At 71.4% G+C, this 56,028-nt stretch carries 54 protein-coding genes (1 of these 54 only partly in view); 26 read left to right on the top strand and 28 right to left on the bottom strand.

What is annotated here, in order from left to right:
* Window positions 1-45: 45 nt before the first annotated feature.
* Window positions 46-2,151 carry a glycogen debranching protein GlgX gene (gene glgX / locus AC060L_RS17390; RefSeq protein WP_483799668.1) on the bottom strand — a complete coding sequence of 702 codons (2,106 nt, stop codon included), beginning with the start codon at window positions 2,149-2,151 and terminating at the stop codon, window positions 46-48.
* A gap of 380 nt (window positions 2,152-2,531) precedes the next feature.
* Between glgX and AC060L_RS17395 the strand changes: the two genes are divergently transcribed.
* From AC060L_RS17395 to efeB, 3 genes are all read left to right on the top strand, one after another.
* Window positions 2,532-3,830: an SAV2148 family HEPN domain-containing protein gene (locus AC060L_RS17395; protein ID WP_483799669.1), complete on the top strand. Its 1,299-nt coding sequence runs from the start codon at window positions 2,532-2,534 to the stop codon at window positions 3,828-3,830.
* A gap of 132 nt (window positions 3,831-3,962) precedes the next feature.
* On the top strand, window positions 3,963-6,053 hold the full coding sequence (gene efeU, locus AC060L_RS17400) for an iron uptake transporter permease EfeU (protein WP_483799670.1): 2,091 nt from the start codon (window positions 3,963-3,965) through the stop codon (window positions 6,051-6,053).
* A 50-nt stretch (window positions 6,054-6,103) separates the two neighbouring features.
* Window positions 6,104-7,420 carry an iron uptake transporter deferrochelatase/peroxidase subunit gene (gene efeB / locus AC060L_RS17405; RefSeq protein WP_483799745.1) on the top strand — a complete coding sequence of 439 codons (1,317 nt, stop codon included), beginning with the start codon at window positions 6,104-6,106 and terminating at the stop codon, window positions 7,418-7,420.
* A 19-nt stretch (window positions 7,421-7,439) separates the two neighbouring features.
* Here the strand turns inward: efeB and AC060L_RS17410 are convergent, their stop codons facing one another.
* On the bottom strand, window positions 7,440-8,054 hold the full coding sequence (locus tag AC060L_RS17410) for a hypothetical protein (RefSeq protein WP_483799671.1): 615 nt from the start codon (window positions 8,052-8,054) through the stop codon (window positions 7,440-7,442).
* Window positions 8,055-8,357: 303 nt separating this feature from the next.
* On the opposite strand from AC060L_RS17410, the gene AC060L_RS17415 reads away from it, so the two are divergent.
* Window positions 8,358-9,248, top strand: coding sequence for an exonuclease domain-containing protein (locus AC060L_RS17415; RefSeq protein WP_483799672.1), 891 nt, complete (start codon window positions 8,358-8,360; stop codon window positions 9,246-9,248).
* A gap of 49 nt (window positions 9,249-9,297) precedes the next feature.
* Here the strand turns inward: AC060L_RS17415 and AC060L_RS17420 are convergent, their stop codons facing one another.
* From AC060L_RS17420 to AC060L_RS17430, 3 genes are all read right to left on the bottom strand, one after another.
* On the bottom strand, window positions 9,298-10,350 hold the full coding sequence (locus tag AC060L_RS17420) for a polysaccharide deacetylase family protein (RefSeq protein ID WP_483799673.1): 1,053 nt from the start codon (window positions 10,348-10,350) through the stop codon (window positions 9,298-9,300).
* A gap of 143 nt (window positions 10,351-10,493) precedes the next feature.
* On the bottom strand, window positions 10,494-11,423 hold the full coding sequence (locus tag AC060L_RS17425) for a phosphotransferase enzyme family protein (protein ID WP_483799674.1): 930 nt from the start codon (window positions 11,421-11,423) through the stop codon (window positions 10,494-10,496).
* 65 nt (window positions 11,424-11,488) lie between these two features.
* On the bottom strand, window positions 11,489-13,726 hold the full coding sequence (locus AC060L_RS17430) for an MMPL family transporter (protein ID WP_483799675.1): 2,238 nt from the start codon (window positions 13,724-13,726) through the stop codon (window positions 11,489-11,491).
* Window positions 13,727-14,311: 585 nt separating this feature from the next.
* On the opposite strand from AC060L_RS17430, the gene AC060L_RS17435 reads away from it, so the two are divergent.
* The 4 genes from AC060L_RS17435 to AC060L_RS17450 all read left to right on the top strand — a co-directional run bounded on the left by AC060L_RS17435 (window position 14,312) and on the right by AC060L_RS17450 (window position 20,304).
* Window positions 14,312-16,552: an MMPL family transporter gene (locus AC060L_RS17435; RefSeq protein ID WP_483799676.1), complete on the top strand. Its 2,241-nt coding sequence runs from the start codon at window positions 14,312-14,314 to the stop codon at window positions 16,550-16,552.
* Window positions 16,553-16,974: 422 nt separating this feature from the next.
* Window positions 16,975-17,181, top strand: a complete 207-nt coding sequence (locus tag AC060L_RS17440) for a cold-shock protein (RefSeq protein ID WP_483799677.1) — start codon at window positions 16,975-16,977, stop codon at window positions 17,179-17,181.
* Window positions 17,182-17,353: 172 nt separating this feature from the next.
* Window positions 17,354-19,045, top strand: a complete 1,692-nt coding sequence (locus tag AC060L_RS17445; protein ID WP_483799678.1) for a DEAD/DEAH box helicase — start codon at window positions 17,354-17,356, stop codon at window positions 19,043-19,045.
* A 209-nt stretch (window positions 19,046-19,254) separates the two neighbouring features.
* Complete coding sequence (locus AC060L_RS17450) at window positions 19,255-20,304, top strand: hypothetical protein (protein WP_483799679.1); 1,050 nt, start codon at window positions 19,255-19,257, stop codon at window positions 20,302-20,304.
* On the opposite strand, the gene AC060L_RS17455 is transcribed toward AC060L_RS17450, so the two are convergent.
* From AC060L_RS17455 to AC060L_RS17505, 11 genes are all read right to left on the bottom strand, one after another.
* Window positions 20,285-21,022: a sirohydrochlorin chelatase gene (locus AC060L_RS17455; RefSeq protein WP_483799680.1), complete on the bottom strand. Its 738-nt coding sequence runs from the start codon at window positions 21,020-21,022 to the stop codon at window positions 20,285-20,287. The genes AC060L_RS17450 and AC060L_RS17455 overlap by 20 nt on opposite strands.
* 60 nt (window positions 21,023-21,082) lie before the next feature.
* Entirely contained in the window at window positions 21,083-22,042 is a 960-nt protein-coding gene (locus AC060L_RS17460) for an ABC transporter permease (RefSeq protein WP_483799681.1), read from the bottom strand.
* Window positions 22,029-22,832 (bottom strand): ABC transporter ATP-binding protein, encoded by an 804-nt coding sequence (locus AC060L_RS17465; RefSeq protein ID WP_483799682.1) that lies wholly within the window; start codon window positions 22,830-22,832, stop codon window positions 22,029-22,031. The genes AC060L_RS17460 and AC060L_RS17465 overlap by 14 nt, the downstream gene beginning before the upstream one ends.
* Before the next feature lie 148 nt (window positions 22,833-22,980).
* Complete coding sequence (locus tag AC060L_RS17470) at window positions 22,981-24,138, bottom strand: aliphatic sulfonate ABC transporter substrate-binding protein (RefSeq protein WP_483799683.1); 1,158 nt, start codon at window positions 24,136-24,138, stop codon at window positions 22,981-22,983.
* Window positions 24,139-24,394: 256 nt separating this feature from the next.
* On the bottom strand, window positions 24,395-25,729 hold the full coding sequence (locus AC060L_RS17475) for a sulfate adenylyltransferase subunit 1 (RefSeq protein WP_483799684.1): 1,335 nt from the start codon (window positions 25,727-25,729) through the stop codon (window positions 24,395-24,397).
* A 2-nt stretch (window positions 25,730-25,731) separates the two neighbouring features.
* Window positions 25,732-26,667, bottom strand: a complete 936-nt coding sequence (cysD, locus tag AC060L_RS17480; RefSeq protein ID WP_483799746.1) for a sulfate adenylyltransferase subunit CysD — start codon at window positions 26,665-26,667, stop codon at window positions 25,732-25,734.
* 14 nt (window positions 26,668-26,681) lie between these two features.
* Window positions 26,682-27,281: an adenylyl-sulfate kinase gene (gene cysC / locus AC060L_RS17485; RefSeq protein WP_483799685.1), complete on the bottom strand. Its 600-nt coding sequence runs from the start codon at window positions 27,279-27,281 to the stop codon at window positions 26,682-26,684.
* 63 nt (window positions 27,282-27,344) lie between these two features.
* Window positions 27,345-28,043, bottom strand: a complete 699-nt coding sequence (locus tag AC060L_RS17490; RefSeq protein WP_483799686.1) for a phosphoadenylyl-sulfate reductase — start codon at window positions 28,041-28,043, stop codon at window positions 27,345-27,347.
* Entirely contained in the window at window positions 28,027-28,206 is a 180-nt protein-coding gene (locus tag AC060L_RS17495) for a hypothetical protein (protein ID WP_483799687.1), read from the bottom strand. Before AC060L_RS17495 ends, AC060L_RS17490 begins: the two co-directional genes overlap by 17 nt.
* A 79-nt stretch (window positions 28,207-28,285) precedes the next feature.
* Window positions 28,286-30,010 carry a nitrite/sulfite reductase gene (locus AC060L_RS17500; protein ID WP_483799688.1) on the bottom strand — a complete coding sequence of 575 codons (1,725 nt, stop codon included), beginning with the start codon at window positions 30,008-30,010 and terminating at the stop codon, window positions 28,286-28,288.
* Window positions 30,011-30,200: 190 nt separating this feature from the next.
* Entirely contained in the window at window positions 30,201-30,419 is a 219-nt protein-coding gene (locus AC060L_RS17505) for a putative leader peptide (protein ID WP_483799689.1), read from the bottom strand.
* A 25-nt stretch (window positions 30,420-30,444) separates the two neighbouring features.
* Between AC060L_RS17505 and AC060L_RS17510 the strand changes: the two genes are divergently transcribed.
* The 3 genes from AC060L_RS17510 (at window position 30,445) to AC060L_RS17520 (ending at window position 34,304) form a co-directional block, all read left to right on the top strand.
* Window positions 30,445-31,866 (top strand): YihY/virulence factor BrkB family protein, encoded by a 1,422-nt coding sequence (locus AC060L_RS17510; RefSeq protein WP_483799690.1) that lies wholly within the window; start codon window positions 30,445-30,447, stop codon window positions 31,864-31,866.
* Window positions 31,867-32,201: 335 nt separating this feature from the next.
* Entirely contained in the window at window positions 32,202-33,263 is a 1,062-nt protein-coding gene (gene rsgA / locus AC060L_RS17515; protein WP_483799691.1) for a ribosome small subunit-dependent GTPase A, read from the top strand.
* Window positions 33,264-33,302: 39 nt separating this feature from the next.
* Complete coding sequence (locus AC060L_RS17520; protein ID WP_483799692.1) at window positions 33,303-34,304, top strand: DNA-3-methyladenine glycosylase family protein; 1,002 nt, start codon at window positions 33,303-33,305, stop codon at window positions 34,302-34,304.
* 6 nt (window positions 34,305-34,310) lie between these two features.
* Here the strand turns inward: AC060L_RS17520 and AC060L_RS17525 are convergent, their stop codons facing one another.
* The 4 genes from AC060L_RS17525 to AC060L_RS17540 all read right to left on the bottom strand — a co-directional run bounded on the left by AC060L_RS17525 (window position 34,311) and on the right by AC060L_RS17540 (window position 37,144).
* Complete coding sequence (locus AC060L_RS17525) at window positions 34,311-34,919, bottom strand: MarR family winged helix-turn-helix transcriptional regulator (protein WP_483799693.1); 609 nt, start codon at window positions 34,917-34,919, stop codon at window positions 34,311-34,313.
* A gap of 100 nt (window positions 34,920-35,019) precedes the next feature.
* Window positions 35,020-35,754: a DUF305 domain-containing protein gene (locus tag AC060L_RS17530; protein WP_483799694.1), complete on the bottom strand. Its 735-nt coding sequence runs from the start codon at window positions 35,752-35,754 to the stop codon at window positions 35,020-35,022.
* A gap of 8 nt (window positions 35,755-35,762) precedes the next feature.
* On the bottom strand, window positions 35,763-36,488 hold the full coding sequence (locus AC060L_RS17535; protein ID WP_483799695.1) for a DUF3105 domain-containing protein: 726 nt from the start codon (window positions 36,486-36,488) through the stop codon (window positions 35,763-35,765).
* Window positions 36,489-36,631: 143 nt separating this feature from the next.
* Window positions 36,632-37,144, bottom strand: a complete 513-nt coding sequence (locus AC060L_RS17540) for a hypothetical protein (protein WP_483799696.1) — start codon at window positions 37,142-37,144, stop codon at window positions 36,632-36,634.
* Between the two features lie 247 nt (window positions 37,145-37,391).
* Between AC060L_RS17540 and AC060L_RS17545 the strand changes: the two genes are divergently transcribed.
* On the top strand, window positions 37,392-38,735 hold the full coding sequence (locus AC060L_RS17545) for a protein phosphatase 2C domain-containing protein (protein WP_483799697.1): 1,344 nt from the start codon (window positions 37,392-37,394) through the stop codon (window positions 38,733-38,735).
* A gap of 36 nt (window positions 38,736-38,771) precedes the next feature.
* Here the strand turns inward: AC060L_RS17545 and AC060L_RS17550 are convergent, their stop codons facing one another.
* On the bottom strand, window positions 38,772-39,383 hold the full coding sequence (locus tag AC060L_RS17550; protein WP_483799698.1) for a TetR/AcrR family transcriptional regulator: 612 nt from the start codon (window positions 39,381-39,383) through the stop codon (window positions 38,772-38,774).
* Between the two features lie 222 nt (window positions 39,384-39,605).
* On the opposite strand from AC060L_RS17550, the gene AC060L_RS17555 reads away from it, so the two are divergent.
* Window positions 39,606-40,406, top strand: coding sequence for a peptidoglycan recognition protein family protein (locus AC060L_RS17555; protein WP_483799699.1), 801 nt, complete (start codon window positions 39,606-39,608; stop codon window positions 40,404-40,406).
* A 6-nt stretch (window positions 40,407-40,412) separates the two neighbouring features.
* On the opposite strand, the gene AC060L_RS17560 is transcribed toward AC060L_RS17555, so the two are convergent.
* From AC060L_RS17560 to AC060L_RS17570, 3 genes are all read right to left on the bottom strand, one after another.
* Entirely contained in the window at window positions 40,413-42,230 is a 1,818-nt protein-coding gene (locus tag AC060L_RS17560; RefSeq protein ID WP_483799700.1) for a serine/threonine-protein kinase, read from the bottom strand.
* 178 nt (window positions 42,231-42,408) lie between these two features.
* A complete protein-coding gene (locus AC060L_RS17565; RefSeq protein ID WP_483799701.1) occupies window positions 42,409-42,816 on the bottom strand; it encodes a nuclear transport factor 2 family protein in 408 nt (135 codons plus the stop codon).
* Between the two features lie 165 nt (window positions 42,817-42,981).
* Window positions 42,982-44,631, bottom strand: a complete 1,650-nt coding sequence (locus tag AC060L_RS17570) for a bactofilin family protein (protein WP_483799702.1) — start codon at window positions 44,629-44,631, stop codon at window positions 42,982-42,984.
* A 582-nt stretch (window positions 44,632-45,213) separates the two neighbouring features.
* On the opposite strand from AC060L_RS17570, the gene AC060L_RS17575 reads away from it, so the two are divergent.
* The 4 genes from AC060L_RS17575 (at window position 45,214) to AC060L_RS17590 (ending at window position 47,600) form a co-directional block, all read left to right on the top strand.
* Window positions 45,214-45,729, top strand: a complete 516-nt coding sequence (locus AC060L_RS17575; RefSeq protein WP_483799703.1) for a DUF6879 family protein — start codon at window positions 45,214-45,216, stop codon at window positions 45,727-45,729.
* A gap of 250 nt (window positions 45,730-45,979) precedes the next feature.
* Complete coding sequence (locus AC060L_RS17580) at window positions 45,980-46,516, top strand: DUF6879 family protein (RefSeq protein ID WP_483799704.1); 537 nt, start codon at window positions 45,980-45,982, stop codon at window positions 46,514-46,516.
* A gap of 155 nt (window positions 46,517-46,671) precedes the next feature.
* Window positions 46,672-46,833: a hypothetical protein gene (locus tag AC060L_RS17585; protein WP_483799705.1), complete on the top strand. Its 162-nt coding sequence runs from the start codon at window positions 46,672-46,674 to the stop codon at window positions 46,831-46,833.
* 131 nt (window positions 46,834-46,964) lie between these two features.
* Window positions 46,965-47,600 (top strand): HAD family hydrolase, encoded by a 636-nt coding sequence (locus AC060L_RS17590; RefSeq protein WP_483799706.1) that lies wholly within the window; start codon window positions 46,965-46,967, stop codon window positions 47,598-47,600.
* 61 nt (window positions 47,601-47,661) lie between these two features.
* On the opposite strand, the gene AC060L_RS17595 is transcribed toward AC060L_RS17590, so the two are convergent.
* Window positions 47,662-47,847, bottom strand: a complete 186-nt coding sequence (locus AC060L_RS17595) for a hypothetical protein (RefSeq protein ID WP_483799707.1) — start codon at window positions 47,845-47,847, stop codon at window positions 47,662-47,664.
* A 798-nt stretch (window positions 47,848-48,645) separates the two neighbouring features.
* On the opposite strand from AC060L_RS17595, the gene AC060L_RS17600 reads away from it, so the two are divergent.
* Both AC060L_RS17600 and AC060L_RS17605 read left to right on the top strand, forming a co-directional pair.
* Window positions 48,646-48,876, top strand: a complete 231-nt coding sequence (locus tag AC060L_RS17600) for a hypothetical protein (protein WP_483799708.1) — start codon at window positions 48,646-48,648, stop codon at window positions 48,874-48,876.
* Complete coding sequence (locus AC060L_RS17605; protein ID WP_483799709.1) at window positions 48,851-49,366, top strand: DUF6879 family protein; 516 nt, start codon at window positions 48,851-48,853, stop codon at window positions 49,364-49,366. Before AC060L_RS17600 ends, AC060L_RS17605 begins: the two co-directional genes overlap by 26 nt.
* A gap of 149 nt (window positions 49,367-49,515) precedes the next feature.
* Here AC060L_RS17605 and AC060L_RS17610 read toward each other — a convergent pair whose 3' ends face one another.
* On the bottom strand, window positions 49,516-49,983 hold the full coding sequence (locus AC060L_RS17610; protein WP_483799710.1) for an NUDIX hydrolase: 468 nt from the start codon (window positions 49,981-49,983) through the stop codon (window positions 49,516-49,518).
* A 197-nt stretch (window positions 49,984-50,180) separates the two neighbouring features.
* The gene (locus tag AC060L_RS17615; RefSeq protein WP_483799711.1) at window positions 50,181-50,708 is read right to left on the bottom strand and encodes an NUDIX hydrolase; all 528 of its coding nucleotides are present in this window, start codon (window positions 50,706-50,708) and stop codon (window positions 50,181-50,183) included.
* A 283-nt stretch (window positions 50,709-50,991) separates the two neighbouring features.
* Here AC060L_RS17615 and AC060L_RS17620 point away from each other — a divergent pair, with 283 nt between their 5' ends.
* The 7 genes from AC060L_RS17620 to cutA all read left to right on the top strand — a co-directional run bounded on the left by AC060L_RS17620 (window position 50,992) and on the right by cutA (window position 55,642).
* Window positions 50,992-51,192: a hypothetical protein gene (locus AC060L_RS17620; RefSeq protein WP_483799712.1), complete on the top strand. Its 201-nt coding sequence runs from the start codon at window positions 50,992-50,994 to the stop codon at window positions 51,190-51,192.
* A 5-nt stretch (window positions 51,193-51,197) separates the two neighbouring features.
* Entirely contained in the window at window positions 51,198-51,737 is a 540-nt protein-coding gene (locus AC060L_RS17625) for a DUF6879 family protein (protein WP_483799713.1), read from the top strand.
* Window positions 51,734-52,576, top strand: a complete 843-nt coding sequence (locus AC060L_RS17630; protein ID WP_483799714.1) for a helix-turn-helix domain-containing protein — start codon at window positions 51,734-51,736, stop codon at window positions 52,574-52,576. The genes AC060L_RS17625 and AC060L_RS17630 overlap by 4 nt, the downstream gene beginning before the upstream one ends.
* Before the next feature lie 87 nt (window positions 52,577-52,663).
* Window positions 52,664-52,879 (top strand): hypothetical protein, encoded by a 216-nt coding sequence (locus AC060L_RS17635; RefSeq protein ID WP_483799715.1) that lies wholly within the window; start codon window positions 52,664-52,666, stop codon window positions 52,877-52,879.
* Window positions 52,870-53,808: a terpene synthase family protein gene (locus AC060L_RS17640; protein WP_483799716.1), complete on the top strand. Its 939-nt coding sequence runs from the start codon at window positions 52,870-52,872 to the stop codon at window positions 53,806-53,808. Before AC060L_RS17635 ends, AC060L_RS17640 begins: the two co-directional genes overlap by 10 nt.
* A 479-nt stretch (window positions 53,809-54,287) precedes the next feature.
* Window positions 54,288-54,857 (top strand): hypothetical protein, encoded by a 570-nt coding sequence (locus AC060L_RS17645; protein ID WP_483799717.1) that lies wholly within the window; start codon window positions 54,288-54,290, stop codon window positions 54,855-54,857.
* A gap of 464 nt (window positions 54,858-55,321) precedes the next feature.
* The gene (cutA, locus tag AC060L_RS17650; RefSeq protein WP_483799718.1) at window positions 55,322-55,642 is read left to right on the top strand and encodes a divalent-cation tolerance protein CutA; all 321 of its coding nucleotides are present in this window, start codon (window positions 55,322-55,324) and stop codon (window positions 55,640-55,642) included.
* A 20-nt stretch (window positions 55,643-55,662) separates the two neighbouring features.
* On the opposite strand, the gene AC060L_RS17655 is transcribed toward cutA, so the two are convergent.
* A protein-coding gene (locus AC060L_RS17655; protein WP_483799719.1) for an AraC family transcriptional regulator crosses the window boundary here: on the bottom strand, window positions 55,663-56,028 show its 3' portion. Its footprint extends 411 nt past the window's final position; only the last 366 of its 777 coding nucleotides appear in the window; its start codon lies off the right edge, out of view; it ends in the stop codon at window positions 55,663-55,665.

The following is a 56,028-nucleotide window of genomic DNA, read 5'->3' on the forward strand; positions in this document are numbered from 1 at the left end:
CCTCTTTCCCGTTGGCCCACTCGAGCCCCCCTCCCCCCACGGCGCTCAGGCCGGGCGCTGCAGCACCAGCAGCGAGCGGTCGAGCAGCCAGAGGCCGTCGCCCGCCTTCAGCCGGTCACCGGTCCCCGGGGTCGGGAGTGTCGGCAGGCTGGTGTCGACCACCACCTGCCACTCGTCGCCGTGGTCCTTGGGCACGGTGAAGTAGAGCGACTCGTAGTGCGCGTTGAAGAGCAGCATGAACGAGTCGTCGGTGATCCGGCCGCCGCGCCGGTCGGGTTCGGAGATCGCCGCGCCGTTCAGGAAGACGGTGAGCGACTTCGCGTAGCTCGCGCTCCAGTCCCCGTCGGTCATCTCCTCGCCGCCCGGGGTGAACCACGCGATGTCGGTCAGGTCCTCGAGCGTCGCCGCGACCGGGCGGCCGCGGAAGAACCGCCGGCGCCGGAACACCGGATGGTTGCGGCGTAGCCAGACCATGCCCTGGGTGAACTCCAGCAACTCGTCGGCGCCCTGCCAGTCGACCCAGGAGAGCTCGTTGTCCTGGCAGTACGCGTTGTTGTTGCCGCGCTGGGTGCGGCCGAGCTCGTCGCCGTGCGAGAGCATCGGCACGCCCTGCGAGAGCAGCAGCGTGGCGATCACGTTGCGCTGCTGGCGGGCCCGCAGCGCGAGCACCTGCGGGTCCTTCGTCGGGCCCTCGACGCCGCAGTTCCAGGACCGGTTGAAGGACTCGCCGTCCCGGTTCTGCTCGCCGTTGGCCTGGTTGTGCTTCTCGTTGTACGAGACCAGGTCGCGCAGCGTGAAGCCGTCGTGGCAGGTGACGAAGTTGATCGAGGCGATCGGCCGGCGCCCGTCGTGCTGGTAGAGGTCGGAGGAGCCGGTCAGCCGGGAGCCGAACTCGGCCAGCGTGGCGTTCTCGCCGCGCCACAGGTCGCGCACGGTGTCCCGGTACTTGCCGTTCCACTCGGTCCACAGCGGCGGGAACTTGCCGACCTGGTAGCCGCCCTCGCCGACGTCCCACGGCTCGGCGATCAGCTTGGTCTGGGAGACCACCGGGTCCTGCTGGACCAGGTCGAAGAACGAGGAGAGCCGGTCCACCTCGTGGAACTGGCGGGCCAGGGTGGCCGCCAGGTCGAAGCGGAAGCCGTCCACGTGCATCTCGGTGACCCAGTAGCGCAGCGAGTCCATGATCAGCTGGAGCACGTGCGGGCTGCGCATCAGCAGGCTGTTGCCGGTGCCGGTGGTGTCCATGTAGTAGCGCCGGTCGTTCGTCAGCCGGTAGTACGAGACGTTGTCCAGGCCACGCATGGAGAGCGTGGGGCCCAGGTGGTTGCCTTCCGCGGTGTGGTTGTAGACCACGTCCAGGATCACCTCGATCCCGGCCGCGTGCAGCGCCTTCACCATCGACTTGAACTCCTGCACCTGCTGGCCCCGGTCGCCGACCGAGGAGTAGGAGCCGTGCGGCGCGAAGAAGCCGATCGTGTTGTAGCCCCAGTAGTTGGACAGCCCCAGGTCCCGCAGCCGGTGGTCGCGGACGAACTGGTGCACCGGCATCAGCTCGATCGCGGTGATCCCCAGCTTGCACAGGTACTCGATCATCGCGGGGTGGGCCAGCGCCGCGTAGGTGCCGCGGATCTCCTCGGGGATGCCGGGGTGCAGCTGGGTCAGGCCCTTGACGTGTGCCTCGTAGATCACCGAGCGGTGGTAGTCGGTGCGCGGCGGGCGATCGTTGCCCCAGTCGAAGTAGGGGTTGATCACCACCGAGTGCATGGTGTGCGGGCCCGAGTCGAGATCGTTGCGGCGGTCGGGCGCGCCGAAGTGGTAGCCGTAGACCGCCTCGTCCCAGGCGATGGTGCCGCTCATCGCCTTGGCGTACGGGTCGAGCAGCAGCTTGGCGCTGTTGTGCCGCTGCCCGCGTGCCGGATCGTAGGGGCCGTGCACCCGGAACCCGTAGCGCTGGCCCGGCTGGACGCCGGGCAGGTACGCGTGCCGGACGAAGGCATCGGTCTCTCTCAGCTCGATCGCGGTCTCGGTGCCGTCGGCCGCGAGCAGGCACAGCTCGATACGGTCGGCGCTCTCGGAGAACACCGCGAAGTTGGTGCCCACCCCGTCGTAGGTGGCACCCAGGGGGTACGGTTGCCCCGGCCAGACCTGCATACAAGCCTCAACTTCCCTGGTGTCAAAGAGGAGCTGACGCTCCCTCGGGAGTTGGCGCACCGCTGGGTGCGGTATGCCCGGGCGGAGGGTGCCACAATCTCCGCCCGCCGCCCAGCGTGACGCACGGCACACTGCTCGTTGACACGCTGTCAATGGCATCGTTGCCGCTTCGTCCCACTTTCTGACGCTCTTTCGGCGCACTTTCGCCCATACGGGTGTCCGATGGCACTGCGCGGAATATCCGCTGACGCTCTTTCGGATTGCGGTCGGGCAACGGCGCTGCGGCCTCCGGGGCCCGCCCAGTACTCTTGATCGTCAAGCCACTCCGCCCAGGATCCCCCATGGGGCCTGCCGGGCGGCGGTCGAGAGGTGAGTGACGGATGGTGTTCCCCGCCGACGACTGGCCCGACGGGCCCGGCGGAGCGGTCCCTCTCGACGGCCCGGGCGTCGGCGGCCGTGCCGAGGCGCCGACGGTGCTGCTCGGCCCGTCCGGCGGCGGCCGGCTGCCCGCGCAGCAGAAGGGGACCGGCCCTGGACTGCCGGACGGCGGCGCTCCGGTCTGGAGCACCGAGCAGTGGCAGCGCGCCTACCAGCGGGTACGGCTCACCGGGCGGGCGTACGTCTGGCTCAACCTGGTCGAGCAGCGGCTGCGGGCGCTGCTGGACGACCTGCTCCGCCCGGTCTACGCGCCCGCGCACGGCGCCGACTGGGTGACCGCCGCGGCCGGCCCGGTCGGCGAGGAGTGGGTGCGCCGGGCGGCCGCCGTCCGCGAGGTCAGCCGCCGCAAGGGCTACCTGCTCGACCCGGCCGACGACGACCCGCTGGTCTTCCTGACGCTGCCCCAGCTGCGCGAGCTCATGGTGCAGCACTGGCCCTGCTTCGAGCCGTACCTGGACGACCGCCGCGAGATCGAGCTGGCGCTGGACGAGCTGGAGGTCGCCCGGCACGTGGTCTCGCGCAACCGCAGCCTCTCGCCGACCGTGCTGGCGCAGACCGAACGGGCCGCCGCCCGGGTGCTCGGCCTGCTGGACGGCCGCGTGGCCGGCGCCGCGGGCCTGCCGGCCGACGTGATCGAGGAGCTGGTGGCCGGGCGGTTCGCCGACGTCACGGCGGTGCACGCCGACCGGATCCGGCTGCAGCGCGACCTGCCGGTCGAGGACCTGCTGGAGGGCGCCCGGCGGCTGGACGCGCTGGGCATCGCGCTCGGCATGCTCTGCCAGAACTTCACCGGCAAGCGGCTGGTCAGGCTCGCCGCCGAGGGCTGCCGGATACGGCTGCTCTTCCTCAATCCGGCGAGCAGTGCGGTGCGCCGGCGGGAGCGCGAACTGGGACTGGGGCGCGGCGAGCTGTCAAGGTCGATCGAGACGAACATCATGCACGTGCGCCGGGTCCGGGCCGCGCTGCGTGATCCGGGCGGTTTCGAGATCCGGGTCTTCGACGAGACGCCCCGGTTCACCGCGTACCTGGTCGAGGGCCCACGGCAGCCCGGTGCGCGCGGGCGGCGCGGCGGCGACCTCGGGGTGGTGCAGCCGTACCTGCGGCGCTCGCGCGGGATCGAGTCGCCGGCGCTGGTACTGCGGGCGGGCGTGACGGGGAGTGAGGAGAACGAGTCCGGACTGTTGGAGGTTTACCGCGAGGAGTTCGAGGGAGTGTGGACCGACTCGCGGCCCGTCAGCTGACGCCGCGCGGGCGTCCCGCTGCATGCGCACGACCCCCCTGGTGGACGGGTGTTCGGAGGCTGGCTAAGGTATGCCTAAGCTAAGTGCGGTCGCGCTTGGCGGTTCACGCATGCCTAGGGGAGTTCAGCACCCATGTGGGACGACGCTTTTCCAAGCTTTCTGATCGGCCTGAGGGAGGGCCTCGAGGCCGGTCTCATCGTCTCGATCCTGGTCGCCACCCTGGTCCGTTCCGGCCAGAAGGCCCGTCTCCCGCAGGTGTGGACCGGTGTGCTGGCGGCGATCGCCCTCGCCCTGAGCTTCGGCGCGGTGCTCACCTTCACGGCCGCCAACCTCTCCGGCACCGCCCAGGAGGCCTTCGGCGGCGCGCTGAGCCTGATCGCGGTCGCCTTCGTGACGGCGATGGTGTTCTGGATGCGGCGCTCGGCCCGCAACCTCTCCTCGGAGATCCGCGAGAAGGTCACCGCCGCGCTCGGCATGGGCGCCGGAATGCTGGTGCTCACCAGCTTCCTGGCGGTCGGTCGGGAGGGGCTGGAGACCTCGCTCTTCCTGTGGACCACCGCCCGCTCGGCCGGTGAGTCGACCGGCCCCGCGATCGGCGCCGGGGTCGGCCTGGTGCTGGCCACCGGGCTCTGCTGGGGCCTGTACCGCCGGGTGCTGAAGATCAACCTGACGAAGTTCTTCACGGCCACCGGCATCGTGCTGATCGTGATCGCGGCCGGCGTGCTCAGCTACGGCCTGCGCGACCTGCAGGAGGGCGGCGTGCTGCCCGGCGCGCACGCCTACGCCTTCGACCTGAGCGGTTCGCTGGACGCGGGCTCCTGGTACGCGACGCTGGTGCAGGGCGTCTTCAACCTGACCGTCACCATGACCTGGCTGCAGGTCGTCGCGTACGTCCTCTACCTGGCGATCGTGATGACGCTCTTCGTGCTCGGGCTGAAGGCCACGGCGCCGAAGCCGGTCGCGGCCCCGGCCCCCGCTGTCACCGAGGCTGCGACGGCTGCCGAGTCGGTCGAGTCCGCTGAGTCCGCCGCCGAGGAGCCGGCCGCCCCCGCCGCGTCCCGCAACCGCTGGCTGCTGCCGGCCGCGCTGGTGACCGTCCCGGCCGTGGTCGCCGGCATCGTGATCGCGGTCGGCGACGGCAAGCCGGCCGCCGCCGGAACCGTCACCGTCTCGGACGCCAAGAGCGAGTGCGGCAAGGGCTTCAGCGCCCCGCAGCCCGGCCAGCAGACGTTCCAGATGCACAACGCCGGCGGCAAGACCTCCGAGGTCTACCTGGTCAACCCGAGCACCAACGCGGTCTACGGCGAGATCGAGGGCCTGGCCCCCGGCACCACCCGCCCGCTCACCGCGACCATCGGCAGCGGCGACCTGGCCTGGCGCTGCGTGCCGACCGGCGGCGACGCCGTCACCTCGGCGAGCGTGCACGTCAGCGGCGGAGCGAGCGCCAAGGCTGTGCTCCCGGTCGCCGAGGACGACCTGAAGGCCCCGCTCGACTCGTACAAGGCCTACGTCAACGCGGGCCTGGCCACGCTGCTGACCCAGACCCAGAAGCTCCAGGCCGACGTGCACGCGGGCGACCTGACGGCCGCCAGGGCCGACTGGCTCACCGCGCACCTCCAGTACTCCTCGCTCGGCGCGGCCTACGGCACCTTCGCCGACCTCGACAAGAAGATCAACGGCCGGGCCGACGGCCTGCCGGACGGCGTCAACGACAAGGACTTCGGCGGCTTCCACCGGGTCGAGTACGGCCTGTGGCACAACCAGAGCGCCGCCGACCTCATGCCGGCCACCGACCAGCTCGTCGCCGACGTCGCCGACCTCGGGCAGAAGTTCCCCAGCCAGGACTTCGACGCGACCGACCTGCCGCTGCGCACCCACGAGATCCTGGAGAACACGCTCCAGTTCGAGCTCACCGCCGACACCGACGAGGGCAGCGGCACCAACCTGGCCACCGCCCAGGCCAACCTGGCCGGCACCCAGGAGCTGCTGACCGTCCTGCAGCCGCTGATCCAGCCGCGCGGCCCGCAGCTGCTCGACACGGTCAACGCCGGGATGAAGCAGCTCGGCGACCTGCTGGCCGCCCAGCACCACGCCGACGGCAGCTGGACCCCGGTGCAGCAGCTCGACGCGAAGACCCGGATGCAGCTCAACGGCGTCACCGGCCAGCTGCTCGAAGACCTCTCCCCGATCCCCGACCTTCTTGAGATCCGGAAGTCCGCCTGATGACCAGCCAGCACGAAACCACCGGCTCCTGCCCGTTCCCGCACCAGGCGATGGCCGCTGCGCAGGCTGCTCAGTCCGCGCAGGCCGCCCAGGCTGCTCAGAGCGCTGCCGCGTCCGGCTGCCCGGCCGCGCCCGCCCGGCGCAGCTTCCTGGGAGCGGCGCTCGGGGTCGGCGCGGCCGGTGCGGCGCTGGCCGGCGGCGCGTTCGCGCTCGGCAGCGGCGCGGCGCCCGCGGCCGCGGCGGAGGCGCCCGGCGCGAACGCCGCCGTCCCGTTCCACGGCGAGCACCAGGCCGGCATCCTGACCCCGCAGCCGATGGCCGCGATGTTCGTCTCCTGCGACGTGATCGCGGCGGACCGCCCCGCGCTGGAGCAGCTGTTCCACACGCTGACCGAGCGGATCCGGTTCCTGACCGCCGGCGGCACCCCGCCCGACCTCGGCGTCGGCGCGCCGCCCTCGGACAACGGGATCCTCGGCCCCACCGTGCTCAGCGACAACCTGACCGTCACGGTCGGCGTCGGCGCCTCGCTCTTCGACGAGCGCTACGGCCTGGCGAAGGCCAAGCCGGTCAAGCTCACCCCGATGAAGACGTTCCCGAACGACAACCTGCAGGCCGCCGAGCTGCACGGCGACCTCTCGCTGCAGATCTGCGCGAACAGCCAGGACACGGTGCTGCACGCGATGCGCGACATCGCCAAGCACACCCGCGGCGCGATCCAGATCAAGTGGCGGATCGACGGCTTCCAGAACGCCCCGCGCCCGGTCGGCAACCAGCGCAACCTGCTCGGCTTCAAGGACGGCATCGTCAACCCGGACGTCAAGTCCGGCCGCGAGATGGACAAGCTGGTCTGGATCAAGGACGGCGCCGGCGAGCCCGCCTGGGCGACCGGCGGCTCCTACCAGGTGATCCGGATCATCCGGATGCTGGTCGAGTTCTGGGACCGAGTCTCGCTCGCCGAGCAGGAGAAGATGTTCGGCCGCCGCAAGGACACCGGCGCCCCGCTGGACGGCGCGAACGAGAACGACACGCCGGACTACGCCAAGGACCCGGACGGCAAGGCGATCCCGCTGGACGCGCACATCCGCCTCGCCAACCCGCGCACCGACAAGACCGACGACTCGCGCATCCTGCGCCGCGGTTACAACTACGACCGCGGTGTGGACAAGGTCGGCAACCTCGACATGGGCCTCGCCTTCTGCTGCTACCAGCAGGACGTGACCCGGCAGTTCGAGGCGACCCAGACCCGCCTGATCGACGAGCCGCTGGTGGACTACATCTCGCCGACCGGCGGCGGCTACTTCTTCGCGCTGCCGGGCGTGCGGGACGCGAACGACTGGCTGGGGCGGGGGATGTTCGCGGCGGCGTGAGCCGCTGCCCGGCACGGCGTCAGGAGCGGCCGAGCGCCTGGTTCAGGTCGGGAACGGTGACGACCTGATCCGCCGGCGGCTCCTGGACGGTCACCGGCTCGCCGAAGTGGCCGAAGTCGACCGTCTCGGTGCCGTGTCTGACCTCCAGCAGGTACGGCTCGCCGTCCACCGCGATGACGGCGGAGGACGGCGCGTCGGTCCCGCTGAACAGCACGGTGACGGCCCGGTGACCCGCCAGGGTGGTCGTCGCCCCGTTCGTGGCCGTGCCCTGTAGCTCGCCGAAGATCGTCGTGGCCTGGTTGCAGGTCGTGGTCAGCGCGCGGAGTTCGAGGTCGCCGTCGGTGGACGAGAAGAGGTAGCGGCCCTTGTACTTGTCGGCGATCGGGCCGGGATGCCCGGCCCAGTAGGCGGCCTCCGGATGTATCCAGGCCTGGGTCGGCTCGCTGACGAAGGTCATGTCCAAGGTGCCGTCGGTCGAGTCGGTGCCGGCGCAGTCGCCGCTCTTCCCGTCGACCTCGAAGTGGCCCGAGGCGGAGCTGTCCTTCTCGTCGATCGCCAGTGAGGTCACCGCGCGCATCGCCGTCTGCGACCTGAGCAGCAACTGGTCGGCCGGCAGCGCCGCGAGGTCGGTCACCGCACTCGCACTCGCACTCGCGCGCGCTCGCCGCTGCCGGATGGTTCGCGGCGCCGCCCCCGCAGGCGGCCGCGCCGAGGGCCAGCGGCAGGCAGAGCAGGGTGCGGGTGAGCAGGCGCGGTATCGGCACGTGAGTGGTCCTCGTCTCGGTGGGGTGCGAACGGACCGTACCACCAAGATCACTGCTCGTCATCGGCCTTTCTCCCGGCGGCCCGCCGCGGTCCCCCCGCTCCGGCCGGGTTGTCACAGGCAGCGGCGATGATGAGTCACGTTGACCGACGGCCGGATGGAAGGGGCCTGGTGATGGGCGAGCTGAGCGACGGGCCACTGCGGTCCGGTGCACTGCTGGGCGAGGAGGCATCAGGACCGGCAGCGGGACCGCTGCCCGGCGGCGGGCCGCGCAGTGCGGCCCGGTGCGAGGTCGGAGCGAGTGAGGCGGGGGTGCGCGCCGCGGCGGCGAACGGCGGTGAGCCGGCGGTCGCCGGTGGGGTGAAGTGGTGGCAGGGGGCGCTGGTCGGCTTCGACCTGGAGACCACGGGGACCGACCCGGCGCAGTCACGGATCGTCAGCGCGGCGCTGGTGGAGACGGTCGGCGGCCGCCCGGTGCGGACCAGCCGGTGGCTGCTCGACCCCGGGGTGCCGATACCGGACGAGGCGCGGGCGATCCACGGGATCAGCGACGAGCAGGCGAGAACCCGGGGGCGTCCGGCGCCCGAGGCGGTCGAGGAGATCGCGGTGGCGCTCTGCGCCCGACTGGCGGCGGGCAGCCCGGTGGTGGCGTTCAACGCGCCGTTCGACCTCTCGCTGCTGGACGCCGAGCTGCGCCGGCACGGGCTGGCCGCGCTGGCCGAGCGGCTGACCGGCCGGCTGGTCGCGCCGGTGCTGGACGCGCTGGTGATCGACCGGGCGGTGGACCGCTACCGCAAGGGCTCGCGCAGCCTGCAGCGGGTCTGCGAGGTGTACGGGGTGGAGCTGACCGATGCGCACGAGGCGTCCAGCGACGCGCTGGCGGCGGTCCGGGTCGCGGTCGCACTCGGCGAGCGCTATCCGGCCCAGGTCGGCGAGTTGAGCCTGTCCACGTTGCACGAGCAGCAGGTCGGCTGGCACCGGGAGTGGGCGGTGGGGCTGCAGGCCTGGCTGCGCCAGGGCCGGGACCCGCACGCGGTGGTGGACGCCCGGTGGCCGATGCGCTGACTCCGGCGGTGAGCTGAGCCAGTGTCGGCCGACGTCGGCCGGTGGCGGGTCAGTTCGCGGGGAAGTCGAACGTGTAGCCCTGCTGGACCAGCCACGGGAGCAGCTGCTTCAGCGCGGCCACGGTCTCGCTGCGGTCGCCGCCGCCGTCGTGCATCAGGATGATGCCGCCGGGGTGCAGCTCGTGCTGCGCGGTGGCGACGATCTTGGCGACGCCGGGCTTGGCCCAGTCGCGGGTGTCCACCGTCCAGCCGAGCGGGCGCAGGCCGTCCTGCACGGCTATCTGGCGGTTGTCGGTGCTGAAGTCGCCGCCGGGCGCGCGGAACCAGCCGACCTGGCTGCCGGGGCCGCCGGCCGTGGTGATCATGTCCTTGGCCGCGTCGATCTCGTAGACCTGCTTGTCGTGCGCGAGCGTGTGCATCGGCTGCGGGTGGTGCACGGTGTGGTCGCAGAGCCGGTCGCCGTCGGCCAGGATCCGCTTGACCAGTGCCGGGTTCGCGGTGGCCTGCGGGCCGATCTCGCAGAACGTCGCCTTGGCGTGGTACTGCGCGAGCAGGTCCAGCACCTGGGGGGTGGCCGGGCCCGGGCCGTCGTCGAAGGTGAGCGCGACGGTGCGGCCGCCGGTCTCGGTGCGGTAGACGATCGCCGAGGAGCCGGCCGCCTCGCCTGCGGGCGGCGGCGCGGCCGCGAGCGTCGCAGTGCCGGTCGGCGAGCCGGCGGCGGTCGGTGAGGCAGGGGTGGTCGGCGATCCGGCAGCAGTGGTTGGTGAGGCGGGGCTGCTCGGTGAGGCGGGGCTGCTCGGTGACCCAGTGTGGCTCGGCGAGCCGGCAGTGGTGGGTGCCTCGGGGGTGGTCGGCGAGCCGGCGGTGGTCGGCGTGGGGGGCTTCAGGGTGGCCGTGGGGCTCAGCGAGATCGTCGGGTTGGCACCCGAGTCCGGGCCCGGCACGATGCTGACCACCGGGGACGGCGTCCGCGCCGCCGCGGCCGCCCCCGGGCCGGTGGCGGCCTGCGACCCGCACGCGCACGCCAGGGCCAGCGTGACCACGGCCGCGCACCCGGCGGCGGCGCGGCGGATCAGGGTGCGGGGCGTGCCCTGGTGCGGCATCGGGGCTCCTGGGGGGTGGTCCGGGCCGCGCGGGTGCGGTCTCGGCTGCTCCCTACGACGATGGCCGCTGATCCGTCAGTTCCGAAGCGATCAAATTTTCTTGAGACGATAATCACGTCGATCGCCGACGAACGGCACGGCCCTCAGTAGGCGTTCCAGCGCACCGCGTCCTCCCGCTCCCGCAGCGAGGCGACCCGCCGCCGGAATTCCGCCGCCGCCGCGGGATTTCCCGGCACGTGCTGGGCGACCCAGGCCGCGCTCGCCGTCTCCCGGGCGGCCCGCAGCACCGCGCAGCCGGCCCAGTCCCGGACGTCCCAGCCGTAGGCCCGTACGAAGCCGAGGTACGCCTCCTCGGTCAGGCCGTACCGCGCGCGGGCCAGCGCGAGCACCACCAGATCGTGCTCGCGCAGGTCGTCCGAGACGGTCTCCAGGTCGAGCAGCACCGGGCCGTCCGGGCCGACCCGGACGTTGCGCGGCAGCGCGTCGCCGTGGATCACGCCGGGGGCCAGTACCGGGGTCAGCTCGGCGAGTGCGGCGGTCAGCTCGGTGCTGCGGCCGCGCAGGAAGCCCGCGTCGGCCGGGTCCAGCCGGCCCGCGGCGGCGTCCAGCCAGCGTCCGACCGGGGCCAGCAGTTCCCGGCGCGGCAGCGGCCCGGCCGGACCCGCCGGACTCGGCGGGGGCGCGGGCAGCCGGTGCAGCGCCTGCAGCAGCGGCCCGAGGTCGGCGGGCGTGGCGTCCCGGACGGCCGGGCCGAGCCGCTGCCAGAAGCTGACCGGATGCCCGAGGACGTCGAGCGGCCGCTCGGGCAGCCCGGTGGCCGCCCGGACGGTCGGGATCCCCGCCGCGGCGAGCCAGCGGGCCACCGCCAGCTCGCGCCCGGCCCTGTCGGCCAGCTCCGGACCGCGCCCGATCTTGGCGACCAGCGGCGGACCGGCCAGTTCGAAGACCGCGTTCTCACCGAGTGCGAGCAGCCGCGCGCCGCTCGGCTCGGGCAGGCCGGCGGCGGCGCAGGCGCGGGCGAGCAGTACGCGGGCCCGGGGTTCGTCGAAGATCGGTCGATCGTGGTCGGTCATGCCGGAAAGCTACCGGTCGGCCCCTGGACTGCGGGACCGGCCGGTAGCTGTGGGGCGCGACAGGGTCAGACGGTGATCCGGCGGTGCCGGGCGCCCTCCGCCGAGTCCTGCGGCTCGCCCGAGCCGTGGGCCACCTCGGCCGGCCCGACCGGCGGCGCCGGCTCGCTGTGCGAGAGGTCGGGCAGCCAGTTCAGCCAGCTCGGCAGGTACCAGTTGCGCTCGCCCAGCAGGCTCATCACCGCCGGCAGCAGCACACCGCGGATCACCGTCGCGTCCACCAGCACGGCGACCGCCAGGCCGACGCCCATCTGCTTCATCGACTGCACCGACAGCGTGCCGAAGACCGCGAAGACCGCCACCATGATGATCGCCGCGCTGGAGACCACGCCGGCCGTCGAGCGGATCCCGTGCGCGACCGCCGCCCGGGTCGGCAGGCCGCGGTCGTGCGCCTCCTTGATCCGGGAGACCACGAAGACGTGGTAGTCCATGCTCAGCCCGAAGAGGATCACGAAGAGGAAGAGCGGCACCCAGGACTCCACCGCGCCGACCCCGGCGGTGCCGAGCAGCGAGGCGCCGACGCCGTGCTGGAAGACCAGGGCCAGCACGCCGTACGCCGCGCCGACCGAGAGCAGATTGAGCACGACGGCCGTGACCGCGATGCCGAGCGAGCGGAACGAGGCGAGCATCAGCACGAAGGCGAAGATCACGACGAACGCGAAGACCGGGAGCATGCTGCCGGTCATCTGCTTGTTGAAGTCGTGCGAGCCGGCCGTGTCGCCGGTCACCGGCGCCTGGGTGCCCGGCACCTTGAGCAGCGTGTTCGGCACCACGTCGCCGCGCAGGGCGTCCAGGGCGGCGATGCTGGTCGCGTCGTTGCCGCTGCCGTTGAGCGGGACGTCGATGATGGCGACGTTCTGCGCCTGGTGCACGGTGACGTCGATCGGGCCGTGCATCCGGCCACTGGCCAGCGCCCGGGTCTGGAAGTCAGCGATCGCCTGCCGCATCGCGGGGGAGGAGATGTCGGTGGCCTTGACCACGACGGTGGCCGGCGCCGGGCTGCCGGGGAACGCCGCCTCGATCCGCTCCGAGGTCTGCACCAGCGCGTTGTTCCTGGGCAGCTGCTGCTGGAAGGTGAGGTTCGCGGTGTGCATGGTGAGCAGCGGCGCCGCGAGTGCGATCAGCAGACCGCCGGCCAGCAGGGTCGCGGCGAGCGGGAACCGCAGCACGGGGGTGAGCACCGCGTTCCAGATCCGGCTGCCGTTGCCGGGGTCCTTCGCCTTCAGCCGGTGCAGGAACGGCACCCGGCCCTTCTCCACCCGGTCGCCGAGCATCGAGAGCAGCGCCGGCAGCACGGTCAGCGAGCCGAGCACGGCGGTGATCACCACGACGATGGTCGCGTAGGACATCGCCTGGAAGTCGGCGATCCCGGTGAGGAACATGCCGGCCATCGCGACCACCACGGTGACGCCGGAGACCAGTACGGCCCGGCCCGAGGTGGCGGCGGCCACCCTGAGCGCGCTCGCCGCGTCCCGTCCGGCCGCCCGCTCCTCGCGTTCGCGGCGCAGGTAGAAGAGGCAGTAGTCGACCCCGACGGCGAGGCCGACCAGCAGCATCACCGAACTCGCGTCGTCGCTGGTGTGCAGGAACCGGCTGCTCAGCGCGACCAGTCCGCCCGCCGCGATGAAGGCGGTGAGCGCGAGGCCGACCGGCAGCACGGCGGCGACCACGGCGCCGAACGCGATCAGCAGGATCCCCAGGGCCAGCGGCACGGCGGTCCACTCGGCGTGCGCGAAGTCGTTCTGGAACTGGTCGGCGAACCACTTCTGCGCGCTGGCCTCGCCGAACTCCTCGACCCGGAAGGAGGGGTCGGACTTCTGCACGCCGGCCACCGCGGTCAGCGCGGCCGGCACGTTCTTCAGCGCGTCGTCCTGGCTGCCGGGCAGTGTGAACTGGACCAGGGCGGAGTGCCGGTCGGCGGATATCGCCCCGGTGTCGTAGGGGGAGCGCAGGTCGGCGGCCTTGCCGGTGGCGTTCAGCGCGGCCGTCACCTGCGAGACCTTGGCCCGGAACGCGGGGTCGTCGGCGGTCAGCGCCGTGCTCTGCACCAGGACCGTCTCACCGGTCGGCTGCTTGAGGCCCGCCTGATCGAGGATCCTGGCCGCCTGGGCCACCTGGCCCGGCATCGACTCGGCGTCGGTGACCTTGTGGCTGCCGGCGGCGCCGCCGAGGACGGCGACCAGGACGACGAAGACCAGCCAGCCGAAGACCGCCGTCTTGCGGTGCCTGGCGCTCCAGGCCCCCATGACGGCGGCTAGTCCCTGACTGGAGCGTTGCGGCCTGGAGCGTTGTGGGCGTCGCCTGGTCGGGCGTGGCGTGGATGACACGGGAGTCTCCCCCGGGAGGAGCGGCGCTGCGGGCCGCTTCGCGAAGTGCCCGGGCGATGGTTCCGGGCTCGCAACTGACACTAGGGAAACCACACTTGGCCGGTAATCCGGCCAGCGGGTGAGCCGACCCTGGCCCTGGCCCCAGGGTCGGGGTGGGGTTTTCCCCAGGGTCATCCCTGGTCTCTTCTCCTGCCTGGGTACCGCGAGAAGTCCACCCTAGGGCGGAGGGATCTCCACCCGGAGTACGAGGTGAACCAGCCCATCGACGGGTCAGGATGGTTCGGGGTCGTCGAACGTCCCCGAGGGGGCACCCAGTGCGAGGGGCCTGCCGGTGACCTGTGGGTAAACCCACTTGCCGGTCGGCTAGTAAGTTCTCGTATGATGCTGCTTCCCGTACTTACCTGCCGACCGGCTAAGTCTCTTCGAGGCCGAGGCCGGCTCAGCCGTCGCCCGGCTACCCGTCCCCAAGGGCTGCGGTGAACCATGCCAGGAGGCATCAAGAGCATGTTCCACCGAATCGGACACTTCGTCGTCAGGCGTTCCTGGTGGGTGATACTCGCCTGGGTGGTCGCCGCCGTTGCGATCATCGCCACCGCGCCGAAGCTCACCGCGCAGACCGACGAGAGCTCCTTCCTGCCCAAGAGCTACGAGTCCATCCACGCGATGGACGTGCAGCAGAAGGCGTTCCCGGCGAACTTCACGCCCTCGGCGATGATCCTGTTCGAGCGGACCGACGGTGGCAAGCTCGACGCCGCCGACCAGGCCGCGATGAAGAAGGTCACCGACGGGCTGACGGCCGAGCACATCAAGTACGTGCAGACGATCGTCCCGGTCGGCGACAAGACGACCTCCAAGGACGGCAAGTACGCGCTGTCCATGATCGGCTTCGACAAGGACGCCCCGAAGCAGGGCACCGAGACGGCCGACACGGCCAAGAAGCTGCGTGACGACGGCAAGTCGCTCGCGGCCGGCACCAACCTCAAGGTGCAGGTCGGCGGTCAGGCCGCGCAGAACCTCGACCAGCAGGACTCCTCCAAGCTGGCCAACGTGCTGATCGGTGTCGGCACCGTCGTCATCATCCTGCTGACGCTCTTCCTGATCTTCCGCAGCCCGATCATCGCGCTGCTGCCGGTGCTGATGATCGGCGTCTTCTCCTCGGTCGCCAACGGCCTGATCGCGGACGCCAGCAAGGCGTTCGGGCTCAAGGCGGACAGTTCGGTCTCGGCGATCCTGATCGTCGTGCTCTTCGGCGTCGGTACCGACTACTTCCTCTTCCTGATGTTCCGCTACCGCGAGCGACTGCGCGCCGGTGACGAGCGCAAGGAGGCGATGACCAACGCGGTCGGCCGGGTCGGCGAGGCGATCAGCTCCGCGGCCGGCGCGGTGATCGTGGCGTTCAGCGTGCTGGTGCTCTCCAGCCTCGGCATGTTCAAGGCGATGGGCCCCTCGCTGGCGATCGCGGTGGCCGTCACGGCCGTCGCCTCGGTGACGCTGGTCCCGGCGGTGCTCTCGCTGATCCCCGAGCGGGTGCTGTTCTGGGAGAAGGGCGTCATCTACGCCTTCCGCAAGTTCGTGCTGCGCAGCAAGACCGTGCAGCCGGCCACCCGCTGGCGGCACGAGCCGAAGGGCGCGAAGTTCGCCGCGCTCGGCGGCATGGTGCAGCGCCGTCCGGGCATGGTCGCGGCCGTCTCCGGTCTGATCCTGGTCGTGCTCGCGCTCGGCGCCACCGGCTACAAGGGCACCTTCGACCTGGCCTCCAGCTCGATGCCGAAGACCAAGGAGTCGATGGTCGTCCAGGACACGCTGGCCACGGCCTTCTCGGCCGGCGCGGCCGAGCCGGCCGACGTCTACGTCACCTCCGGGAACGGTGCGCCGCTGGACAAGGCCGGGTTCCCGGCCTACATCCAGGCGCTCGGCCATGTGGACGGCGTCTCCTCGGTCGCCCCGCAGCCGAAGCTGAGCCAGGACGGCACGACCGCCGACTTCTCGGTGACGCTCAAGGACGACCCGGCCTCGAACAAGGCGATCGACACGATCGGCAAGCTGCGGTCGGTCGCGCACAGCCAGGCGCCGCAGGGCAGCGAGGTCTATGTGGGTGGCATGTCGGCCATCTACAAGGACATCGACACCGCGATGTCCCACGACTACTCGCTGGTCTTCCCGATCGCGGCGCTGCTGATCATGGTCATCCTCGGCCTGCTGCTGCGCAGCGCCGTCGCCCCGTGGTACCTGATGGCGGCCGTCGGCCTCGGCTTCGGCGCCACGCTCGGCGCCACCACCCTCGTGTTCCAGAACATGAAGGGGGAGCCCGGCCTGATGTTCATGCTGCCGATGTTCATCTACCTCTTCGTGGTGGCGATCGGCACCGACTACAACATCCTGATGATCGCCCGACTGCGCGAGGAGGCCCAGGAGGGCCGCAGCCCGCGTGAGGCGGCGAGCATGGCGCTGCGCCACGGTGGCCCGACCGTCGCCGCGGCCGGCGGCATCCTGGCGGCGACCTTCGCCACCATGTGCCTCGCCGGGAACACGCTGTTCAGTGAGATCGGCTTCTCGGTGGCCTTCGGCATCGTGGTCTCGGCCTTCGTGATGGCGATGTTCTTCACCCCCGCGCTGACCGCGCTGCTCGGCCGGGCGGCCTGGTGGCCGGGCCGCCAGCAGGCGACGGCGCACGGCACCCCCTCGCTCGAGGTGGTCCGTGGCTACCGCGCCGAGGAGGACAGCGAGCCGGCCGGGCGTCACTGAGCCGTCCGACCTGCTGTAGTACCGAACGTTTGTCGCACCGACTGGGCCGGCTCCGGGATCTCCCCGGGGCTGGCCCGGCTGCGTCCGGCCCCGGGCGGCAGCGTTCAGCCGGCGTCCGCCCGGCACCCGGCGGCAACCGGGTGGGTACGAACGGCCCAGCTCAGGGCCGTTCGGCTGACCGTCCAGCGCGCCTGGGTCGCCCGGTCGCCGAGATGCTAGGAAAATTGTCCGATCATTTCGCTCGCCCCGTGCTACAGTCGATGTCAGTTGCAGTTTTGGTTCCCATGAACGTTTGTGTGCGCCTGCTGGTACCAACCAACAGGCGCATTTGTTTTGTCCGGTGTCATCTCCGGATGGGGATCGCGGCTACTTGAGGTCCACGAGGTGTGGTCTTCATGCCCCAGTATTTTGAGGAGACGGTTATGGCTACCGGCACCGTGAAGTGGTTCAACAGCGAAAAGGGCTTCGGCTTCATCGAGCAGGACGGTGGCGGCGCTGACGTCTTCGCCCACTACTCGAACATCGCGGCTCAGGGCTTCCGTGAGCTGATCGAGGGCCAGAAGGTCGAGTTCGACGTCACGCAGGGCCAGAAGGGCCCGCAGGCCGAGAACATCAGCGTCATCGGCTGACGTTCGGCATACTGCTGAACTGCGCTTGACGCACGCGAAGGCCCGTACCGCACGGTGCGGGCCTTCGCTCATGCCGCCGAACGGCCGGGGCGGCGCACTCTCCACTCCTGACTGACGGCCGACCCACTGGGTCACCCAGCTCGGGTGACCGCTCAGGACGGAGCAACACCGTATGACTGATCAGGCACGCCGCACCACCGGACGCAGCCGCCCCCGCCCGCAGGGCACCGGCAGCAGCTCCGGCGGATTCAGCGACGCGCAGGCGCGTTCCGGCCGCAGCTCGGGCGGACTGCGCACCCAGGGCCAGAGCCAGGGCCGCAGCCGCGGCGCCGGCCGGGCCCGCACCGCCGAGCCCGCCGACTTCACCGTGGTGACCGGCACCCCCGCCCGCCCGCCGGCCGCGACCTTCGCCGAGCTGGAGATGCCCAAGGCGCTGCTCTCCGCGCTCACCCGTGAGGGCGTCACCGAGCCGTTCCCGATCCAGTCGGCCACCCTGCCCGACTCGCTGGCCGGGCGCGACGTGCTCGGCCGCGGCCGCACCGGCTCCGGCAAGACGCTCGCCTTCGGCCTCTCGGTGCTGGCCCGCACGACCGGCCAGCGCGCCGACGCCCGCAAGCCGCTGGCCCTGGTGCTGGTGCCCACCCGCGAGCTGGCCCAGCAGGTCACCGACGCGCTGACGCCGTACGCGACCTCGGTCAACCTGCGGATCGCGACCGTGGTCGGCGGCATGTCGATCACCCGCCAGGCCAACGCGCTGCGCCGCGGCGCCGAGGTGCTGGTGGCGACCCCGGGCCGCCTCGACGACCTGATCAACCGCCAGGACGTCCGGCTGGACTCGGTGCAGATCACCGTGCTCGACGAGGCCGACCAGATGGCCGACATGGGCTTCCTGCCGCAGGTCACCAAGCTGCTGGAGCAGGTCGCCGAGGGTGGGCAGCGGATGCTCTTCTCCGCCACCCTGGACAAGAACATCGACCGCCTGGTCCAGCGCTTCCTGACCGACCCGGTCACTCATTCGGTGGACCCGTCGGCCGGCGCGGTGACGACGATGGAGCACCACGTGCTCCAGGTCGAGGCCGCCGACAAGGCGTCCGCGACCGCGCACATCGCCTCCCGCGAGGGCCGGGTGATCATGTTCGTGCACACCAAGCACGGCGCCGACCGGCTCGCCAAGCAGCTGCTGGCCAGTGGCGTCAAGGCCGCCGCGCTGCACGGCGGCAAGTCCCAGCCGCAGCGCAACCGCACGCTCGACCAGTTCCGTGACGGGCACGTCACCGCGCTGATCGCGACGAACGTCGCCGCCCGCGGCATCCACATCGACGGCCTCGACCTGGTCGTCAACGTGGACCCGCCGATCGACCACAAGGACTACCTGCACCGCGGCGGTCGCACCGCCCGGGCCGGCGAGTCGGGCACCGTGGTGACCCTGGTGCTGCCCGAGCAGCGCCGGGACATGTCCAAGCTGATGACCGCCGCGGCGATCCGCCCGACCACCACCAAGGTGCGGCCGGGCGACGCCGAGCTGTCCCGGATCACCGGCGCCCGCACCCCGTCGGGTGTCGCGGTCACGCTGGCCCCGCCGGTCAGCGAGACCGCCGGTGCCACCGCCGGCACCAGCACCAGCAACCGCCGCCCGAAGGCCCCGCGCTCCAGCCGCCCGGCCGACGTGGACATCAACGGCAACCCGAAGCGCCGCCGCCCCAAGCAGCGGATGGGCACCACCGGCACCGGTCAGGGCACCGGTGGCGGTTCGCGCACCGCGGCCGGCTTCATCGGCAAGGCCAGCTCGGGCTCGAAGCCCGGCAGCGGCTCGAAGTCCGGCGGCAACTACGGCACCGGCCGCCAGCGCCGCGCGGCGCACTGAGCGGCGCTCGAACAGCCTGACGTTCCAACAGTCTGACGCTCCAACAGCCTTGAGGGGCCCGCACGCCGAACCGGCGTGCGGGCCCCTGCTGTTGCCGGTCCCGGTACCCACGGGCAGACCGGGTGCCCGAAGGGGCAGCGCGCTGGCAGCGCGGGCCGCCGGGCTGCCACGCTGGTGGCCTTGGATGATCATCGGCAACGGGGGAAGTCATGACGGAGCACCACACTGTCCGGCCGCAGCCGGCCCGGCCCGGCCGCCGGGCGCTGCTCGGGGCGGTCGCGGCCGCCGGCCTGCTCACCATCACCGCGGCCCGGCCGGCCGCAGCCGCGGGCACCGGGCGCGGCGGCCGCTACCCGGCGCTGCTCAGCGGCCACGGCACGACCCTGCACCCGGAGTCGGCGAGCTGGGATCCGCTCCACCACTGTTTCGTGGTCGGCTCGATGACGCACGGCACGGTCTCCCGGGTCGGGCCGGACGGCGTCGCGCACACCCTGGTCGAGGACCCGGCGGTGCTCGTCTCCACCACCGGCATCCACGTGGACGCGGCCCGCCGCCGCGTGCTGGTCTGCAACGCGGCGTCCGGCAAGGCCGACCGGGCCACACCGGCGACCAAGGGCAGGGTGGCCGGCCTGGGGTGCTACGACCTGAGCACCGGTCGGCGGATCTGGTACACGGACCTGGCCGCCGTGCTCGGCGACGGCGCACTGCACTTCGCCAACGACGTCGCGCTCGACCGGGACGGCGCCGCCTACGTCACCGACTCGTACGCGCCGGTGGTCTACCGGGTCGGCCTCGACGGCCGGGCCGAGGTCTTCGTCCGGGACGCCCGGCTGGGCTCGGGGCCGAGCGACCCGGGGGACACCGCGCTGAACGGCATCGTGCGCCAGGGCCGCCACCTGGTCGTCGGCCACGACTGCGGCGGCACGCTGTGGCGGCTCTCGCTGGAGCGCCCCGGCGAGGTGCGGCAGGTGGCGATGTCCGGCGCGGGGACGCTGGTCGGCCTGGACGGGCTGCACGCCCGTGGCCGCGGGGCGCTGGCCGGAGTGACCAACCAGATCGCCGGCAACCTGGACCAGCTGGTCGAACTGCGCTCCACCGACGACTGGCTGACGGCCACTCAGGTGATCACGCCTTCGCTGGACCCGGTGCCGACCGCGGTGACCCGCGGGCCCGACGGGTCGCTGTACGTCCTCTCCGGGCGGCTGGACCTGCTCTTCACCGGCCACCCGAGCGACCAGTTCACGCTGCGGCGCTGGTGACACTCCACGCGGTGGCACGGGCCTGGTCGTAGCGGCGAAGCAGCAGGCGCGCGAGCTCGGGGCTTGCGCCGAGCACCTCGGCGAGCACGTCGGCCCCGGCCTGCTCGGCGGCGTCGGCGATCCGGTCCGGCAGCACGCCGGGGGCGAGCAGGTAGGGCGCGACCGCGGTGCGGGCCAGGCCGCGGGCGCGCAGCTCGCCGAGCGCGTCCGGGACTCGGGGACCGGCGGCCGAAGCGTAGCCGACCGTCACCGCGCCCCAGCCGCGGGTGCGCTGCCAGTCGGCGGCCAGCGCCCGGGTCGCGGCGTCGGCGGCCGGGTCGCTGGAGCCGGCCGCCGCGAGCACCACGCCGGTGCGGGCCCGGACGGCGGCCGAGCCGACGGCGAGACCGGCCTCGGCGAGCCGCCGTTCGAGTGCGCGCAGCAGCAGCGGATCGGGGCCCAGGACCTCGGCCACCGGCAGTGTGCTGCCGGCCGAGCGCAGTGCGGCGGGGATGTCGTGCTTGGCGTGGAAGGCCCGGTTCAGCAGCAGCGGGACGGCGACCGCGTCCGTCCCCGCGAGCCGCCCGGCGACCTGCGGGATGCGTGGCGCGCAGTGGTCCAGGTAGGCGGTGGCGACCTCCAGGCCCGGCCGCAGCGCGCGCACCTCCCGCACCAGCGCGTCGACCGTCCGGGCGTGGCGTGGGTCGCGGCTGCCGTGGGCGATCAGCAACAGGGTCATCGCGGGCTCCGTCGGGGTAGGTCGAGCGTTCGAACGGGTGGTGCAGCGTGGGGGAGGGGTCTAGCGGGCGGCCTGGAGCAGGCCGCGGCTGCGCAGCACGCGGCGCTCGATCGGGGAGAAGACGAGCAGGTCGATCGCCACGCCGACGACCAGGATCAGGATGATGCCGAGCAGCACGCCCGCCATGTCGTTGGAGTCCCGCTGGTTCTCCAGGAAGCGGCCCAGGCCGACACCGAGGTCGGGGGAGCTGGCGATCAGCTCGGCGGCCATCAGCGAGCGCCAGGAGAACGCCCAGCCCTGCTTGAGGCCGGCCAGGTAGCCGGGCAGCGCGGCCGGCAGCAGGATGTGCCGGGCGCCGCTCAGCCCGCGAGCACCGAGCGTGCGCCCGGCCCGCAGGAACAGCGGCGGCACCTGGTCGATGCCGGCGATCAGGCCGTTCGCGATGGACGGGACGGCGCCGAGCAGGATCACCGCGTACATCGCCTGGTCGTTGATGCCCAGCCAGATCACCGTGGCCGGCACCCAGGCGACCGAGGGCAGCGACTGCAGGCCGGAGAGCACCGGCCCGACGGCCGCCCGGACGAACTTGGAGCGGGCCACCACCAGGCCGATCGGGGTGCCGATCACGACGGCGGCCAGGAACCCGGAGATGCCGCGCCAGACGCTGGTCCAGATGATCGAGAAGAGCGTGCCCTGGTACCAGAGGTCGAGCAGTGAGTGCCAGACGTCCAGCGGGCTGGGCAGCTTGTAGGAGGCGGTCACGTGCAGGCTGTACGTGACCTGCCAGAGCGCGAGCACCAGCAGCACGCCGAGCAGCGGCGGCAGCACCTTCTCGCGCAGCACCTGGGTGAACGGCGTGCGCTGGATCTGGACGGCGTCCAGCGCGTCCAGCCCGGCTTCGACGCCGGCCAGGTCGTTCGGCTCGTGCTCGTGCTCGGTCGCCGCGTCGGTCGCCGCGGCGACCTCGGTCGAAGCGGCGTCCTCGGCCTCGGTGGCGGGGGTGGTCTCAGTGCTGGCCATGGCGGCGGATCTCCCCACGCAGGTCTTCGGTGATCTCGACGGACAGGTCCGCGACGCAGGCGGACTCGATGCGGCGCGGCTGCGGCAGGTCGATCCGCCACTGCTTGGCGACCCGGCCGGGCCGCGAGGAGAGCAGCACCACCCGCTGGGCGAGCCGGACCGCCTCGCGCACGTTGTGGGTGACGAACAGGACGGTCAGCTGCCGCTCCTGCCAGATCCGGGTGATCTCCTCGTGCAGCACGTCGCGGGTGATCGCGTCGAGCGCGGCGAACGGCTCGTCCATCAGCAGCACGCTGCTGCCCTGGGCGAGTGCGCGGGCCATCGCGACGCGCTGGCGCATGCCGCCGGAGAGCTCGTGCACCCGCTTGCCGTACGAGCCGCCGAGCCGGACCAGCTCCAGCAGCCGTTCGGCCTCGGGCCGGCGCTCGGCGCGTGGCACGCCGTTCAGCCGCAGCGCGAGCTCGATGTTCTTCCCGGCGGTCAGCCAGGGGAACAGCGCGTGCTCCTGGAACATCAGCGCGGGGCGCCCGCCGGGCACCTCGATCGTGCCGGCGGTCGGCTGGTCCAGGCCGGCGACCAGGTTGAGCAGGGTGGACTTGCCGCAGCCGGAGGCGCCGAGCAGGCAGAGGAACTCGCCGGGCGCGACGTCGAGGGAGATGTCGTCCAGCACCGCGGTCGCGGCGCCCGGACGGCCGAAGGACTTGTGCACGTTGGTGATCCGGACGGCGGGCGGGCCGGCCGGCGTCGTGACGGCGGAGACGTCGTTCGGGATGCTCAGTGCCGTGCTCATTGCGGGCACCTCCTGGCGTGAAGTGGGGTGGAGCGAAGTCTGGTCGGGGTCGGGGCCGGGGTGAGGGCCGGTGTCCGCCCCCGCCCCGGCCCCGTGACTGGGCATCGACCGGGACGGGGCGGGGGCGGACACCGGAGCTGGTGGTCCGTCAGGAGGTGGCGCCGAGGCCGCTGTCGGCGACCGTCGGCTTTCCGGCCGCGGTGAGCACCTCGTTCAGCGGCACCAGGTCGTAGATGCCGCTGATGTCGGGCTTCTTCAGCAGGCCCGCGGTGACGGCGTGGTCGGCCTCGGCCTGGAGCGTGCCGGCCAGCGGGTCGTCCAGGAAGTCGATGCTCTTCCAGGCCGGGTCGAGGATGTTCGCCGGCAGGGCGTTGCCGCCGGCCGCCTTGATCGCGTCGTTCGCGTCCTGCTCGGCCTTGGCCGGGTTGGCCTTGATGAACGCGTTGGTGTTCACCGAGCCGCGCAGCACGGCCTTCACCACGTCCGGGTGGGCCTTGAGGAACTTCTGCGAGACGATCACGTTGGTGATCACGAACTGCCGGTTCGGCCAGAGGTCCTTCTCGTCGAGCAGGACCTTCGCGCCCTTGGCCACCAGCGTGGAGGCGGTGGGCTCGGGCACCCAGGCACCGTCGATGGAGCCGGAGGAGTACGCGTCCGGGGTGACCTTGTTGTCGGTGCGGACCACCGAGACGTCACCCGCGCCGGACTGCGGGTCCTCCTTGTAGCCCTTGGTCGCCAGGTAGTTGAGCAGGGCGACGTCCTGGGTGTTGCCGAGCTGCGGGGTGGCGATCTTCTTGCCCTTGAGGTCGTCCAGGGTCTTGATCTTGTTCGGGTTGACGACCAGCTCGACGCCGCCGGAGGCGGAGCCGCTGATGATCCGCAGCGCCTGGCTCTTGGACTGCACGTAGCCGTTGATCGCCGGTGAGGGGCCGATCCAGCCGATGTCGATCGAGCCGGCGTTCAGCGCCTCGATCTCGGCCGGGCCGGCGTTGAAGATCTGCGGCTTGATCTGGGTGGCGCCCAGCTCCTTCTGGAACAGGCCCTCCTGGATCCCGACCAGCGGGGTGCCGTGCGTCAGGTTGGCGAAGTAGCCGATCTTCACCGAGTCGGCGGAGAGCTTCGGCGCACCGGCCGAGGTGACGGCCGCCGGGGCGGCGTTCGCCGTGGTCGCCTTCGAGCCGTAGCCGCCGCAGGCGGTGAGCAGCGCGACGGCGGTCAGGCCGGCGGCGCCGGCGACGGCGACGCGTCTGGTGCGCCCGGCGTTCGGGCGGGAGTGGCTATGCGGGTGTGCCGGGGTGGTGGCCATGGGAGGCGTCCTTCGCTGGAACGGAGTCGAGGAGAGGGGGTGCGCGGTGCTGTGGTGCCGGCAGGCCGGGTGCCGTCCCGGTTGTGCGTGCTGCTGTGGTGGTCGCAGCGGTTCGGGCGGCGGTTGATCCCGGTGACGGAGCTTCAGCAGCTCCGTCCGCACGCACATCGGCCGATGCCGCCCTGGCCGCTGCCACGGACGCCGCTGCCGATGCGGCCGCCTTCCTTGTCCATGCCGGAGAACGCCTCGCCGGACATCAGACCCAGTCCTCCCCGTCCTGCTGCTCCGCGGGCGCCCCGAGGGCGCCGTCGAACGCCTCGCCCGCCATGCCGGCGGTGAGCGTGGTGCCGTCGGCCGGGTCGATCAGCAGGAACGACCCGGTGCGGCGGTTGGCGGTGTAGTCGTCCAGGGCCAGCGGCTCGGCAGTGCGCAGCACCACGTGGCCGATGTCGTTGACGTTCAGCTCCTGGGCCTCGGCGCGCTGTTCGAGCGTGTCGATGTCGATCTTGTAGGAGATCGCCTTGACCAGTGCCCGCACGGTCCGCGTGGTGTGCTTGAGCAGCACCTTGTCGCCGGCGCGCAGCGGGCGCTCGTGCAGGTGGCACACGGTCGCCTCGACGTCCTTGGTGGGCACCGGCGCCGGGCCCGCCGCGATCAGGTCGCCGCGCGAGACGTCGATGTCCTCGGCCAGGCGCACGGTGACGGACTGCGGCGCCCAGGCGACCTCGGTCTCGACGCCCAGGGCGTCGATGCCGGCGATGGTGGTGGTGCGGCCCGAGGGCAGCACCGTGACGGCGTCGCCGGTGCGCAGCACTCCGGAGGCCAACTGGCCCGCGTAGCCGCGGTAGTCGGGGTGTTCGGCGCTCTGCGGGCGGATCACGTACTGGACCGGGAACCGGGCCGGCTGCTCGCTCGGGTCGCTGTCGACCGCGACCGTCTCCAGGTGCTCCAGCAGGGTCGGACCGCCGTACCAGTCCATCCGCGCGGACGGCTCGACGACGTTGTCCCCGGCCAGCGCCGAGATCGGGACCGAGACGATGTCGGTGACCCCGAGCGAGGCGGCGTAGGCGGTGAACTCGGCGGCGATCTTCGCGAAGACCGGCTCGGCGTACTCGACCAGGTCCATCTTGTTGACCGCGAGGACCACGTGCGGCACCCGCAGCAGCGCGGCGACCGCGGCGTGCCGGCGGGTCTGCTCGACCACGCCGTTGCGGGCGTCGACGAGGACGACGGCGAGCTCGGCGGTCGAGGCGCCGGTGACCATGTTGCGGGTGTACTGCACGTGGCCGGGCGTGTCGGCCAGGATGAACCGGCGCCGGGCGGTGGCGAAGTAGCGGTAGGCGACGTCGATCGTGATGCCCTGCTCGCGCTCGGCCCGCAGGCCGTCGGTCAGCAGCGCCAGGTCGGGCGCCTCCTGGCCGCGCCGGCGGGAGGCGTGCTCGACGGCCTCCAGCTGGTCGGCCAGCACCGACTTGGAGTCGTGCAGCAGCCGGCCGACCAGCGTGGACTTGCCGTCGTCGACCGAGCCGGCGGTGGCGAAGCGCAGCAGCGAGGTGGCGTTCAGGGCCTGGGTTTCGATGGTGCTGGACATGCTTAGAAGTACCCCTCGCGCTTGCGGTCTTCCATGGCGGCCTCGGAGAGCTTGTCGTCGGCCCGGGTGGCCCCGCGTTCGGTGAGCCGGCTGGCGGCGATCTCGGTGATCACGTCGGCGATCGTCGCCGCGTCGGAGTCCACGGCGCCGGTGCAGGACATGTCGCCGACCGTGCGGTAGCGGATCAGCCGCCGCTGCACCGTCTCGCCCTCCTTCGGGCCGCCCCAGTCGCCGGCGGTCAGCCACATGCCGTCCCGGGCGAAGACGTCGCGCTCGTGCGCGTAGTAGATCTCCGGGAGCTCGATGCCCTCCCGCTCGATGTACTGCCAGACGTCCAGCTCGGTCCAGTTGGAGAGCGGGAAGACCCGCACGTGCTCGCCCACCGCGTGCCGGCCGTTGTAGAGCGACCAGAGCTCGGGGCGCTGGCGGCGCGGGTCCCAGGCGCCGAACTCGTCGCGCAGCGAGAACACCCGCTCCTTCGCGCGGGCCTTCTCCTCGTCGCGCCGGCCGCCGCCGAAGACCGCGTCGAACTTGTTGCTCTCGATCGCGTCCAGCAGCGGGACGGTCTGCAGCGGGTTGCGGGTGCCGTCCGGGCGCTCGCGCAGCCGGCCCTCGTCGATGAACTGCTGGACGGAGGCGACGTGCAGGCGCAGGCCGTGCTCGGCCACCACCCGGTCGCGGTACTCGATGACCTCGGGGAAGTTGTGCCCGGTGTCCACGTGCAGCAGCGAGAACGGGATCGGCGCGGGCGCGAACGCCTTCAGCGCCAGGTGCAGCATGACGATCGAGTCCTTGCCGCCGGAGAAGAGGATCACCGGCCGCTCGAACTCGCCCGCCACCTCGCGGAAGATGTGCACCGACTCCGCCTCGAGGACGTCGAGGTGCGAGAGGGTGAAAGGCCCACCAGGGTTGTTCGGGTCCCGGGTGATCGCCTGGATGTCGGTCGCGGTGCTCACGCGAGGCCCCTCTCGGTCAGGAAGGCGTGCAGTTCGGCGGCGGACTCGGTCACCGAGCGGCCCTGGGTCTGGATGCGCAGCTCCGGGCTCTCCGGTGCCTCGTACGGGTCGTCGACCCCGGTCAGGCCGGAGAGCTCACCGGCCGCCTGCTTCGCGTACAGGCCCTTGACGTCCCGCTCCGAGCAGAGCTCGACCGGGGTGGCCACGTGGATCTCCAGGAACTCGGTGCCCTCGGCGGCGTGCCGCTCGCGGACCGCGGCCCGGGAGTCGGCGTAGGGGGCGATCACCGGGGCGAGCACCTTGACGCCGTTGGAGGCGAGCTTCTCGGCGACGAAGCCGATCCGGGTCACGTTGGTGTGGCGGTCCTCGCGGCTGAAGCCGAGGCCCTTGGAGAGGAACTCGCGGATCTCGTCCCCGTCCAGCACCTCGACCTTGTGGCCGTCGGCGGTCAGCCGCTCGGCCAGCGCGAAGGCGAGCGTGGTCTTGCCCGCGCTCGGCAGCCCGGTCAGCCACACCGTGGCGCCACGCTCGCAGGGGGCGGCCGCGAGGGCCGCCTCTGCGGCGTCCTCGGCGACCGGGGTGTCGGCTGTCGTCACGTCAGTTCTCCCAAAGCCTCGGTGGGGTGGTGCGGTTGGAGATGGAGCTGGTGAAACCAGGTGTCAGAGGTGGATGCCGCACTCGGTCTTGCCCGAGCCGGCCCAGCGGCCGTCCCGGCCGTCCTCGCCCTCGCCCGGCTTGCGGGTGCAGGAGAGCGGCGAGCAGCCGACCGAGGTGTAGCCCTCCCACAGCAGCGGGTTGAGCAGCACCCCGTTGGCCTGGACGTAGGCGTCCACGTCGGCCTGGGTCCAGCGGGCGATCGGCGCGATCTTCACCTTGCGGCGCTTGGCGTCCCAGGCCACCACCGGGGTGTTCGCCCGGCTCGGCGACTCGTCCCGGCGCAGGCCCGTCGCCCACGCGTCGTACGCCAGCAGCCCGCGCTGCAGCGGCTCGACCTTGCGCAGCGAGCAGCACAGGTCGGGGTCGCGGTCGTGCAGGTTCGGCCCGTACTCGGCGTCCTGCTCGGCCACGCTCTGGCGCGGCGTCAGCGTGATCACGTTGACCGGCATGGTCGCGGCGACCGCGTCCCGGGTGCCGATGGTCTCCGGGAAGTGGTAGCCGGTGTCCAGGAAGACCACGTCCACGCCGGGCAGCGCGGTCGACGCCAGGTGGGCGACCACCGCGTCCTCCATCGAGGAGGTGACGCAGAACTTGCGGCCGAAGGTCTCGGCCGCCCACTGCAGCACCTCCTGCGCGGAGGCCTCCTCCAGGTCGCGCCCGGCCGCGATGGCCAGCGCCTCCAGATCAGTGGCCGTGCTCATCCTTGGTCCCCCCGTTCGTCGCTGACAGCAGTCCGAGGAACTTCACCTGGAAAGCGCGCCGGCAGGACACGCATTCCCACGCACCATGACCGCCCTCCTCGGAGGGGCGAAGGTCCTCGTCACCGCAGTAAGGGCAATAGAACGGGGCAGCGCGTTCGCTCATGTGGACACCTCGTTGCGCTCAGCGGTCGCTTGACCGAACACCACGCGCTTTGCGCAGGTCAGCGCAGTGATCGGCGCCGTCACGAGAGCTGCCCCTCGTCGGCGCGGGCCGCCCACTGGGCGAACCGCTCGCCGTCCTGGCGGTCGGCCTGGAACCGGGTCAGCACGCGCTCGACGTAGTCCGGCAGGCCGTCCTTGGTGACCTTGAGGCCGCGGACCTTGCGGCCGAAGCCGGCCTCCAGGCCGAGCGCGCCGCCCAGGTGGACCTGGTAGCCCTCGACCTGCTCGCCGTTCTCGTCGGTCACCAGCTGGCCCTTGAGACCGATGTCCGCGACCTGGATCCGGGCGCAGGCGTTCGGGCAGCCGTTGATGTTGATGGTCAGCGGCTCGGCGAAGTCCGGCAGCCGCTGCTCCAGCTCGTCGATCAGGGTGCGCCCGCGCTCCTTCGTCTCGACGATCGCGAGCTTGCAGTACTCGATGCCGGTGCAGGCCATCGTGCCGCGGCGGAACGGGGACGGGGTGACCCGCAGGTCCAGCGCCTCCAGACCGGCCACCAGCGACTCGACCCGCTCCTCGGGCACGTCCAGCACCAGCATCTTCTGCTCGGCGGTGGTCCGCAGCCGGTCCGAGCCGTGCTCGGCGGCCAGCGCGGCGACCTTGCCGAGCAGCGAGCCGTCCACCCGGCCGACCCGCGGCGCGAACCCGACGTAGTAGTTGCCGTCGCGCTGGCGGTGCACGCCGACGTGGTCGCGCCAGACGCCGGTCGGCTGCTCGGGCGCCGGGCCGTCGATCAGCTGGTACTTGAGGTACTCGTCCTCCAGCACCTGGCGGAACTTCTCCACGCCCCAGTCGGCGACCAGGAACTTCAACCGGGCCCGGTTGCGCAGCCGGCGGTAGCCGTAGTCGCGGAAGATGCCGATCACGCCGCCGTAGACGTCCGCGACCTCGTCCAGCGGGACCCAGGCGCCCAGCCGCACGCCGAGCTTCGGGTTGGTGGACAGGCCGCCGCCGACCCACAGGTCGAAGCCCGGGCCGTGCACGGGGTGCACCACGCCGACGAAGGAGATGTCGTTGATCTCGTGCGCGACGTCCAGCTGCGGCGAGCCGGAGACCGCCGACTTGAACTTGCGCGGCAGGTTGGAGAAGTCCGGGTTGCCGATGAAGCGGCGCTGGATCTCCTCGATGGCGGGGGTGCCGTCGATGATCTCGTCCTCGGCGACGCCGGCCACCGGGGAGCCGAGGATGACGCGCGGCGTGTCGCCGCAGGCCTCGGTGGTGGAGAGGCCGACGGCCTCCAGCTTCTGCCAGATCGCGGGCACGTCCTCGATCCGGATCCAGTGGTACTGCACGTTCTGGCGGTCGGTCAGGTCCGCGGTGCCGCGCGCGTAGGTCTGGGAGACCTCGGCGATCGCCGCCAGCTGGGCCACCGTCAGCCGGCCGCCGTCGATCCGGACCCGCAGCATGAAGTACTCGGCGTCCAGCTCGTGCGGGTCCAGGATCGCGGTCTTGCCGCCGTCGATGCCCTCCTTGCGCTGGGTGTACAGCCCCCACCAGCGCATCCGGCCGCGCAGATCCGACGGGTCGATCGAGTCGAAGCCCTGCTTCGCGTAGATCGTCTCAATGCGTGTCCGCACGTTGAGACCGTCGTCGTCCTTCTTGAACTGCTCGTTGGGGTTCAGCGGAGTGAAGTGCCCCATGCCCCACTGGCCCTCGCCGCGGTGACGGGTCACCTTGCGGGCGGCGGCAGCGCGGCGCGCGGGCGCGTCGGCGGACTGGGGCTCGACCGAGTCGGAGGTGGTGGCCATGGTGGGTCCTTACGGGCAGGTGGATCTGCTGCGGGATGAGCGGTATCCCCGGGCTTCACCTGCTCCGACCTGCGGTGATGCGGCAGGTGGCGGAACGCGGTGATCTCGGCCCAAGGGCGCCCGCCCATCCGCTGCGGCGGGGATGTGGGCGGGTGGCGCCGGTGCGGTGGGCGGGCTTTGGGTGGAGCTCTCAGATCACCGGACAGATGGCGCTGGACACGCGAAGGAGATCGACGTGGAGTCGACCTACCAGGGTGGTTCCGGCGCTAGGCATGGCAAGAGATTCGCACGCCGGGCGAGCCCCGGTCCACTGTCGTCCAGGATGTGGACCGGATTGTTCCGAATCCTGAGACCTCAGCGCGGGTGGCCAGCCTGCGGCACCCGGGGACGGTGCGTGCCGCGAGGCCATGCGGGCCGCCCGATACCGTATGCATGTGCAGCCACCAGGTGAGACGAACAGAGCGGGCGCCCCGGCCCCGGCGTCGGAGCGGCCGTCGCGACGGCGCGGCAAGGGCGCCCGTCGGGCGGTCCGGCGTTCGAGCTGGCGTACCACCGCCTGGGCGCTGATCAAGGACACCACCAACACCTGCGTCGAGTACCGGGTGACCGGGCTCGCGGCGGAGGCGGCGTTCTTCACGCTGCTCTCGATCCCGCCGCTGCTGCTCTGCCTGGCCGGCACCCTCGGCTACCTGGACGACCTGCTCGGCGCCGGCACCATCGACAAGCTCCAGCAGGACATCCTCTCGGCGGCCGGCACCGTGCTCTCGTCGTCCTCGATCCAGCAGACGGTCAGGCCGCTGCTGGAGAAGGTCTTCGAGAACGGCCGCCCCGACCTGATCTCGATCGGCTTCCTGCTCTCGCTCTGGTCCGGCTCCCGGGCGCTCTACATCTTCATCGACACCATCACCGTGATGTACGGGCTGGACGGCAAGCGCGGGATCGTCAAGACCCGGGCGATGTCGCTCGGCCTCTACATCGGCTCGCTGCTGATCGGCTCGCTGGTCATGCCGCTGCTGGTGGCGGGCCCCGGGCTGGTGGTGGCGGCGGTGCCGAGCATCGCCGGTCTGGTCAGCGCGCTCTACTGGCCGATCGCGATCCTGCTGCTGATCGTCTTCCTGACCACGCTCTACCACCTCGCGGTGCCGGCGAGCACGCCGTGGCGCGAGGACATCCCCGGCGCGCTGGTGGCGCTCGGCGTGCTGGTGATCTGCAGCGTGCTGCTCCGGCTCTACCTGATCCACTCGGTCGAGGGGCCGAGCGTCTACGGCTCGCTGGCCGCGCCGGTCGCGGTGCTGCTGTGGATCTTCGTGGTGGCGCTCGCGGTGCTGATCGGCGCGGCGATGAACGCCGCCATAGACCGGCGCTGGCCCAGCGTGGAGACGGCCGACGCGCGCGCCGAGCACGATCTGGCCAACGAGCAGGCCGCGGCCGCGATGGTCAGGGAGGCGGCCGCCCGGCGGGCCGCCGAGCGGGCGCTGCGGGCCCGGGCGTTCGGCCTGGCCGAGGGCGTCGAGGACGAGGACGCGGACGCCGAGGGCGCGGCCGAGGACGACGGCGTGGTGCCCTCGGAGTACCCGGAGCGCTGGGCGGACATCCTGCCGCCGACCAACCTGCGCGGGCGGCTGGCCGGTTCGCGCCGGCGCCGGCGCGAGGCCCCGCCGCCGCCGGACAGCGACCGGCCCACCCCGCGGCCGCACCACCACCCGACCGCCGTGGTCCCGGAGCCGGGGCAGCCGGCTCAGCCGGAGCGGCCGGTGGAGCCGTGGGGCTCGGACGGGCGCTACCCCGGGCAGCTGGGGCCGGTCGACTCGGCGCTGCCCGGCCAGCCGCCGCGGCCGCCGTGGGACGGGCAGTAGGCGCGCCCGGTGGTAGCGGGCGGCGGGCGAATAAATCAGGTGCGCGCGCGGCCGGGGCTGCTCTAGGCTGCGCACGCAAGCGAACGTCAGGGCCGTGATGCGTACGGTCCGGGAGAAGAAGAGCAGGAGGTGGGCCACCGATGGTTGTCGTCGCGCTCACGGCTGCCCCGCGCAGCACCGGAACCCCCCTCTTCCTCCCGGCCACCGGCTGACACTCGCTCAGCCCCCGGGATTCGTGCATCCTCCCGAAGGGCTTCACCGCGTTGTTCAACGCTGCTTCCGTCACCACTGCTTCCGTCACCACTGCTGACAGCACTGATGACACCGTTTCACCATTGACCGGCTACGGCTGGACCGCCGAGCTCGCCGAGCTCTTCGCCCCGCTCGTCGAGGCCGGACTGGTCCCGGGCCGGCTCGCCCGGGTCGACCGCGGCCAGGCCGACGTGGTCATCGCCGACCCGCTGACCGGCGAGCTGCGAACCGTCCGCGCCGACACCCGGCCGGTCGGCAGCACCGAGACCTCGGCCAACCCGTGCACCGGCGACTGGGTGGCACTCGACCTCGCCGGGCAGCCCGGCGGGCCGCTGCCCACCATCGCCGCGCTGCTGCCGCGCCGTACCGCCGTCATCCGCAAGGGCGCCGGCAACCGCTCCGACGGCCAGGTGCTGGCCGCCAACATCGACACCGTGCTGATCGCCGTCTCGCTGGCCGCCGAGCCCGACCTCGGCCGGGTCGAGCGCTTCGTCGCGCTCGCCTGGGAGAGCGGCGCCGAGCCGCTGATCGCGCTCACCAAGGCCGACCTGGTGAACGACGCGCAGTTCGTCCGCGAGGACGTCGAACGGGCCGCGCCCGGCGTCACCGTCGTGGTGGTCAGCGCCGAGACGGGCGACGGGCTGGACGTGCTGCACGCCTGTCTGGGCACCAGCACCGCGCTGGTCGGCCAGTCCGGCGCCGGCAAGTCCACCCTCACCAACGCGCTGACCGGCAGCGCGGCGATGGCGGTCCAGGCCGCGCGGGACAGCGACCAGAAGGGCCGGCACACCACCACGACCCGGGAGATGATCCCGCTGCCCGACGGCGGCGTGCTGATCGACACGCCCGGCCTGCGCGGCGTCGGCCTCTACGGTGGCGAGGGCCTGGCCCAGGCGTTCGCCGAGATCGAGGAGCTGGCCCGGGAGTGCCGGTTCCACGACTGCTCGCACCACGGTGAGCCCGGCTGCGCGGTGCTCGCCGCGATCGAGGACGGCGTCCTGCAGCAGCGCCGGATGGACAGCTATCTCAAGCTGCAGCGCGAGAACGAGTGGATCGCCTCGCGGACCGACGCCCGGCTGGCCAAGGAGCGGCAGAAGCTCTGGGCGCAGCGCGGCAAGGAGAGCAAGGGGCGGATCCGGCCGTGACAGGCTGGTTGCCGTAGCCGAACGGAAGGCGGGGCGGTCGTGCGGGACGGGCGTGGTGGGGTTGTCGAGGAGGTGGCCGGCATCGAGGTCGAGGAGGTGGCCGGCCGGCCGGGCTGGCTGGCGGTGCGGCTCGACTACCGCGGGCCGATCGACACCGCACACCTGATGGACTTCCTCGCCGTGCGCGCCGTACCGGGCGTCGAGGAGGTCGTGCCGAGCGCGGCGGGCGGCGGGCGGACCTACCGCCGCACGCTCGCGCTGCCGCACGGTGCGGCGCTGGCGGAGCTGGACTCGGCTGCGGACGGTGGCCGGGTGGACGGCCGGCTGGAGGGTCGGCTGCTGCTGGCCGACCGACGCGATCTCCCCGACGCCGTGCGGCGGTTGCGTGCGCTCTTCGACCTCGACGCCGACCCGGGTGCCACGGTGGCCGGCCTCGGCGCCGACCCGGTGCTCGGTGCGGCCGTGGCCCGCCGGCCCGGGCTGCGCTCGCCAGGCCACGTCGATCCGCACGAGCTGGCGGTCCGGGCGGTGCTCGGCCAGCAGATCACCGTCGCGGCCGCCCGTACGCTGGCCGCCCGGCTCGCGGCTCGCTACGGTGAGCCGCTCGGCGCCGAGTTGGGCGCTGCCGAGTCGGGCAGGCCGGGCGGTGGGCTGTCGGTGCTCTTCCCGACCGCCGGGGCGCTCGCCGAGGCCGACCCGGCCGATCTCAGGATGCCGTTCTCGCGGCAGAACGCGCTGCGCGTTCTCTGCGCGGCGCTCGCCGACGGCACCGTCCCGCTCACGCCGGACACCGACCGGGAACAGGCGGCTGCCGCGTTGCTCGCACTGCGCGGGATCGGACCCTGGACCGTCGGCTACCTGCGGATGCGCGCGCTGGCCGACCCGGACGTCTTCCTGCCGACCGACGCCGGGGTGCGCCACGGACTGCTCAGGCTGGGGCAGCCGGGCGACCCGAAGTCCGCCGCCCGACTCTCGGCCGCCTGGGCCCCCTGGCGCTCGTACGCGGTGCACCACCTCTGGGCCCTGGCGAGCGAACGCTAGGGGCGCCTACTCGGTGGTCGGGCCGGACGCCGGGCCCTGGGCGCCGGCGCCGCCGGCCAGCGCCCGCGCCAGCTGGTCCAGGCCGGGCAGTGCGGCCATCACCGCGTCATGGTCGGCGGGGGAGAGCGAGCCGAGTGCGCCGGCGATCCGGCGTTCGTGGGCCCGCTGCCAGTCCTCCAACTGCTGGTGCCCCGCCGTGGTGAGCGCGATCCGGGCCGTCCTGCGGTCGCCGGGGTCGGCCTGCCGGTCCACGAAGCCCGCGTCCAGCAGCTTGCCGATCAGCCCGCTGACCGTGTTCGGCGCGAGCCGTTGACGGGCCGCCAGTTCGCCGACCCGCAGCGGCGCGGCGGCCAGCGTCTGGAGCAGCTCGACCTGGGCCATCGGCAGCGACTCCCACGGGTAGTCGGTGCGGATGCTGCTGCGCAGCGCGCGCCGCAGCCGGGTGACCACGTCGGTCAGCTGCTGCGCCCGTTCGATCGCCAGCAGCTCTTCGGCGTGCGCGGCGTGAGGCGTTGCGGTGTGCGGGGCGTCGGCCGGGGGGTCCACCGGTGGCTGCTGCCCGGCGTCCGGGCCGGTCAGATCGGTGGCTGGTGGCTGATGGGGCTGGCGCGGCATGGGCGACAGCGTAGCGGTCGGCGGCATGCCGAACGGGCTCACCCGATGGTGCGTGGGTGAGCCCGTTCAGGAAAGGCGGTCGCCGGTCAGCGGTCGCCGGTCACGAGGGCAGCGGCTGCGCCCCGCGCTCGGCGAGCATGCCGGTCATCAGCTGGATCTCCGAGGTCTGCGAGGTGACCATCGACTGCGCCAGGTTCTTCTCCACCTCGTTCTGGCCCAGCTCCAGGTAGCCCTGGGCCATCGCGACGCCACCGGTGTGGTGCTGGAGCATCAGCTGGAGGTAGAAGATCTCGGCGGCCTTGCCGCTGAGCCCGCGCAGCTGGTTCATCTGCGTGTTGGTCGCCATCCCGGGCATCAGCGAACCGTCGTGTGCCGGGTAGGGCGCCATCTTCATCCAGGCCATCGGCGCCGCACCCGAGTTCTGGGTGAGCCCCCACTGCGCGATCCAGCCCATCATCATGCCCCGCTGGTTGGCCTGGGTGTTGATGATGTCGAAGGCGAGGTTGCGGACCTCGGCGTTGTCCGTCCGGTCCATGATGATGAACGACAGGTCGATCGCCTGCTGATGGTGCGTCGACATGTCCCGGGCGAACCCGGCGTCGGGCGAGCCGGTGGCCGGCGCGGTGGCCACCGTGCCCGCGGCGGTCGAGCCGCTCGCCAGCAGCGCGGGCACGCCCAGGCAGAGCGCCACCGCCGCCGCCAGCGCGGCCGGCCACCAGAGCGTGCGCCGCCGCCTGGGCAGCGGCCGGGCCGCCGCGGCGGCGTCGAACTCCCGGTCGGCGGCCTCGCTCAGCGCCTCGTCCTGGTCGTCCTGGTAGCCGTCGTCCCCGCTCATCGGGCGGCTCACTGCATCGCGCCGGAGCTGCAGGACGCGCCGGGCTCCTGGGTCTGCGGGCCCTGCACGTACTTGGTGAAGAACTCGTTCACCCGCGGGTCGTTCGCGTTGTCCACCACCAGCTGGGTGCCCCAGGCGGAGAGCGTGATGGTGCCCGACTCGGTCGGGTAGGGGCTCATCATCGAGTACGGGGTGCCCTGGACCTTCGCGGACAGCGTCTTGATGTCGTCCGGCGTCGCCTTGCCGTTGTACGTCACCCAGACCGCGCCGTGCTCCAGCGAGTGCACCGCGTTCTCGTTGTGCACCGGCTGCGTGTAGACGTTGCCCATGCAGGTCAGCCAGACCGGGTTGTGGTCACCGCCGACCGGCGGGGTCATCGGGTAGTTCACCGGCGTCTGCACGTGGTTGCGGGTCAGGTTGCTCCACGTCTTCACACCGTCGATCGGCTTCTTGGCGGCCGCGACCTGTGCGTCGTGCTTGGCGTTCGCGTTCGTCACGATGTAGATGCCGGCACCGACGGTGCCCGCGATCAGCACGCCGGCCACCGAGAAGGCGATCGCCTTCATCCGCTTCTCACGGCGCTGCTCCTCGGCCCGCAGCTGGGCGATCCGCTCCCGGCGGTCGGCCGTGGTGCTCTTGCCGCCGCCCTTGGGCTTCTGGATCCGGTTGGTCACCAGCTGCTCGGCGGCCTTGCCGCTGTCGCCGTTCTTGGTCTGCTTCGAGGCGGAACCCACGGAAATCTTCCTTGTCCCCGCCGGCGGTCTGCGCACGGCGGAATGAGGTGTAGCAGGGAGGGAGGAGACCGCGGGTCGGGCATCGGTCCGGCAGCGGCGCACCACACGACGGTGCGCCCGGACGGGACCCGCGGGGGTTCCGCCTAGGTCCGGTTGACCTGGAGCAGGTGAAGATCGGGGGCGGGCACCGCCGGGGCGGCGGTTCCCGCGAGGTCGACGACCGCGGGGGCGCCGTCGCCGGCCACCAGCAGCGCGGGCGCGGCCGGTACGGGCTGCGGCGGCGCGTTCGGCAGCTGCGCCTCCTGACCGCTGTACGGGTGGCTGGTGCAGCCGTGACCCGAACGCGGCCCGGACCCGTCGACCGAGCAGAGCGTCACCGGCGCCGGCGCGGCGGCGTCAACGGTGGCGGCCGAGTGCTTGGCCGACCGCGTGCTGTGCGGGTGTGCGGTCACGGTGACCGCCGGCCGGTTCACCGCCGGCGCGGCCTTGGCCGGTGTCGCCACAGGCGCTGCGGCTCGGGCCGATCCGGCGCAGGGCAGGGCCATCAGCAACGCGATCAGCAGTCCGACCAGTGGCAGGGCCGACAGGACGCCGACCGGGCGATCCGCGAAAGCGGCGCTCCCCCGGGGCGCTCTGTTGGGTCCTGTCGCGGTCATGCGCACATATTAATCAGCCGAACGGGTGAAGCGGTCCCCCCAGCGGGCCTCCAGTTTCGGATTCATCCGGGGTTTGGCGTGCCCTTCTTCCGACAGCCCGGCCCCGCTCGTCCGAAACGGCGCGCTTCGTGCCGAAAGTCCGGGACAGCGACCGTCGCCGTGAGGAGAATGACCAGGTGGCCCGCTCATTACCCACCGCCCCGGCAGTTGACGGTATGCACACTGAGCACGGACGAGGAGTCGGCAGATGAACAATCCGACGGTGGACGGTTGGTGGGAGCGCGTCTACGAGGGGCCTGCCGGCAGCCTTCCGGACACTCCGGCCGCCGAGCCGGGGGACGGCAGTGTGGACGACTGGTTCGACTCGATCGCCTCGGTGGTGGGGCTGATCGGGCACCAGCGCACGGGGGAGGACGAGGTCCCCGGGCCGATTCCTGAGCCTGAGTCCGATCCTGAGCCTGAGCCCGATCCTGAGCCTGATCGTGATCCCGACCCGGATCCCGAGCCTGTCGCCGCTGCCTCCAGCACCCCTGTGCCGGCTCCTGTTGCCCCTGCCCCTGTCCCCGCCGCTGCTCCCGCCCCCGCCGCCGCGCCGACTCCGAAGAAGCTCGACCTCACCAAGCCCGCCCCCACCCCGCACGTCGGCTCCCGCCCGCCGACCTACGGCTCCGAGCCCACCGCGCTGCCCGCCGTGCTCCCCGAGCAGGTGGCCGCCGTCGTCCCCGACACCGCGCTCGACGGCGCCCAGTACCCCGGCTTCACGCTGCGCGCCGCCTCGGTCCGCGGCGACTCGGCCCGTTACCGCGGCGAGCCGCGCGGCGATGCGCTGCTGGTCACCCGCTTCGGCACGGCGCCGGACGGCCTGCTGCTCGCCGTCCTCGGCAGCCGCGCCCGCCCGGTCGCGGATCCGCGCGCCGACCCCCGGCTCGACCCGCGTGGGGGATCCGTCGCGCAGCCCGTACCTCACGTACCTCCGTCCGAGACGGCGGCGGCCGCGCCGGGCGCGCTGCCCGACACCGTCCGGCAGGCAGCCGCGCAGCTGGCCGAGGCGATCGGGCGCAGCCGCACCGAGCTCGCCACCGACCTGCGTGAGGGCGCCCGCGACCGTCTGCGGTACGGCCTCCAGCGGCTCACCGCCCGCGCCGCGGCCGGCCTGCGCGCGGTCGCGCCGGACGCCGGGTCGCTGCACTGCCTGCTGGTCTCGCTCGACCCGGCGGCCACCCACCGGGCCGCGTTCGGCCTCGGCCCCGGCGGCCTCTACCTGCTCCGGGCCGGTCACTGGATCGACGCGTACGCCGCGCAGTTGCTGCACCACCCGGACGGTCCGGACGCCGCCGCCGCCCGTCCGCCCGCCGCCGAGCCGCGGCCGTTCCGGTTCCGGCTGGTCCCGGCCACCCCCGGCGACATCCTGCTGCTCTGCTCCCCGGGCCTGGCCGAGCCGATCGCCGAGGAGCCGGCGGTCGCGCACTTCCTGGCCAGCCACTGGGCGCACCCGCACCCGCCGGGCACGGTGGATTTCCTGCGTCAGGTCCAGGTCCGTGCGAAGGGATACGCGGACGACCGGACCGCGGTGGCCCTCTGGACCGACTGACCGCAGAGCCGTCCTGGTCTCAGAGCCGTCCTGGGCTCAGAGCTGCGCGGGCGCGCCGAGCAGCGCCGCCGCCACCGCCGCCACCCGCTCCAGCGACCGCGCCCGGACGGCCCCGGGCAGCCCGATCGCCAGCGGCACCGAGAAGCCGTCCAGCACCGCCCGCAGCTGGACGGCCCGCTCGGCCGCCGACCCGGGGGCGAACCGCCCGGCCGCCACCCCGTCCCGGATCAGCTGCTCCAGATCGGCCTGCCACGGTGCCTCGATCTCCAGCTGCCCCTGCCGGATCTCCGCGCTCGACGGCGACCGCCCCCACACCTCGACCCAGAGGATCCAGCGTGGATCGCCCGGCCCGTCGGGCAGGTAGAGGTCGGCGTAGGCGGCGAACCGCTGCCAGGCGTCCAGTCCGGGGTCGGCCAGCGCGGCCCGGCGCCGCTCGCCCAGCTGCTCCTCGCTCCAGCGCAGCGTTTCGAGCAGCAGCTGGTCCTTGCTGCCGAAGTAGTAGAGGAGGTGCCCGGCGCTCATCTCCAGCTGCTTCCCGAGCCCGGCCATCGTCAGCTTCGCGAGCCCGTGTTCCGCGATCGCCGCCATCGCGACGCCGAGCACCTCCTCCCGGGGCCGCGCCGCTCGCCGGGGACGGGGCTGCGCCATGGTGCGGGGCTCCTGGGAGGTGGGGGACGGAGGACGGATGCCCCTTACTTTACGGACAGCGGGCGGCCGCGCCCTGCCGTGCACTGATCCGCCGTGCGCTGATCGGCCGGACGATCAATTAGCCCGTTCGGGTTACAGCGTCCCGGAGGCCGATAAATCGTCCCCGAAGAATCGCTAGCCTGGCGGCAGTTTCCCGCATCCACCGATCGAGGAGGCTGTCCCGTGTACCTGGTCACCCGCGCCGAATGGGGCGCCCAACCACCCAGCCAGGACTGGACCTACGTCGCGAGCACCCAAGGCGTCAAGGTCCACTACGAAGGCTCGCCCGTCCCCGCCGACCTGCCGGACCACCACGAGTGGTGCGCCGGCCGGGTCCGGGACATCCAGGCAGCCCACATGTCGGATCCGACCGAGGGCTGGATCGACATCGCCTACAACGCCGTGGTCTGCCCGCACGGTTACGTCTTCGAGGGCCGCGGCCTGCACCACGAGACCGGCGCCAACGGCAACCAGCCGCTCAACCTCGCCCACTACGCGGTCTGCGGCATGGTCGGCGACTCCGGGCTCACCCAGCCCACCGACCCGATGCTCGACGGGCTGCGCGACTCCATCGAGTGGCTCCAACAGGGCGGCGGGGCCGGGGCCGAGATCCTCGGCCACCGGGACGGCTACCCGACCGACTGCCCCGGCGACCCGCTCTACGCCTGGGTCCGGTCCGGCGCGCCGAGACCCGGCGGCGGCACCGGGACCGGTGCCGCCCCCGGCACTCCCACCAGCGCCGCCACCGGCCCCCCGTGGCCCGGCGAGTACCTGGAGCTCCGCTCCCCGATGCTGCACGACGACAACGTCCAGGTCTGGCAGCAGCGGATGTCCGACCGCGGCTGGTCGATCGGCGTCGACGGCTGGTACGGCGACCAGAGCGCGTCGATCTGCCGTCAGTTCCAGCAGCAGCACGACCTCCAGGCGGACGGCATCGTCGGTCCGCAGACCTGGAACGCCAGCTGGAACGATCCGATCACCTGACCGGGCTCAGGAGGTGCTCTGCCAGCTGCTCACCCAGAACTTGGCCTCACCGGTCTCCGCATTGGCGGTCTCGATGGTCGCGATCGCGATGGCGTGGGTGCTGCGGTCGCGTATGCAGAGCAGTCGGCCCGCGCTCGCGTGGGCGAAGCTCGGGGTGGTTTCGGGGTGGGTGTCGATCGCGGTGCTGCACTGGGCCGGGGTGGTCGTCGGATCGGTGACCACGGCGAAATCGGAGAGCTCGAGGCCGGACCCGGTGAAGGAGTCGGCCGCGGCGCTGCCGCCGGGGCTGCTGTGCCACATGGCGAGCCCCCACTGGGGGAGGCCGGCAGCGTGCACCAGCTTGCCGGTGCTCAGGTCGACCTGGTAGGCGGTGGTGGCGTAATCGCTTGCCGGGATGTCCAGTTCGACCTTGTTCACCAGCGGGGTGTAGCTCCCCCCGGCGCTGGGTGCCGCGCCGGCGGGCGCCGTGGTGGGCGTGCCGGCGGCCGCGGTCGTGGCGGCGGTCGTCGGCGCGGTCACGGGCGGGGTCGTGGGCGCGGCCTGGGACTTCGCGGCGGCCGGGGCCTGGCCGGCGCTGTTACTGCTGCCGGCCGTCGACTTGCCGTTCCCGTCGAGCAGTACCCCGGCCAGCGTGCCGCCGAGCGCCACCACCACGGCGACGGCCAGCAGCGTCTTCCAGGAGACGCCGCCCGCCTTGGCCGGCGGCGCCGCAGGCGCGGCCGCGGCGACCGGAGCAGCCTGCTCCGGTTGCCGCAGCTGCGTGGTGGGCACCTCGTGGAGCGCCTGCGGTGCCTGTGGCGTCTGCGGCGCCTGCGGCGGTACGGCTGCTGACGGCTGCTCAGGGGTGCCGAGCGGGCGTGTCGTTGTCACGACCGTGGGGGTCGGCGCCGTCCTGGGCAGGTCGGAGCGCCGGGTGATCTCGCTGGCCACCGGTGCGGGGAGCCAGTCGTCGGCGAACCGCAGTTGCCCGCCGACCTCGGGGTGGTTGCGGGCGATCTCGATGATCTCGGCCGGGGTCGGCCGGTCCTCGGGCGACTTGGCCAGGCAGCGCAGCACCAGCTCGCGCAGGTCGGCGGGAACCCCGTCCAGCTCCGGCGCCTCGTGCACCACCCGGTAGAGCACGGCGGTGTCCGGGCCCTCGCCGAACGGCTGCACGCCGCTTGCCACATAGGCGGCCAGCGCGCCCAGCGCGAAGACGTCGGTGGCGGGGGTGACCGCCGAGCCCTGGGCCTGCTCGGGCGCCATGAAGGCCGGCGAGCCGATCGTGACCCCGGTGCCGGTCAGCGCAGTGGCGTCGGCGGCCCGGGCGATACCGAAGTCGATCACCCGCGGGCCGTCGGCCGCGACGAGCACATTGGCGGGCTTCAGGTCCCGGTGCACCACACTGACGCTGTGGATCGCCTGGAGCGCCTCGGCGATGCCGCCGATCAGCAGCAGTACGGTGCGCACCGGCAACGCGCCGTGCTCACGCACCACTTGCTGCAACGAGGGTCCCGGCACGTACGCGGTGACCAGCCACGGCGACTCGGCCTCGGTGCCGGCATCGATCACCTGGGCCGTGTAAAGGCCGTGAATCCGCTGCGCGTTGGCCACCTCCTGGGCGAACCGGCTGCGGAACTCGGCGTCCTCGGCGAACTCGGGGCGGACCACTTTGAGGGCCACCGGGCGTCCGCCGGGGGTGTAGGAGAGGTAGACCCGCCCCATCCCGCCGGCACCGAGCCGCGCGTACAGCCGGTAGCCGGCCACCTCGGCCGGGTCGTCCGGCAGGAGAGGCTGGAAGGTGGGGGGCGGCGTCGGGGCGCGGTGTGGATCATCTGCAGACATGGGGCAGAGATTAGCCCGATGATCTGTCAGTTGTGCTTGATTCCCGCCAAGTTTGATCATCCAACCGAATTGCGCCGACGGCGATCCGTTGCCGATAGGGCATGGTCCGCGTGCGGACGGTATCGGCCCATCGCGGCCACCGTGACGCCGACTCGGCCTCGGCTGCGCCGGGTTGTCCTCAACTCATCAGGTCGGGTGCGAAGTAGTCGCGAAGTCGGGCGATCTTCCCATCCCGGATGCGGAAGATCTGCACCAGTGAGACGGTCACATCCTCCCCGCCCCCGTCGAATACCGTGTCGATTTCGGCGATGAACACGTCAGGATCGGCAGTGGTGTGCAGCACGAATCCGGACTTCTCAAGGTTCGGCGAGCGGCCGCCTTGCCCGGATCGCTCGTAGTACGCCGCCATCGCGCTACGGATCTCCTCACGCCCCACCAGCCTCCTGGGGAAGTCGGCACCGACGGGCATCAGCGGCGCCTCGAAGACCCCGTCCGTGGTGAAGCACTCGGCAAGAGCATCGGCATTGCGGGTCATGGCACCGGCGTAGACGTAACTCTGGAAGATCTGCTGCGGCGTTCGGGACACGGCGGCCTCCCTGGGTGGGCTCGGACTCGGAAGCCCACACAATCACAGCGACACGAGATCAGCCCGCTCGCGCCGCCGCACGCACTGCCCGGCGCCCGCGCGGCCGCCGCCGAGCGCCGCCTCCTGAAAGGCTGTTCCCTGCCGTCGTCCGTCGTCCGTCGTCCGTCAGCTGTCGGAGCGGAATGCCCCGTGGACTCGCAGGTCGCCCTGGATCGATACCTGCCCGTCGTTTGTGTGCACGATCCAGGCACCGCCATTACGGACCGACAGGTGCCCGTTGGCGTTCACCTTCCCCTGGAACCGCGACTCCCCGCCGACGCGCAGGACTCCGTTGGTGGAGAGGTCGCCGCCGACAACGACCCCACGGTTGGCGTTCACCTCGCCCTCCGCATCGAGGCGGCCGTGGACGATCAGCCGCGGCGGGCCGTCCTGCGTCTCCAGCACGTTGTCGACGGTCAGCCCGCCCTGGAGGGTGAGGCGTTCCTTGATCTGACCCCGGCGGGTGACCAGGTCGTACAGGTCCGCCTTGCCGGCCGCGACGGTTCCCCACTGATGGTCTCCGGCGCCCTGGTACACGTTCAGCCCGGCGGGTGGGAACTCGATCCATCCGTCGCCGGGCGTGGGTCCCTGTACCCATTTGGTGTTGATGCCGTCCAGGTCCGCCCGGTGAGCGGCGACGGTTCCCCACTCGCGGCTTCCGTCCTTGCGTACGTCCACTCCGGCCTGCGGGAACTCGATCCAGCCCTTGCCGGCGTCGAAGTCGCCCACCCACGGGGTGTTCACGCCGTTCGCGCTGATCTTGTCAGCCGTGACAGTGCCCAGGCCGCTGCCCCCGCCACGGCCGACCTTGATCCCGTCGGGCGGGAACTGAATCCACCCGGCGCCACTGTCGCGGCCCCGCACCCACGTCGCGGTCACGGTGTCGACGTCCGTCTTGGCGGCCACCACGGTGCCCAGCGCGTTCGCATCGTCACGGACCTCGGCGCCCTGCCCGGTGAAGGTGATCCGACCCCTGTCGGTCGTCCCCTCCACCCACGGGGTGTGCACCCCGACCGACGCGGTCATGCTCTCGAACTCGGGGCTGCGCAGGTGCACGGTGGTGGTGAGATAGAACCCCAGCCGCTGCGAGCCCGGGACCTTGGCCGTCAGGGTGTAAGTGGCGTCCCGCTTCGGCTCCTGGCCCGGCTTCGGGCGCCATTGCCAGCCGGTTTGGCTCTTGCTCAGTGGCGGGACGGTCTCCAGGAGGCCGTCCGGGCCCTGGATCTGGTAGTCGAGGCTCTCGGGTCCGTCCCACCGCAGGACGACGTCCGTGCCCGCCGCCACCAGGGACTCCTCCGGACGGAAGTTGCGCGGCACCCTGGCCTCCTGCTTGAGCAGGCTCAGCGTGACGTGGTGCTTCTGCACGTAGGCGCCGTTCGCGGCCCTCTCCGTCACGCGCAGCAGGACCAACCCCGGCTTACCGGAGACCGGGAAGCCGTCCAGCACCAGGGCCACGGAGCCGGCCTCCTGGAAGTACGTGTTGTCCTTGGCGGTCACCGTGAGGACACCGGTGTTGCCGTCCCAGACGACGCTCGGATCCTCCCCCGGCTTCGTCGCGGTGTTCTGCTCGACCCGCACGCTGACCGTCTTCGGATCGACCGTCAGATCACCGTCTGCCTGACCTACGGGCACTCGTATCTCGACGGAATGCCAGATCACTTCGTTGAAAGTCGGATTGGAGACGACGATGTGAACCGCGCCTCGCGACTCCTCGCTTGCCTCCGGCACCTGGAGCGGGGCGGGGTTGGTGAGGATTTCGTAGTTCAGAGAAGCCATCGCTGAAGACCCCCTGTTTCTGGCGTACGGGCACTCGCCCCACGGGCGCAGCCCCTGTAGCACAGCACTCATCCGATAACCCAAGGACCCCAATTCGCCATAACCGGCGTGAAACCGATCAGCAGTGTCCGAAACAGGGACAACCGGCGGGCGCCGAGGGCACCGTGGCGAGGGCGAGGGTGACACGAGCTTCGGCCGGGCGGCCGCGCCGGGCACCAGAAGCGGATCGGGCTCAGCGGACGGCCGACATGCGGCCACTTCGTAGTCACGCCCCGGCATGTTGCGCCTCCGGAGCCCAGAAGTTCCGCCTGCGACCCCACGGTTCGCCGACGTGCTCCATGAACCGATCGAACATGCCGTCTGGCTGGTAGCGGTGGAGATGCAGCATCGGCGAGTCGTGGCCAGCCCTACGGGCCGGGATCGGGGTCACGATCACGTCGTCGTCGAACCGGAATGCGCGCAAGTTCCCGCACACTTCTGGCGGCGCGGTTGCTCAGCGTGCAAGCCTGGCCACAGAGATCGCCAATTCCGGCAGCTGGAGGCCACCATGGCACTGCACAAGTTCTTCCCGGAGGTGAGCGGGTGACCGAGGCCCCCTCGATCGAGGACCTCATGGCAGCCTGCACGCACTCGGCCGTGCACCTGGAGATGCGCGACGGGTACATGCGGGATGACCCGCGGTTCGTCGCCTGGCAAGCCGGCAGGCTCGACGTCAGCGCGGTCAATGAGGCAGAGCGCCCCTGGCTGGCGCTGATCGCCGCGACCACAGCCCGAGGCGTCGTCGTACGACGGGCTCGGATCGTCTCTGAACCCCTCAGCGACTACGTCCGTTTCGAGCATGACCTCACGCCGGCCAACGTGGCATCAGGCGAACTCGTACGCTGGCTGCCTCGCCGACAGGCGACCAGCATCGCTCTGCCCGGCAACGACTTCTGGCTCTTCGACGGCGCGGTGCTGCTGCTCAACCACTTCGATGGCGAGGGCAACTTCATCGACCACGAGCTGATTCGGGAGCCCGAGGTCATCAAGCTGTGCGCCACGGCATTCGAGGCGGTCTGGGACAGGTCCATCCCGCACGAGGATTATCGGTCGGCCTGACCGGTCAAACATGATGTCTGCTGCCAGCTGGGCGTCAGGTGATCCTGGGGCTGGTGGTGCACGAATCCGGTAGCGCCCACATGTTCGCCTGACCGTTCAGGTGCCCTTCCGCCGTTCTGGCCTCAAGTGGCGGGCCAACGGGGCATCCTGGTTGCCCAGCCAGCAGAGCGGGAGAGCGCATGAAAAATCGGAGGCCTTCGTTGTGATTCCTCGCGAGCTGCTCGTTCGATGCGCATCAAAGGTGTAGATGATGCCTGACGTTATCCCCTTCAAGCAGGTCAGCCACTTCTTCAGGGACTTCGAACACACTGCCTGGCGCCTGGAGACGCGCACCGGGTACGCCTCGGACCGGAAGAGCCCGAAGTGGCAACGCTGGCTGGCGGGCGAAGACATCACCGTCGAGCCGGAGAACTGGTGGCGCGAGAATGTCCGCACTCAGGTTGCGGCGGGCAAAAGGTTCGAACGCGTGCGCCTACTCGACAAGCCGCCGACCGACGGCCAGCGGTTCCTCCTCGCAAGCGGCATGGGAAACGTCGCGGCTGGCGAGGACATCCGGAACCTCTGGCGCGATGATGCCCAGGCGCTCGGCCTGCCCGACTTCGACTTCTGGTTGTTCGACTCCAGGGTCCTTGTGCGCTTCCACTTCGATCAACTGGACACCACTCTCGGAGTCGAACTGATCACGGACGCGGCCCAGGTTCTTGCCGCCTGCCAAGCGCGGGACGCCGCTTGGCACTTCGCTGTGCCAACGCGGGAATTCGCCGGGCAGGTACCGTTCCCCGTGTGAGTACCGAGTTCCAAGAGGCCCGCGCGGCCCTCGCCGAGAGCTGGCATGCCGTAGCCCACTGCCGGGCTGCCGCGGGTGGTGGCCAGCTACCGCACCCAGAACCACCTGGTGTGGGCCGTGAAAGCTTGCTGTGAGCACGCCGTGGAGCTGGCTCGATGGAGGTGACGGACGCTCGACACGCCGACCTGTACGTGGCCGCCGCCACGTGGCTGACTGAGTACGGTCTTCACCCCGACCCGGCCGCCTATCTCGCAAACGGGTACATCTCGCTGTGCCTGAAGGCGTGGCAGGGGCGGCCGGCGCACCGCTGGATCTGACGACCCGGTGGGCGCTGTGGACTGGGTCGGCGAGTTGGGCGTCGTGGTGATCGTGGGGCTGGTGGTGCACGAGTCCAGTACCGCTCACGTGCTCGATTAGCTGTATGGCAAGCCTCCGTTGGGCTGCCGCCATGGTGATCAAGGCTGTGGTTTTCGATGTCGGCGAAACCCTCACCTCCGACACTCGCTACTGGCGTGACTGGGCTACCTGGCTCGGCGTTCCCCAGCACACGATGTCGGCCCTGGTCGGTGCGGTGCTGGCACGAGGCCTGGACAACGCCGAGGCGATCCGACTGGTGCGCCCTGATTGCGACGTCCCCGCTGAGTGGGAGAAGCGCCGTGCCGCTGGCCACGACGAGCACCTTGACGACACCGACCTGTACCCCGACGTTCGCCCGGCCCTCCAACAGCTGAAGGACAGCGGGATCTGGGTTGGTGTGGCCGGCAACCAGAACCTTCGCGCCGGTGAATGCCTGCGCCGGCTCGCGCTCCCCGTAGACGGCATCGCCACGTCTACGGAGTGGGGTGTGGCCAAGCCGAGCCCCCGGTTCTTACAGCAGGTCATCGACTGGGCGTCAGCCCGACCAGGTGAAATCGTCTACGTAGGCGACCACCCTGCCAACGATGTCGCCCCGGCGCAGGCGGCGGGCCTGCGCGCTGCGCACATTCGCCGCGGCCCGATCGGCCTCACCACGAGTGCCCCGTCAGCGGACTGGAGCGTCGGCTCGCTGGGCGAGTTGGCCGATCTTTTGGCCTCGCCGGTATGAAGAACTGGTCTAGGCCGGACCGTTGACCCGATTTTAGGGGGGATATAAAAGTGACGCGAGATCAGACCGCACGTGCCGCCTCACGCGCTGCGGCCAGTGCCGCCGGCCATGGATACCCCTCCGGCTGCCCCTGCCCGGGCTGATTGGGCACGAAGCCGTCGTCGCCCAGGAGGACATGAACGCCGGCGCCGCGCAGCGTCGCGATGCTCCGCCCGAACTGCGGGTGCCCGGCGAGCGCCGCATTCACGCACGGGAGGGTGACCAGTGGGATCCCCTTGCCGATCGCCTCTGCGGCAAAGCCGACGAGCCATGTCCCGGTCAGCCCGAGCGCCCAGGAATTCAGCGTGTTGAACGCTATGGTCGCGGGTGGCCAGGGGCGACCTCACCGGGGCGCCGATGGCGGCTCCGGACCGGGTGCCCGGTGAGCCGCTCAAGGTCGCCGATACTGTCGGCCAGCCAGTCGGCGGCTGTCGGGGTCAGGCCGAGACAGACCTCCCAGCCGTCGGCCTAGGCCTGTTCGATGACCGGCGGCAGGTCCAGGACGGGTGGCGCGGCGAAGCCCAGCAGGTGCAGCACTCGATCAGTCAGCATGCCGCGCCCCTATGAGAACCGGATCAGGCAGGTCAGCCCATGAGCGGGCCCGCCCGGCTTCGGCCGACACCGCTGACGAATTCTGTGGGGCTGACCGTGACGTCGGCCTTGGCGACTTCTTGTGTTCGTGGAGGCCGAGATCGCGACAGGGGAGCCGGATAGCACGGACTGCTTCCCAAGGAGAGCCTGGTGCTATTTACCTGTTCGGGTTGTCCGGATCTTCGTCCTCGACGCCGTCGCCGGCAGTGTCTGCATCCTCAGCCGTGATGCCAGGGTCAGCATTTGAGTACGGGCTGTTCTCATCGTGATCGGGCATGGTGTCCTCCCTCGGGGTCACGATCATGTCGTCGTCGAACCGGAATGCGCGCAAGTTTCCGCAAACTTCTGGCGGCGCAGTTGCTCAGCGTGGAAGCCTGGCCACAGAGATCGCCAACCCCCGACCGTGGAGGCCACGATGGCACTGCACAAGCTGGGCAAGGACCCGGAGTTGCCGGTCAACAACTCGCGGACCCTCTACTACGACGATGAGGCCGATACCTATCTGGTCCAGTCGTGGAAGGTTACGGACTCGAAGCGACTCGCGCAGATGGACATCCCCGACCACGAGACCGTCATCGAGTGGCCCAAGCGCATGATGCAGTTCTTTCCGGAGGTGAGCGGTGGCGCTGGACCCGAACAGGTTTGACGACCTGTTGCGGCACTGTGAGCGATCCGCCGTACACCTGGAGATGCGTGATGGGTACATGCGGTCGGATCCTGCGTTCATCGACTGGCAGGGCGGCCACCGCGTGGATCCCATCGCGCGCTGGCCGGAGTGGGGCGCCCTGCTCGCCGAGGTAATCAGCCGAGGGGTCGTTGTCCGCCGGGCCCGCATCATCTCAGAGCCGGTCAGCGACTATGTGCGCTTCGAGTACGACGTCACTGACAGCCTCAACATCACGGCCGGCGAGGACGTCAGGTGGTTGCCGCGACGGAGGGCAACCGATGTGCCCCTGCCAGGGAATGACTTCTGGCTGTTCGATGACCGCTTGCTGCTTGTCAACCACTTCGATGGGAACGGCGAGCCGACGGCACCGGAGCTGACAGAGGACCAAGAGACGGTGAAGCTCTGCTCGGCCGCCTTCGAGACGGTGTGGGATCGGGCTGTTCCGCACTCGGAGTACCGACCTGCGTGATGGGAACCAAGCCTTCATGACGTCGCAGTACTCCGCCGTTCAGCAAGCACGGCGAGACCTGGGCCGGAGACGGGCGGAACGGCGGAGCCCAGCAGGTAGAGCACGCGATCAGTCGGCATGCCGCGCCCCTATGAGAAACCGGATCGGGCTCAGCGGACGGCCGGCATGCGGCCACTTCGCCAGTCGGTCAACCGCTTCCGGATGCTCGGCACCATCGAAAGCTGGTCGGTCTCCTCCGGTGTGAACCAGGCGACCTCGTGGGACTCGTCCGACACCCGGAGTTCGCCGCCGAGCGGTCGGCCGAGCAAGCAGATGCTGAACTCCTGCCGCACCTCGCCGTCGTCGTACGCGAAGACGTGCCCGGGGTTGGTATAGGTCCCCACGATCCCGGTGATCTCGATGCGGATGCCGGTCTCCTCAAGCGTCTCCCGGATGCCGCACTCGCCGAGCGACTCGCCCAGCTCCATCTTGCCGCCGGGCAGCGCCCACATGCCGTTGTCGGTGCGGCGCTGAAGCAGCACGCGGCCATCGTTGCCGACCACTACCACGCTTGCCGCAGGCACGAGACTGTTCGGTTTGGGAGCGTTCGGGTCATCCTCGTAGTCACGCCTAGGCATATTGCGCCTCCAGATCCCGGATGTTCAGTGCACTGCCCCACAGTTAGCCGACGTGCTCCAGGAACCGATCGAACATGCCGTCCAAGTTCATCGACCACGAGCTGATTCGGGAGCCCGAGGTCAGCAAACTGTGCGCAACGGCGTTCGAGGCGGTCGCTGATCGTTCCGTCCCGCACGAGGAATGTTGAGGCGGGATGTCAGGCGTGGTGGAGATGGTGCAGCAGGAGCAGCGCGGACACTGCGTTCGAGCTGCGAATCTCACCGTTGGCCACCAACTCTGGTACCTGCGCGAGCGGCACCCATGCGCGCCGCTCAGATTCGAAGTCGTCCTCGGGGCAACCGACGTACTCGGCTGTCTGCGCCCAGTAGACGTGATGGCGGCCGTCGGTGAGGCCCTTGGACGGCTCGACGGTGAGGAGGTGGCGAAGCCTACCCGGGCGCCAGCCCGTCTCCTCAAGCATCTCGCGCGCCGCCGCGTCCTCAATCTGCTCGCCGTCCTCGACCACGCCGGCCGCGAGCTCCCAGCCCCAGCTATCGGTGATGAACCGGTGCCGCCAGATCAGCAGCGCCTCGTTCCGCTCGTTGACGGCGGTTGCGAGTGCGACAGGCCGCTGCCGTAGGACGTAATGGTCGAGGTGGCGGCCGTCCGGAAGCTCGACGTCGGCGAGGTTGACCCGCAGCCACTGGTTCTCGTAGACGGTGTGCTCACCCAGGTTCTTCCACACCGACGACATGCTGCTCCGCTCTCGACCAGGTCTGAGGTGCTCAGCGTAGGGCGGCTGCAAGGGAACTGGGAGTGTTACATCGATCTGCTTAACCGCGTTGCGAGCGGCAGCCGTTTGCTCGCGGGGGAGTTGGGCGTTGTGGTGATCGTGGGGCTGGTGGTGCACGAATCCAATGGCGCTCACATTCTCGACTGACCGTTCAGGTGGCTTTCCCGCCGTTCTGGCCTCAAGTGGCGGGCTGTCGGGGCATCCTGGTGCCCACCCAGCAGAGAGGGAGAGCACCATGCAGCTCAAGTTCCTCGGCACCAGCTCCGATGACGGCAAATGCCCCACGCTGTACGAGACCCCGACCGGTGACATCGTCGTCCAGGGCTACACGCTCACGGACCCGGAAGCGCTCACCCAGCTGCGGGACGTGCTGCCTGGCGAGAGCTTCGTGGTGGTGCCCCGTGAACTCCTGACCCAGTACGCTCCCAAGGAGTAGACCGCGTGCCCAAGTTCATCACCGACGAGCAGTTCGACCACCTCTTCGGAGACGGCTTCCAGCACACCGCCTGGCGGTTGGAGAGCCGCGCCAGCTACGCCTCCGACCTGGCATCCCCTGGGTATACGCGGTGGGCACGCGGAGAGGACCCGAAGGCCGACCCGAACCGGCCGTGGTGTCAGAACATCCGCGCGCAGGTTGCGGCGGGGAAGCGAGTCGAACGGGTGCGGATCGCTGACGATCCGCTCGGCGCCGGCCAGGCATACCTCCTCGCAGTCGGCTGGGCCAACGTGGAGGCTGGGGAGGACATCCGGCACCTGCCGCGCGTGAAGGCGAAGGAGCTGGCACTCCCTGGCCGCGACTTCTGGCTGTTCGACAGCCGCGTCCTGCTGGAGATGCACTTCGACCAGGCCGACGAGTATCTCGGCGCCGAGTTGGTCGAGGACCTGGCGGCGATCCTGCTGGCCTGCCAGATTCGGGATGCGGCCTGGCATTTCGCGGTCCCCCGCGAGGAGTTCGCCAAGGCGGTACCGTCGGCTGCGTGAGCACCGACTACCAACGGGCCCGAGAGGCCCTCGGCGCGCGCCTGCGGGTGCTGCGCGACGAGGCCGGCCTCTCGGGCCGTGCTCTGGCTGCAGCGGCTGGCTGGCCGCACTCGAAGATCAGCAAGCTGGAGACCGGTCGGCAGACCGCGAGCGAGGCCGACTTGGTCGCCTGGGCGGAACACACCGGCCGGCCTGCGGCGGCGGATTCCCTGCGTGCAGACCTGCGCGGCCTGGAGACGCAGTACCGGTCCTGGCGCCGTCGGCTGGCCACCGGGCATGAGGCCACCCAACGGGAGGCCGCCGCTGAGGAGCGCGCGGCGGGCCTCGTCCGAGCGTACGAGCCGACCGTCATCCCCGGGATACTCCAGACCCCGGAGTACGCCCGGGCAGTCCTGGCTAGCGGGGCCTTGTTACACCAGACACGGCGGGATACCGACGACGCGGTGCGGGAGCGGATGCGCCGTCAGGAACTGCTGTACGAACGCGGCCGGCTGTTCCAGTTCATCCTGTGGGAGGGGGCGCTGCATGCCCAGATTTGCGAGCGGGAGGCACTGCGCGGTCAGCTCGACCGACTGATGGGCCTGATCGGGATGGACACGGTCCAGTTGCGGGTGATCCCGTTCGCCGCTCGACTTCCCCTGTCGCTACGGCACGGGTTCTGGATCCACGACGAGACGCACGTGACGGTGGAGACGATCAACGCGGCCATGTGGCTGGATTCGGCGGCGGACGTCGCTCTGTACGTCCGGGCGTGGGAAATGTACGAGCAGGCGGCCGTCGACGGCGCGGAGGCCGCGCGGCTGATTGGCCGGGCGCGGCACGTGCTCGGAGTGATCTGAGAAACCCCGGGAAGCGCCAGCCGCGCTTCGAGAAGCACCGAGAAACATCAACGTCACGTGGTGAAGCAGTCACCTACCGTCTTCGGCATGGCAGATCTTGCGGTGTCCGTGCCGCAGCCCGCCGCCGGGCTGCCGCACTCGGATGCACCCCTGACGTACGACCAGCTGCACGAGCTCGCGTGTTTGTCCTGCGGCTCGCCGGCGCCCCCGCTGGTGCCGGCTGGGCACCGCACGGTGGGCGGGCTTGCATGGGCCGTCGTCGCCTGCGCCGAGCACGTTGGCGAGGTGGCCCGATGGAGGTGACGGATGCTCGGCACACCGACCTGTACGTGGCCGCCGCCACGTGGCTGACTGAGTACGGGCTCCACCCCGACCCGGCCGCCTACCTCGCGCACGGCTACGTCTCGCTGTGCCTGAAGGCGTGGCCGGGGGCAGCTGGCGCACCGCTGGATCTCGCGACCCGGTGGGCGCTGTGGACCTGGCTGGCGGACGACGCGTTCGACGACGAGCTGCGCTGTGCGACGCCGGGTGTCATCAGCCGGTTCACCACGCGGCTCCTCGAAGCCGCCGAGCCGGGTGGCCGGGTGTGGCCCGGTGATCACCCCCTCGTGCAGGCCCTGGCGGATCTGGTCTGCGAGTCGCGGGTGGCGATGCCTGGCTTCTGGTGGGACCGCTATCAGCGGCAGCTGGAGGGGTGGATCGACGCCGCCCACACGAAGCTCACGCGGTACCTCCAGCCGCAGTGCACGCCCACGCTGCGCGAGTACCTGACCCTGCGGCCGGCGGACGGCGGGATGCTGCTGGCCGCGTGCTGGACGGAACTGGCCGAGCAGTGCATCACGCCGGACTGGCGCGACCCCATGGTGCGGTCCCTGCTGCGCGCGTTCTCCACCGTCGGGATCCTCGCGAACGACCTTGCGGACGGAGCCGGCGCCGACACCTTCAACGCCGTGGCCGCCCTGAGCGCCGACGAGGGGCTGTCCGCTGCTGAGGCTCGGGAGAGGGTGAAGGAGCTGCTGGCCGCAGAGGAGAAGCGGTTCTGGTGGCTGTACACCGCGGTCCGCAGCGGTTTCGGCGCCGAGCCGGCGCCCGAGAGGAGCGACGAACTGGCCTTGGACACCAGCCGGTTCGCGCTCGGCCTCGATCAGTTCCGGCGGGCGCTGTCCGACTGGACCGCCAGCAGCGCCCGGTACGCGCTGGCGGGGCCGGAGGCTTCGGGGGACGCGCGGTGACGGCCACTCCGTCGAACCGAGGACACCGTGCCCAGTAGGGCAACCAGACTCCCGCGCCGCTCCGGCGGGCGGCGCGGGCCCACGAACTCCCACCCCGGTCGGCGGACCTGGACAGCTCGACCGGCCGGGGCGGGACCCGCAACACCGAACGGCCCGGCCACCAACCGGTGGCCGGTTCGCCTCAGCGTGAGGAGTCATCAGTATGACGATGCCGACCCCGGGCCCCAACAGGCCCCCGGGCGGCGGCCCGATGCCGCCGCCGGACGGCGACGCCCCCGTCACCACCACCCTCGCCGAGTAGGAGGCACCAGCCATGAGCGCCACGACCGAGATGAAGCACAAGGGCGACCACAAGGCCCCGCCGAAGCACCGGGGCAACCCCGCGCCGGAGCCCCAGCCTCAGCCCCAGCCTGACCAGAAGTAAGACACCGCTGGGCCTCCGACGAACGGAGGCCCAGCCCGTCACGGAGGTGTCACCCATGGACGAGCCAGTCATCGACTACAAGGCGTGGCAGTTCGCCGACGAGGACTTCGCCGGGCGCGCTGATCGCTGGACCGCGCGGTTCTACCTGCCGGATGGGCCGGTCTTCGGCACGGCGGTCGTCAGCCGCGTGATCCCGGGCCGGCACCCGAACCCGTACCTCGCGTTCGCCGCTGACCCGGGGATGCTGGACCGCATCCCCGGGGTCGTCTTCGCCGAGGACGGCACAGTCGTTCCCGGCCTTCGGGAGGCTGTCGGCATCGAGCCCGCGATGCTCCTTCTCCTGGAGTCCGTCGAGGTCGAGGAGGAGTGGCGTGGTCGCGGGGTCGGCATGCGCCTCGCCGTCACCGCGTTGCGCCGTCTGGCCGGCGGCCCGGGGAGCGTGGCCGTGTGCTACCCGGCTCCGATCCACCCGAAGCACGGGCCGGGCGAGGTGTGCAGCTACGAGTCCGACGACCCCGAGGTGCGGCGGCCGGACGAGGAGGCTGTGGCGCGGCTTCGCCCGGCGTGGGAGCGGCAGGGTTTCACGCACTTTCGTGACGGCGTGTACGTGATGGCGCTGGGGTGATCCGTGACATTGGTGCACCCGGCGGAGCAGAGTGGATGCGACCAGGAAGGCACGACGCATGAGCCACACACCGCAAGTCGGAGCCCAGGGGCCGAGTTGGCCCGGGGGCCGGCGGGGCAGCCGAGGGCCGACCCGCACGGGCCGTCCGTCCGCAGCCCCGCCGGCCCCGGCCGCCCTGGAGCTGCCGGACGAGACGGAGCCGGAGGAGCCGGAGGAGACAGAATCGGAGGACACGGAAGGGGACGCCGCCATGCCGCAGAAGGAACCGTCGAGCAGTCCGACGAAACTCCCCGGAGTGCCCCCGCCGCCGCCCGGCCCGCGGAACCCGCCGCCCCCGGGCGGGAATCCGAACCCGCCGGCCGCCCCGGGCAGGTAGCGCCCGCTCTCTGCTTCACGTCGGTCCCCGGAGCGTCCGCGGTGCGATCGGTACGCTCTCAGTCAGGGGTTACCCAAGGGGAGAAATCATGGCCGACTTCATCACCGTCCTGACCACCACCGACAGCGCGGAGCGCGCCGAGGCGCTCGCACGCGCCGGCGTGAGCGCCAGGGTCGCGGCCTGCGCCCAGATCGACGGCCCGATCCGGTCGGTGTACTGGTGGGACGGCGCGGTGCAGAACGACGAGGAGTGGCGCGTGCTCTACAAGCTGCCCGCCAACCGCTTCTCCGAGCTGGAGCAGGTCATCAAGGCTGTCCACACCTACGACACGCCGGAGATCATCGCCGCCGACATCACGCACGGCAGCAGCGAGTACCTCCGGTGGATCTCCACTGAGACCGGCAACTGACTACTGACTGCTGACTACAACTAGCACCCCTCGGCAGGGAGTTGGCGGTTGCGATAGCGGCCGGGGGTCTCGCCGACGAGTGCGGCGAAAGCCTCGATGAAGGTCGTCGGATTGGCCCAGCCGCAGGCGAGAGCGGTTTCGGTGACGGACTTCCCCGCGGCGAGCCGGGTGAGCGCGTGGTGGATGCGGAGCTGAGTGCGCCACTGATGGAAACTCATCCGGAGTTCCTGCCCGAAGAGCCGGCTGAGCGTACGTTCACTCGCCCCGACGCGCGCGCCGAGCTCGGCGAGGGTCTGCTGATTGGCAGGGTCGGCGTAGAGGATGCCGGTCAGCGCCCGGAGCCGGTCGTCGGCCGGCTCGGGCAGGTGCAGCGGCTGCTCGGGCGC

Source organism: Kitasatospora sp. NEAU-69 (genome assembly GCF_057158765.1).

Bases quoted from the DNA above. Each gene is read 5' to 3' on its own strand.
- glgX (WP_483799668.1), bottom strand. From the start codon at position 2,151: ATGCAGGTCTGGCCGGGGCAACCGTACCCCCTGGGTGCCACCTACGAC.
- AC060L_RS17395 (WP_483799669.1), top strand. From the start codon at position 2,532: ATGGTGTTCCCCGCCGACGACTGGCCCGACGGGCCCGGCGGAGCGGTC.
- efeU (WP_483799670.1), top strand. From the start codon at position 3,963: ATGTGGGACGACGCTTTTCCAAGCTTTCTGATCGGCCTGAGGGAGGGC.
- efeB (WP_483799745.1), top strand. From the start codon at position 6,104: ATGGCCGCTGCGCAGGCTGCTCAGTCCGCGCAGGCCGCCCAGGCTGCT.
- AC060L_RS17415 (WP_483799672.1), top strand. From the start codon at position 8,358: ATGGGCGAGCTGAGCGACGGGCCACTGCGGTCCGGTGCACTGCTGGGC.
- AC060L_RS17420 (WP_483799673.1), bottom strand. From the start codon at position 10,350: ATGCCGCACCAGGGCACGCCCCGCACCCTGATCCGCCGCGCCGCCGCC.
- AC060L_RS17425 (WP_483799674.1), bottom strand. From the start codon at position 11,423: ATGACCGACCACGATCGACCGATCTTCGACGAACCCCGGGCCCGCGTA.
- AC060L_RS17430 (WP_483799675.1), bottom strand. From the start codon at position 13,726: ATGGGGGCCTGGAGCGCCAGGCACCGCAAGACGGCGGTCTTCGGCTGG.
- AC060L_RS17435 (WP_483799676.1), top strand. From the start codon at position 14,312: ATGTTCCACCGAATCGGACACTTCGTCGTCAGGCGTTCCTGGTGGGTG.
- AC060L_RS17440 (WP_483799677.1), top strand. From the start codon at position 16,975: ATGGCTACCGGCACCGTGAAGTGGTTCAACAGCGAAAAGGGCTTCGGC.
- AC060L_RS17445 (WP_483799678.1), top strand. From the start codon at position 17,354: ATGACTGATCAGGCACGCCGCACCACCGGACGCAGCCGCCCCCGCCCG.
- AC060L_RS17450 (WP_483799679.1), top strand. From the start codon at position 19,255: ATGACGGAGCACCACACTGTCCGGCCGCAGCCGGCCCGGCCCGGCCGC.
- AC060L_RS17455 (WP_483799680.1), bottom strand. From the start codon at position 21,022: ATGACCCTGTTGCTGATCGCCCACGGCAGCCGCGACCCACGCCACGCC.
- AC060L_RS17460 (WP_483799681.1), bottom strand. From the start codon at position 22,042: ATGGCCAGCACTGAGACCACCCCCGCCACCGAGGCCGAGGACGCCGCT.
- AC060L_RS17465 (WP_483799682.1), bottom strand. From the start codon at position 22,832: ATGAGCACGGCACTGAGCATCCCGAACGACGTCTCCGCCGTCACGACG.
- AC060L_RS17470 (WP_483799683.1), bottom strand. From the start codon at position 24,138: ATGGCCACCACCCCGGCACACCCGCATAGCCACTCCCGCCCGAACGCC.
- AC060L_RS17475 (WP_483799684.1), bottom strand. From the start codon at position 25,729: ATGTCCAGCACCATCGAAACCCAGGCCCTGAACGCCACCTCGCTGCTG.
- AC060L_RS17490 (WP_483799686.1), bottom strand. From the start codon at position 28,043: ATGAGCACGGCCACTGATCTGGAGGCGCTGGCCATCGCGGCCGGGCGC.
- AC060L_RS17495 (WP_483799687.1), bottom strand. From the start codon at position 28,206: ATGAGCGAACGCGCTGCCCCGTTCTATTGCCCTTACTGCGGTGACGAG.
- AC060L_RS17500 (WP_483799688.1), bottom strand. From the start codon at position 30,010: ATGGCCACCACCTCCGACTCGGTCGAGCCCCAGTCCGCCGACGCGCCC.
- AC060L_RS17505 (WP_483799689.1), bottom strand. From the start codon at position 30,419: ATGGCCTCGCGGCACGCACCGTCCCCGGGTGCCGCAGGCTGGCCACCC.
- AC060L_RS17525 (WP_483799693.1), bottom strand. From the start codon at position 34,919: ATGCCGCGCCAGCCCCATCAGCCACCAGCCACCGATCTGACCGGCCCG.
- AC060L_RS17530 (WP_483799694.1), bottom strand. From the start codon at position 35,754: ATGAGCGGGGACGACGGCTACCAGGACGACCAGGACGAGGCGCTGAGC.
- AC060L_RS17540 (WP_483799696.1), bottom strand. From the start codon at position 37,144: ATGACCGCGACAGGACCCAACAGAGCGCCCCGGGGGAGCGCCGCTTTC.
- AC060L_RS17545 (WP_483799697.1), top strand. From the start codon at position 37,392: ATGAACAATCCGACGGTGGACGGTTGGTGGGAGCGCGTCTACGAGGGG.
- AC060L_RS17550 (WP_483799698.1), bottom strand. From the start codon at position 39,383: ATGGCGCAGCCCCGTCCCCGGCGAGCGGCGCGGCCCCGGGAGGAGGTG.
- AC060L_RS17560 (WP_483799700.1), bottom strand. From the start codon at position 42,230: ATGTCTGCAGATGATCCACACCGCGCCCCGACGCCGCCCCCCACCTTC.
- AC060L_RS17570 (WP_483799702.1), bottom strand. From the start codon at position 44,631: ATGGCTTCTCTGAACTACGAAATCCTCACCAACCCCGCCCCGCTCCAG.
- AC060L_RS17580 (WP_483799704.1), top strand. From the start codon at position 45,980: ATGCCTGACGTTATCCCCTTCAAGCAGGTCAGCCACTTCTTCAGGGAC.
- AC060L_RS17585 (WP_483799705.1), top strand. From the start codon at position 46,672: ATGGAGGTGACGGACGCTCGACACGCCGACCTGTACGTGGCCGCCGCC.
- AC060L_RS17590 (WP_483799706.1), top strand. From the start codon at position 46,965: ATGGTGATCAAGGCTGTGGTTTTCGATGTCGGCGAAACCCTCACCTCC.
- AC060L_RS17600 (WP_483799708.1), top strand. From the start codon at position 48,646: ATGGCACTGCACAAGCTGGGCAAGGACCCGGAGTTGCCGGTCAACAAC.
- AC060L_RS17610 (WP_483799710.1), bottom strand. From the start codon at position 49,983: ATGCCTAGGCGTGACTACGAGGATGACCCGAACGCTCCCAAACCGAAC.
- AC060L_RS17620 (WP_483799712.1), top strand. From the start codon at position 50,992: ATGCAGCTCAAGTTCCTCGGCACCAGCTCCGATGACGGCAAATGCCCC.
- AC060L_RS17635 (WP_483799715.1), top strand. From the start codon at position 52,664: ATGGCAGATCTTGCGGTGTCCGTGCCGCAGCCCGCCGCCGGGCTGCCG.
- AC060L_RS17640 (WP_483799716.1), top strand. From the start codon at position 52,870: ATGGAGGTGACGGATGCTCGGCACACCGACCTGTACGTGGCCGCCGCC.
- AC060L_RS17645 (WP_483799717.1), top strand. From the start codon at position 54,288: ATGGACGAGCCAGTCATCGACTACAAGGCGTGGCAGTTCGCCGACGAG.
- cutA (WP_483799718.1), top strand. From the start codon at position 55,322: ATGGCCGACTTCATCACCGTCCTGACCACCACCGACAGCGCGGAGCGC.